General features: G+C 58.0%; 46 protein-coding genes and 1 tRNA gene. 16 read left to right on the top strand and 31 right to left on the bottom strand.

Annotated features, from left to right (window positions below; translation table 11 throughout):
- Positions 1 to 341: 341 nt before the first annotated feature.
- On the bottom strand, positions 342 to 2,543 hold the full coding sequence (katG, locus tag AC2FID_RS21475) for a catalase/peroxidase HPI (RefSeq protein WP_496838625.1): 2,202 nt from the start codon (positions 2,541 to 2,543) through the stop codon (positions 342 to 344).
- Positions 2,544 to 2,812: 269 nt separating this feature from the next.
- Positions 2,813 to 3,658 carry an SDR family oxidoreductase gene (locus AC2FID_RS21480; protein WP_496838626.1) on the bottom strand — a complete coding sequence of 282 codons (846 nt, stop codon included), beginning with the start codon at positions 3,656 to 3,658 and terminating at the stop codon, positions 2,813 to 2,815.
- 90 nt (positions 3,659 to 3,748) lie between these two features.
- On the opposite strand from AC2FID_RS21480, the gene AC2FID_RS21485 reads away from it, so the two are divergent.
- A complete protein-coding gene (locus AC2FID_RS21485) occupies positions 3,749 to 4,381 on the top strand; it encodes a class I SAM-dependent DNA methyltransferase (RefSeq protein WP_282154117.1) in 633 nt (210 codons plus the stop codon).
- A 5-nt stretch (positions 4,382 to 4,386) separates the two neighbouring features.
- Here AC2FID_RS21485 and AC2FID_RS21490 read toward each other — a convergent pair whose 3' ends face one another.
- Genes AC2FID_RS21490 through AC2FID_RS21500 form a run of 3 tightly spaced genes read right to left on the bottom strand, consistent with a single transcriptional unit; the run spans position 4,387 to position 8,355 of the window.
- Positions 4,387 to 5,166, bottom strand: a complete 780-nt coding sequence (locus AC2FID_RS21490; RefSeq protein ID WP_282171083.1) for a carnitinyl-CoA dehydratase — start codon at positions 5,164 to 5,166, stop codon at positions 4,387 to 4,389.
- Complete coding sequence (locus AC2FID_RS21495; protein ID WP_496838628.1) at positions 5,163 to 7,178, bottom strand: acetate--CoA ligase family protein; 2,016 nt, start codon at positions 7,176 to 7,178, stop codon at positions 5,163 to 5,165. The genes AC2FID_RS21490 and AC2FID_RS21495 overlap by 4 nt, the downstream gene beginning before the upstream one ends.
- Positions 7,179 to 7,194: 16 nt before the next feature.
- The gene (locus tag AC2FID_RS21500; RefSeq protein WP_496727339.1) at positions 7,195 to 8,355 is read right to left on the bottom strand and encodes an acyl-CoA dehydrogenase family protein; all 1,161 of its coding nucleotides are present in this window, start codon (positions 8,353 to 8,355) and stop codon (positions 7,195 to 7,197) included.
- Between the two features lie 78 nt (positions 8,356 to 8,433).
- On the opposite strand from AC2FID_RS21500, the gene AC2FID_RS21505 reads away from it, so the two are divergent.
- Complete coding sequence (locus tag AC2FID_RS21505; RefSeq protein WP_496838630.1) at positions 8,434 to 9,375, top strand: GlxA family transcriptional regulator; 942 nt, start codon at positions 8,434 to 8,436, stop codon at positions 9,373 to 9,375.
- Here AC2FID_RS21505 and AC2FID_RS21510 read toward each other — a convergent pair.
- Positions 9,372 to 10,361 (bottom strand): sterol desaturase family protein, encoded by a 990-nt coding sequence (locus tag AC2FID_RS21510; protein WP_496838632.1) that lies wholly within the window; start codon positions 10,359 to 10,361, stop codon positions 9,372 to 9,374. The genes AC2FID_RS21505 and AC2FID_RS21510 overlap by 4 nt on opposite strands.
- A gap of 22 nt (positions 10,362 to 10,383) precedes the next feature.
- Positions 10,384 to 11,139, bottom strand: coding sequence for a class II aldolase and adducin N-terminal domain-containing protein (locus AC2FID_RS21515; RefSeq protein WP_282154113.1), 756 nt, complete (start codon positions 11,137 to 11,139; stop codon positions 10,384 to 10,386).
- Positions 11,140 to 11,257: 118 nt separating this feature from the next.
- Between AC2FID_RS21515 and AC2FID_RS21520 the strand changes: the two genes are divergently transcribed.
- From AC2FID_RS21520 to AC2FID_RS21535, 4 genes are all read left to right on the top strand, one after another.
- Entirely contained in the window at positions 11,258 to 12,133 is an 876-nt protein-coding gene (locus AC2FID_RS21520) for a LysR family transcriptional regulator (RefSeq protein ID WP_108860449.1), read from the top strand.
- 144 nt (positions 12,134 to 12,277) lie between these two features.
- Positions 12,278 to 14,080 carry an adenine deaminase gene (ade, locus tag AC2FID_RS21525; protein WP_496724397.1) on the top strand — a complete coding sequence of 601 codons (1,803 nt, stop codon included), beginning with the start codon at positions 12,278 to 12,280 and terminating at the stop codon, positions 14,078 to 14,080.
- Positions 14,077 to 15,540 (top strand): AMP nucleosidase, encoded by a 1,464-nt coding sequence (locus tag AC2FID_RS21530; protein ID WP_282154110.1) that lies wholly within the window; start codon positions 14,077 to 14,079, stop codon positions 15,538 to 15,540. Before ade ends, AC2FID_RS21530 begins: the two co-directional genes overlap by 4 nt.
- Positions 15,541 to 15,670: 130 nt before the next feature.
- On the top strand, positions 15,671 to 15,958 hold the full coding sequence (locus tag AC2FID_RS21535) for an HU family DNA-binding protein (RefSeq protein WP_039533371.1): 288 nt from the start codon (positions 15,671 to 15,673) through the stop codon (positions 15,956 to 15,958).
- Positions 15,959 to 16,057: 99 nt separating this feature from the next.
- Here AC2FID_RS21535 and AC2FID_RS21540 read toward each other — a convergent pair whose 3' ends face one another.
- The gene (locus tag AC2FID_RS21540) at positions 16,058 to 17,953 is read right to left on the bottom strand and encodes an amidohydrolase (RefSeq protein ID WP_496838634.1); all 1,896 of its coding nucleotides are present in this window, start codon (positions 17,951 to 17,953) and stop codon (positions 16,058 to 16,060) included.
- Between the two features lie 182 nt (positions 17,954 to 18,135).
- Positions 18,136 to 19,332 (bottom strand): BCCT family transporter, encoded by a 1,197-nt coding sequence (locus AC2FID_RS21545; RefSeq protein ID WP_496838669.1) that lies wholly within the window; start codon positions 19,330 to 19,332, stop codon positions 18,136 to 18,138.
- A 181-nt stretch (positions 19,333 to 19,513) separates the two neighbouring features.
- On the opposite strand from AC2FID_RS21545, the gene AC2FID_RS21550 reads away from it, so the two are divergent.
- Entirely contained in the window at positions 19,514 to 20,401 is an 888-nt protein-coding gene (locus AC2FID_RS21550; RefSeq protein WP_496699972.1) for a DMT family transporter, read from the top strand.
- Here AC2FID_RS21550 and AC2FID_RS21555 read toward each other — a convergent pair.
- The gene (locus AC2FID_RS21555; protein WP_496699971.1) at positions 20,377 to 20,898 is read right to left on the bottom strand and encodes a glutathione peroxidase; all 522 of its coding nucleotides are present in this window, start codon (positions 20,896 to 20,898) and stop codon (positions 20,377 to 20,379) included. The genes AC2FID_RS21550 and AC2FID_RS21555 overlap by 25 nt on opposite strands.
- 145 nt (positions 20,899 to 21,043) lie before the next feature.
- Between AC2FID_RS21555 and msrB the strand changes: the two genes are divergently transcribed.
- Entirely contained in the window at positions 21,044 to 21,493 is a 450-nt protein-coding gene (msrB, locus tag AC2FID_RS21560; RefSeq protein WP_058279328.1) for a peptide-methionine (R)-S-oxide reductase MsrB, read from the top strand.
- Positions 21,490 to 21,999: a peptide-methionine (S)-S-oxide reductase MsrA gene (gene msrA / locus AC2FID_RS21565; protein WP_496838637.1), complete on the top strand. Its 510-nt coding sequence runs from the start codon at positions 21,490 to 21,492 to the stop codon at positions 21,997 to 21,999. Before msrB ends, msrA begins: the two co-directional genes overlap by 4 nt.
- A gap of 26 nt (positions 22,000 to 22,025) precedes the next feature.
- Here msrA and AC2FID_RS21570 read toward each other — a convergent pair whose 3' ends face one another.
- The 7 genes from AC2FID_RS21570 to AC2FID_RS21600 form a co-directional block, all read right to left on the bottom strand.
- A complete protein-coding gene (locus AC2FID_RS21570) occupies positions 22,026 to 24,029 on the bottom strand; it encodes a hydantoinase/oxoprolinase family protein (protein ID WP_496838639.1) in 2,004 nt (667 codons plus the stop codon).
- A 72-nt stretch (positions 24,030 to 24,101) separates the two neighbouring features.
- Positions 24,102 to 25,139, bottom strand: a complete 1,038-nt coding sequence (gene queG / locus AC2FID_RS21575; RefSeq protein WP_496838641.1) for a tRNA epoxyqueuosine(34) reductase QueG — start codon at positions 25,137 to 25,139, stop codon at positions 24,102 to 24,104.
- 77 nt (positions 25,140 to 25,216) lie between these two features.
- On the bottom strand, positions 25,217 to 25,882 hold the full coding sequence (gene fzlA, locus AC2FID_RS21580) for an FtsZ-binding protein FzlA (protein WP_058275204.1): 666 nt from the start codon (positions 25,880 to 25,882) through the stop codon (positions 25,217 to 25,219).
- Positions 25,883 to 25,940: 58 nt separating this feature from the next.
- Positions 25,941 to 26,675, bottom strand: a complete 735-nt coding sequence (mtgA, locus tag AC2FID_RS21585; RefSeq protein WP_496699966.1) for a monofunctional biosynthetic peptidoglycan transglycosylase — start codon at positions 26,673 to 26,675, stop codon at positions 25,941 to 25,943.
- Positions 26,676 to 26,836: 161 nt separating this feature from the next.
- The gene (gene gltB, locus AC2FID_RS21590; protein ID WP_496838643.1) at positions 26,837 to 31,369 is read right to left on the bottom strand and encodes a glutamate synthase large subunit; all 4,533 of its coding nucleotides are present in this window, start codon (positions 31,367 to 31,369) and stop codon (positions 26,837 to 26,839) included.
- Entirely contained in the window at positions 31,366 to 31,800 is a 435-nt protein-coding gene (locus tag AC2FID_RS21595) for a GFA family protein (RefSeq protein WP_496838645.1), read from the bottom strand. The genes gltB and AC2FID_RS21595 overlap by 4 nt, the downstream gene beginning before the upstream one ends.
- A 26-nt stretch (positions 31,801 to 31,826) precedes the next feature.
- Positions 31,827 to 33,260, bottom strand: coding sequence for an NAD(P)-dependent oxidoreductase (locus AC2FID_RS21600; RefSeq protein WP_496838646.1), 1,434 nt, complete (start codon positions 33,258 to 33,260; stop codon positions 31,827 to 31,829).
- A gap of 229 nt (positions 33,261 to 33,489) precedes the next feature.
- On the opposite strand from AC2FID_RS21600, the gene AC2FID_RS21605 reads away from it, so the two are divergent.
- The gene (locus tag AC2FID_RS21605) at positions 33,490 to 34,293 is read left to right on the top strand and encodes an undecaprenyl-diphosphate phosphatase (protein ID WP_496838647.1); all 804 of its coding nucleotides are present in this window, start codon (positions 33,490 to 33,492) and stop codon (positions 34,291 to 34,293) included.
- Here AC2FID_RS21605 and AC2FID_RS21610 read toward each other — a convergent pair whose 3' ends face one another.
- Positions 34,294 to 35,277 carry a complex I NDUFA9 subunit family protein gene (locus tag AC2FID_RS21610; RefSeq protein ID WP_496838649.1) on the bottom strand — a complete coding sequence of 328 codons (984 nt, stop codon included), beginning with the start codon at positions 35,275 to 35,277 and terminating at the stop codon, positions 34,294 to 34,296.
- Between the two features lie 198 nt (positions 35,278 to 35,475).
- On the opposite strand from AC2FID_RS21610, the gene AC2FID_RS21615 reads away from it, so the two are divergent.
- A tRNA-Leu gene (locus AC2FID_RS21615) sits at positions 35,476 to 35,562 on the top strand.
- A gap of 102 nt (positions 35,563 to 35,664) precedes the next feature.
- Here the strand turns inward: AC2FID_RS21615 and AC2FID_RS21620 are convergent.
- The 11 genes from AC2FID_RS21620 to AC2FID_RS21670 form a co-directional block, all read right to left on the bottom strand.
- Positions 35,665 to 36,117 carry an SRPBCC family protein gene (locus AC2FID_RS21620; RefSeq protein WP_496770726.1) on the bottom strand — a complete coding sequence of 151 codons (453 nt, stop codon included), beginning with the start codon at positions 36,115 to 36,117 and terminating at the stop codon, positions 35,665 to 35,667.
- A 106-nt stretch (positions 36,118 to 36,223) separates the two neighbouring features.
- Complete coding sequence (locus tag AC2FID_RS21625; protein ID WP_282121213.1) at positions 36,224 to 37,036, bottom strand: XdhC family protein; 813 nt, start codon at positions 37,034 to 37,036, stop codon at positions 36,224 to 36,226.
- 11 nt (positions 37,037 to 37,047) lie between these two features.
- Positions 37,048 to 38,235 (bottom strand): vWA domain-containing protein, encoded by a 1,188-nt coding sequence (locus AC2FID_RS21630; protein ID WP_496838652.1) that lies wholly within the window; start codon positions 38,233 to 38,235, stop codon positions 37,048 to 37,050.
- The gene (locus AC2FID_RS21635; protein WP_496838654.1) at positions 38,235 to 39,101 is read right to left on the bottom strand and encodes an AAA family ATPase; all 867 of its coding nucleotides are present in this window, start codon (positions 39,099 to 39,101) and stop codon (positions 38,235 to 38,237) included. The genes AC2FID_RS21630 and AC2FID_RS21635 overlap by 1 nt, the downstream gene beginning before the upstream one ends.
- Before the next feature lie 104 nt (positions 39,102 to 39,205).
- Positions 39,206 to 41,623, bottom strand: a complete 2,418-nt coding sequence (locus AC2FID_RS21640) for an aerobic carbon-monoxide dehydrogenase large subunit (RefSeq protein WP_058275192.1) — start codon at positions 41,621 to 41,623, stop codon at positions 39,206 to 39,208.
- Positions 41,620 to 42,114 carry a (2Fe-2S)-binding protein gene (locus tag AC2FID_RS21645; protein WP_109313028.1) on the bottom strand — a complete coding sequence of 165 codons (495 nt, stop codon included), beginning with the start codon at positions 42,112 to 42,114 and terminating at the stop codon, positions 41,620 to 41,622. The genes AC2FID_RS21640 and AC2FID_RS21645 overlap by 4 nt, the downstream gene beginning before the upstream one ends.
- A 14-nt stretch (positions 42,115 to 42,128) precedes the next feature.
- Positions 42,129 to 42,962 carry an FAD binding domain-containing protein gene (locus AC2FID_RS21650; RefSeq protein ID WP_058275190.1) on the bottom strand — a complete coding sequence of 278 codons (834 nt, stop codon included), beginning with the start codon at positions 42,960 to 42,962 and terminating at the stop codon, positions 42,129 to 42,131.
- A 139-nt stretch (positions 42,963 to 43,101) separates the two neighbouring features.
- Positions 43,102 to 44,199, bottom strand: a complete 1,098-nt coding sequence (locus AC2FID_RS21655; protein ID WP_496838657.1) for an MHYT domain-containing protein — start codon at positions 44,197 to 44,199, stop codon at positions 43,102 to 43,104.
- Between the two features lie 142 nt (positions 44,200 to 44,341).
- Positions 44,342 to 45,346, bottom strand: a complete 1,005-nt coding sequence (locus AC2FID_RS21660; protein WP_496838659.1) for an ABC transporter substrate-binding protein — start codon at positions 45,344 to 45,346, stop codon at positions 44,342 to 44,344.
- A complete protein-coding gene (locus tag AC2FID_RS21665) occupies positions 45,325 to 46,692 on the bottom strand; it encodes a sensor histidine kinase (RefSeq protein ID WP_496838661.1) in 1,368 nt (455 codons plus the stop codon). The genes AC2FID_RS21660 and AC2FID_RS21665 overlap by 22 nt, the downstream gene beginning before the upstream one ends.
- Positions 46,682 to 47,350 (bottom strand): response regulator transcription factor, encoded by a 669-nt coding sequence (locus AC2FID_RS21670; protein WP_282154090.1) that lies wholly within the window; start codon positions 47,348 to 47,350, stop codon positions 46,682 to 46,684. Before AC2FID_RS21670 ends, AC2FID_RS21665 begins: the two co-directional genes overlap by 11 nt.
- A gap of 108 nt (positions 47,351 to 47,458) precedes the next feature.
- Here AC2FID_RS21670 and AC2FID_RS21675 point away from each other — a divergent pair, with 108 nt between their 5' ends.
- The 5 genes from AC2FID_RS21675 to AC2FID_RS21695 all read left to right on the top strand — a co-directional run bounded on the left by AC2FID_RS21675 (position 47,459) and on the right by AC2FID_RS21695 (position 52,454).
- Complete coding sequence (locus AC2FID_RS21675) at positions 47,459 to 48,436, top strand: tripartite tricarboxylate transporter substrate binding protein (RefSeq protein ID WP_058275185.1); 978 nt, start codon at positions 47,459 to 47,461, stop codon at positions 48,434 to 48,436.
- Between the two features lie 69 nt (positions 48,437 to 48,505).
- Positions 48,506 to 48,988 (top strand): tripartite tricarboxylate transporter TctB family protein, encoded by a 483-nt coding sequence (locus AC2FID_RS21680; protein WP_058275184.1) that lies wholly within the window; start codon positions 48,506 to 48,508, stop codon positions 48,986 to 48,988.
- A 1-nt stretch (position 48,989) separates the two neighbouring features.
- Positions 48,990 to 50,501, top strand: a complete 1,512-nt coding sequence (locus AC2FID_RS21685) for a tripartite tricarboxylate transporter permease (RefSeq protein ID WP_058275183.1) — start codon at positions 48,990 to 48,992, stop codon at positions 50,499 to 50,501.
- Positions 50,491 to 51,678: a CaiB/BaiF CoA transferase family protein gene (locus tag AC2FID_RS21690; RefSeq protein WP_496838664.1), complete on the top strand. Its 1,188-nt coding sequence runs from the start codon at positions 50,491 to 50,493 to the stop codon at positions 51,676 to 51,678. Before AC2FID_RS21685 ends, AC2FID_RS21690 begins: the two co-directional genes overlap by 11 nt.
- Positions 51,675 to 52,454, top strand: coding sequence for a citryl-CoA lyase (locus AC2FID_RS21695; RefSeq protein WP_496838665.1), 780 nt, complete (start codon positions 51,675 to 51,677; stop codon positions 52,452 to 52,454). Before AC2FID_RS21690 ends, AC2FID_RS21695 begins: the two co-directional genes overlap by 4 nt.
- 4 nt (positions 52,455 to 52,458) lie before the next feature.
- On the opposite strand, the gene AC2FID_RS21700 is transcribed toward AC2FID_RS21695, so the two are convergent.
- Positions 52,459 to 53,973 (bottom strand): heme biosynthesis protein HemY, encoded by a 1,515-nt coding sequence (locus tag AC2FID_RS21700; protein ID WP_496838666.1) that lies wholly within the window; start codon positions 53,971 to 53,973, stop codon positions 52,459 to 52,461.
- 10 nt (positions 53,974 to 53,983) lie between these two features.
- On the bottom strand, positions 53,984 to 55,093 hold a 1,110-nt coding region (locus AC2FID_RS21705; protein ID WP_496838668.1), incomplete at its 5' end, for a COG4223 family protein.

Below are 55,093 nucleotides of genomic sequence, written 5' to 3' on the forward strand. Positions count from 1 at the left end.
CGTCTCCACCGTCTCTCCGATGCGTCCGGCCGTCTCTCCGACCCGTCAGCGCCGCCTCAGCAGCGCCGGTGAAGGGGTATTTACGGATTAGGTCTGGGACCTGCAACCCCCATTTTGAAAAAACTTCACATTTCTCTGCTGAAACTCGCCCATATTAATGAAAACAATAAGTTAGCTTAATAATTTGGGTAAGAAACTCGATCGGGCGCTGCGTGATGCGGGGGTTTGTCAGAGCTTTAGGCGGAATCGTACCCAATGGTTGGTATGCCTGCGGGATCCGACCCAAAGAAAACGCCGCCCGAGTCCCCTCGGGCGGCGCTATCTCTGCGATGATCGTCGATTTACTTCAAATCAAAACGATCCGCGTTCATCACCTTGTTCCAGGCCGAGACAAAGTCGCAGACAAATTTACCCTCGGCACCCGTCTGACCGTAGACCTCGGCGAGCGCCCGCAGTTGCGAGTTGGAACCGAAGACCAGATCGACGCGTGTACCGGTCCATTTGACCTCACCGCTGGCGCGGTCACGACCTTCATAGACGCCCTTGCCGGCAGGTTTCCATTCGGTGCCCATGTCCAAAATGTTGGTGAAAAAGTCATTGCTGAGTACACCCACACGATCCGTGAACACCCCATGCTTGGCGTCACCGAAGTTGGCGCCCAGAACACGTAGGCCACCGACAAGTGCCGTCATCTCTGGCGCGGACAAGGTTAACAATTGTGCACGGTCGACCAGCAACTCCTCGGGAGAGACGGTGTATTCGGCCTTTTGGTAGTTGCGGAATCCGTCTGCTGCAGGCTCCAGGACTGCGACGCTGTCCACATCGGTCTGCTCTTGCGATGCATCGGTGCGGCCCGGGGTGAACGGAACCTCGACATCCTGACCGCTAGCTTTGGCAGCCTGCTCAATGCCGACGGCACCGGCCAGAACGATCAGGTCGGCCAGCGACACTTTCTTGTTGCCTGACTGCGCGCCGTTGAACGCTTCTTGAACGCCTGTCAGCGCATCCAGCGCCTTGGACAGTTTCATTGGCTCGTTGACGTCCCAATCCTTCTGAGGCGCAAGACGGATACGTGCTCCATTGGCACCACCGCGCTTGTCCGACCCACGGAATGTCGAGGCCGACGCCCACGCGGTCGAAACAAGCTCGGACACCGACAGACCGGATGCAGCGATCTTGGCTTTCAAATCCGCAACATCTGCAGCATCGACCAGATCGTGATCCACCGCAGGCACATTGTCCTGCCAGATCAACTCCTCGGTCGGGGCTTCCGAACCGATATAGTTCGAACGCGGACCCATATCGCGGTGGGTCAGCTTGAACCAGGCGCGCGCGAAGGCATCTGCGAACTCTTCCGGGTTCTCGTGGAAGCGTTTCGAGATCGGGCCATAGATCGGATCCATGCGCATCGCCATGTCGGCGGTGGTCATCATGGTTTTGACCTTCTTGGTCGGATCGCCGGCCGCCGGGGCCATATCTTCTTCCTTGACACCGATCGGTTCCCAGATCCATGCGCCCGAGGGGCTTTTGGTCAGGTTCCACTCGTATCCGAACAACAGGTCGAAATAGCCGTTATCCCATTTGATCGGGTTTGCGGTCCATGCGCCCTCGATGCCCGAGGTCGTGGTATCGTCACCCACGCCCGAGCCGAACTTGTTGATCCAGCCAAGGCCCATCTCTTCGATCGGGGCCGCTTCGGGTTCGGGGCCGACCAGATCAGGATCGCCCGCGCCGTGCGCCTTGCCAAAGGTGTGGCCACCAGCCACCAATGCGACGGTTTCTTCGTCATTCATCGCCATCCGGCCAAAGGTGTCGCGGATATCACGGCCCGAGGCCAGCACGTTTGGTTCACCATCCGGGCCCTCGGGGTTCACATAGATCAGGCCCATCTGAACGGCGGCCAGTGGGTTTTCCATGTCGCGCTCACCAGTGTACCGGCTGTGCGGGTTGTCGGTGGGGGCAAGCCACTCAGTTTCGGAACCCCAATAGATGTCTTCTTCTGGCGCCCAGATATCTGCGCGACCACCAGCAAAGCCAAATGTTTTGCCGCCCATGGATTCAATGGCGCAATTGCCGGCAAGGATCATCAGGTCGGCCCAGGAAATCTGGTTGCCGTATTTCTGCTTGATCGGCCACAGCAGACGGCGCGCCTTATCAAGGTTGCCGTTATCCGGCCAGCTGTTCAGTGGCGCAAAGCGCTGGTTCCCGGTCGAGGCACCGCCACGGCCATCCGCCGTGCGATATGTACCGGCGCTGTGCCAGGCCATCCGGATGAACAGACCGCCGTAATGACCATAGTCGGCAGGCCACCAATCCTGAGAATCGGTCATCAGCGCGTACAGGTCTTCTTTCAGCGCCTTCATGTCCAGCTTCTTGAATTCTTCAGCGTAGTCGAAATCAGGCCCCAGCGGGTTCGACGCGGGCGCGTTCTGATGTAGGATCGAAAGGTTCAGCTGGTTCGGCCACCAATCCCGGTTTGACCGGGTTCCTGCGCCGTGCATTACAGGGCATCCGCCCGTTTTGGGGTTATCACTTCCGTCCATGTCGATCTCCAATCCTGGCTAAAATCCGGCTCGTTCGCGCGTTGAGAAACGCGGGCGATCAAGAACATATATAGATGACACTTTTACCTCTTTTAGATGCGCGGCTTGGATTGCGCGCATTCTGTCAAAGGTATCGGCGACTCTTGTCTTGTCGCCGCCAGACCTAGCAAATTCGAACCATGCAAATAAGTTTTCTTTATGGATGGTTCTGATAACCAAAAACTATCACTAAGCATCCGGGGCGCATCGCCCGAAATCAGGCCGATAGCTCAGTCACCGGTCATCAGCGACCTCAATCCGACCCGATAGTTCGGAAACATCAGGTTCACACCCAGCTCATCCTTGATCCGATCGTTTCTGACCCGCTTGTTCTCATTGTAAAAGCTGCGCGCCATGGGGGTCATGTCGGCCTCGTCAAACGGTACTTCGGGCGGCAATGGCAATCCCTGCAATTCGGCCGCATAGGCGATGACATCCTGCGGTGGGACGGGTTCATCATCGCACACGTTGTAAATAGCCCCCGGATTAGGCGCAGACATGGACGCGGCAAGAACCTGGGCAATGTCGGCGACATGAATTCGGGAAAAGACCTGCCCCGGCTTGATGATACGTCGCATACCCACACGCTTGAGCTTGGAAAACGGCCCGCGACCGGGACCGTAGATGCCCGCAAGGCGAAAGATGTGCGTAGGCAAACCGGGAACGTTCTGCCACTGCTCTTCCGCCTGCACCCGCCATCTGCCGCGTTGCGCCGTTGGCGTCGCGGGGGTGGCCTCGTCGACCCAGTTGCCCTGATGATCGCCATACACAGCTGTGGTCGACAGGTAGCCAACCCATTTGAATTGCGCCGCCCGTTCGGCAATCTCATCTGCCAATGCAGCCAGAACCGGATCTCCGTCCGCGTTTGGCGCGGCCGAGATCAAAAGATGCGTCACCCCATCCAGCTGTGGCACTTGCCCCGGCCAAATCACCGGCTCTGCGCCGGACGCCTTGACCACCTGCGATTGGGCCGGATCACGCGTCGTGCCCAAGATACGCCAACCATGGGGTTGCAACTGACGGGACAAAGCCTGTGCCGAGTACCCGTGACCGAAGGAAAATAGTGTGCCTGTCATACGCTCTTAGATGATCCGCAATTTCGCCAGATGCAAGAACTCTGCCAAGGATACTTGATTCGAATCCCCCAATGCGCCTTTCTTTTGGGTATGAGTGACAAAACACCAGACCTGCATGCCGCCTACGCGCTGGATTCCCCGGAAGACCACAAGCGTCTCTATGCTGAATGGGCCGGGGATTACGACGAAGGCTTTGCCACGCGCGAGGACTATCAGCTGCACATCCATACCGCCCGCGCCTTTGTCGGCGCCGGCGGGCAAGGGCCTGTGCTTGATGTAGGTGCAGGCACTGGCCTGTGCGGTGCGGTTCTGGCCCGGCTGGGCGTGGGACCGATTGATGCCACCGATATCAGCGCCGAGATGCTGGATCAGGCCATGCGCAAGGATATCTACCGCGACGCCATTGAGGCCGATCTGAACGAAGGCATCCCGGTGCCGCGCGAAAGTTACTCCGGAATCGTTTCATCCGGTTCGTTCACCCATGGTCACCTCGGGCCAGAAGCTTTGACTGCACTGCTGCGTGTGGCCCGCCCCGGTGCACAATTCGCGCTGTCGATCAATGCCCAACATTATGAAAAGCTGGGATTTGCCGAAGCCCTGCACCGGTTAGCGCAAGGCCAGATTCGGAACCTGACCCTGCCCGAAGTTCGCATCTATGGCGATCTTGCATCTGGCCCCAACAAGGATGACACAGCGCTGATAGCCCTGTTTGAACGCGCTTAGGCCTACTATCGACCTTTCCACACGGGATCACGCTTTTCAGCAAAAGCGCGGGCGCCTTCCAGATTGTCTTCAGAGCCATAGAGGGTATCAACCGTCGGCAATTGCCGCCCGGTGATCCGGTTCATGGCATCCTGAAATTTGGAATCTTCGGCATCGCGCACGATTTCCTTGATCGCGGCATAAACCAAGGGCGGGCCGCTGGCCAAAACACGCGCCAGTTCCCACGCCCGATCCATCAGTTGATCACCCGGAATGACCTCGTTCACCAACCCCCAGTTCTTTGCCTCATGCGGATCGAACCAGCGCCCGGTCAGCAGCAGTTCCATCGCCACATGATACGGAATGCGTTTGGGCAGTTTTACGCTGGCGGCGTCGGCCACCGTGCCGGACCGGATTTCCGGCAGCGCGAAACTGGCGTGTTCCGCAGCAAGGATCATGTCGGCGCTCAGGGCCAATTCCAGCCCGCCGCCGCAGGCAATCCCGTTGACGGCTGCGATGACCGGCTTGTTCATGTCCCGCAGTTCCTGCAGCCCGCCAAAGCCACCAACGCCATAGTCTCCGTCGACTGCGTCTCCGTCGGCGGCTGCTTTCAAATCCCAGCCGGGGCAAAAGAACTTCTCGCCACCCCCGGTCAGGATTGCGACGCGCAGATCAGGATCATCACGGAAGTCACGAAACACCTCGCCCATGACGCGGCTGGTCGCCAAATCAATCGCGTTCGCTTTGGGACGGTCCAAAGTGACTTCCAGAATAGCGCCATCGCGCTTGGTTTTGACCGGGTTCATTTACTTGCCTTTCGGATCAGAGCATCCACCGCTACGGCACGGTCCGGTGTGCAGATCAGTGGGTTTATTTCAACTTCGCTGACATGGGTTGCGTTGGCAATAACGTAGGCCTGCACCGCATCGACCGCGTCAAGGATGGCCTCAATCTCTGCCGCTGGTTTGCCGCGATATCCCGCCAGCAAAGAGGCGCAGTTCAAATTACCCAGCGCCTCTTTCACCGCGGTGCGAGAGGATGGGATCAAAAGTGAAACCGTGTCGCGCAGGATTTCAGTCAACACACCCCCTGCACCCAGCGTCAGAACGAACCCGTGGGCCGGATCTCGGGTCACGCCGACCAACAATTCTGCCACGCCGCCAACAGCCATTTCCTCAATAAGGACCTCTTCGGTTCCGATTTCCGCCGCGACTTCAGCCACGGCGTCCGCGTGAACCTCAAGGCGCACGGCCGCATGTTCCGACTTATGCGCCAACCCGACGCCCTTGATCGCAAAAGGACCAGTCAGCGCGGCAGAGGCTTGTTTCGCCAGATCCGGCGTCACCACAACGTTGTGCGGTACACAAACACCGAATTCCGTCAGCGCCTGCTTGGCTTCTGCTTCGGTCAGAACATGATCCGCAACGGTATCCGAGGGCAGCAGAACCGGTTCGGCCTCCGTTGCTTGCGGTCGCGCGGCTGCCTCAATTGCCGCAAGCGCTTCGTGCAACCCGGCAAACGGGACAACACCGCCATCGAGTAATCGCTGCGCAACGTCTTCGGGTAAAAGCTCCGGCAGAGTCGCTGTTACTGCAAAGGGACGCCCCGTCTGAGCAACGCAATTCAACGAAGCCTGCGTGGCGCATTCCCAATCGGTCGCATCCGTGTGCGGATAGTCGAGAATAGCCATAGTCAGGGCCTGTTCAGGGCTCATCATTGCGGACCACGCCCGTGTCATGGCCTGCGTATCCCGCCAGATATAGGTGTGATAATCCAGTGGGTTCGCCAGGGCCACCATCGGCCCCAAGGCATCGCGCAGGTCAGCTTTTTGTGCTTGCGACAACGGCGGGAAGTGCAGGTCGCGCCCCTCGGCCATGTCGGCAGCCAGACTTGCCTCACCACCCGAACAACTGATCGATCCCAAACCGTTCGTATCCAACCGCCCGGTCACGTGCAGCAGCTTGAGACATTCCAGGAAACTGGGAATGTCATCCAAACGCGCGATCCCGAGCCGATCCAGAAATGCCTGCGCGCCCGCATCACCACCCGCCAACGAGGCTGTATGGGAAATCGTCGCCGCCTGTGCATGGGCGGACCGGCCCACTTTAAGCGCAACAATCGGCACGTTACGATCCCGAGCCTTTTTGGCCAGCGCCTCCCATTTACGCAGGTCACCGAACCCCTCGATATGGACGCCAATCGCTGTGATCCGGTCATCATCCAACAGGGCCGAGGCGATGTCGGCCTGATGGGTCTGCGCCTGATTTCCGCTGGTCAGCATAAAGGCCAACGGCAAGGCCCGGCGCTGCATCGTCATATTGATCGCAATGTTCGAACTTTGCGTCAGGATCGCCACACCGCGACCTACCGGTCGCATGCCATGCTGATCCGGCCAAACAGCGGCGCGGTCCAGCCCGTTGACGAAGCCATAACAGTTTGGCCCGAGGATCGGCATCTCGCCTGCGGCCTGCACCAAACGGACCTGCAAATCTGCACCCTGATCGTCCTCGGCATGCGCTTCGGTAAATCCCGAGGCAAAACACACTGCACCCCCGGCCCCCATGGCCGAAAGGACCGCGACAGTCTCGATCGTTGCATGACGGTTGATGCCAACAAAGGCTACGTCGGGGGCCGCTGGAAGGTCCTCAAGGCGTGCAAAGGCACTCAGACCCTCGATTTGACCGGCTTTGGGGTGGACCGGCCAGATGTCGCCCTGAAACCCGAATTTCCGGGCCTGTTCGATCACTGAGACGCACCAGGCGCCGCCGCCAATCACAGCGATGGATGTGGGGTGCAAAACGCGTGACAGGGAAGACATCAGGCGGCCCCCTCCATCACGCACCGAGTGTCCTCAGAAGATCGCGACTGATAATGTGGCGCTGAATTTCGCTGGTCCCGTCCCAGATACGTTCGACCCGCGCGTCGCGCCAGAACCGCTCAAGCGGGTAATCGTCCATCAGACCCATGCCGCCGTGGATTTGGATGGCAGCATCGGTGACCCGCGCGAGCATTTCCGAGGCATAGAGCTTGGCCGAAGCAATTTCGCGATTTGCAGGCAACCCTTTGTCCAGCCGATCCGCAGCGGCCAGCGTCAACAAGTCCGCCGCGTCAATCTCGGTGATCATGTCTGCGATTTGGAATGACACGCCCTGAAACTTGCCGATCTTCTGGCCGAACTGTTCGCGCGTGGCGGAATAGTCCAGCGCATAGTCGAAAGCGCGGCGTGCGCGGCCTACGGACATGGCAGCAACCGTGATACGGGTCGCATAAAGCCATGTGTTCATCACCTCGAACCCGCCATCGACCTCACCCAGAACCTGAGCGTCCGGCAGACGGCAATCGTCGAAATCAAGAACCATGTTCTTGTAACCGCGATGGCTGACCGATTTGTACCCGTCCCGGATGGTGAAACCGGGCGTTCCGCGATCCACCAGGAACGCCGTTATCCGCTTTTTCGGACCTTTAGGCGTCTGGTCCTCTCCGGTCGCGATGAAAACGATGATGAAATCCGCGTGCTCCGCGCCCGAGATGAAGTGCTTGGTGCCATTGACCACCCAGTCACCGCCATCCCGCACCGCGGCGCACTTCATTCCACGAACGTCTGACCCGGCACCGGGTTCGGTCATCGCCAGCGCGTCCATCCTTTCACCCCGAACGGCGGGCATCAGGTATCGTTCGACCTGCTCGCCCTCACACGCCATCAGGATGTTCTGAGGACGCCCGAAGAAGTGGTTCAGCGCCATGGATCCGCGGCCCAGCTCACGCTCGACCAGCGCGAACTCCAGATGGTTCAACCCTGCACAACCGACGCTTTCGGGAAAATTACAGGCATAAAAACCCAGCTCAATCGTCTTGCGCTTGATCTCATCCGCGATCTCCTCCGGGACTTCGCCGGTGCGCTCGACCAGCGCCTCATGCGGGTAGATTTCGTTTTCCACAAAGCTGCGAACGGTAGAGACGATCATCTCTTGTTCGTCGGACAATCCATATTGCATCGGGCGTCTCCACATCTGGCGTTGCGGCATATTCTGACGCGGCTTGCCATTTGAAACGTGCAGAAATAGAAGTTTACCATGCAAGAATGGACTAAATCACCCTCTGCACCGCAGCAAATCGGGGTTCTTCTGTTCGACGGATTCTCGAACCATTGCCTGGCCAACACGGTCGAGCCGCTGCGCGCTGCAAACACTCTAGCCGGACGTAATTTGTACGATTGGCAGTTCCTTGCGTTGGAGGGTGGCCCGGTGACATCCTCATCCGGGCTGCAGGTCGCGCCGCATCGCCCACTCCAGATCGCCAGTGGGGACATGCTGATGGTCATGCCATCTTATGGATTCCGCGCGCATGGCGGGTGGCGCACCCTTTCAGGCCTGCGTTCTGCGGATCAGCGGTTCAAAGTGCTGGCGGGCCTCGACACTGGCAGCTGGCTTTTGGCGCAGGCAGGGCTGCTGGACGGGCATCGCGCCACAATACACTGGGAAGAGCTGACCGGATTTACAGAAAGGTTCCCCGATGTCGAAACCCACCGCGAGCGCTATGTCATCGATCGCAATCGCATCACCTGCTCCGGGGCCATGGCGGCCTTTGATCTGGTGCTTCATCTGATTGCACGGGATCAGGGACAGGCCCTGGCGCTGGAAGTGTCACAGCTGTTCATGACCCGCGATTCAGCGCGCTCGCATGCGGGCGGTGCCGGCGCGACCAGCGGTTACGTGAACAAGGCGCTGGCCTTGATGCAGGAACACCTTGAGATCCCCTTGCCAGTGTCCGAAATCGCAAATCGGGTTGGCCGATCACAGAAAGCCTTGTCCGTCCGCATGCAGTCCGAGCTGGGCGCGGGTCCCGCGCAAGTTTACCGCCGCCTGCGCCTGAACCTTGCGCGTAAACTGGTGGCGGAAACCGACCTGAGCATCGGTGAGGTTGCCCTGCGTGTGGGCTATGACGACCCCAGCGCCCTGACCCGTGCCTTCAAAGCCGAATTCGGGGTCACGCCGCGCGCGCTTCGGGCCAGCTAGGTATACATCTGTTTCTTGTACGCCCTTGTCCGGGTCGTCGCCTCGGTCGACCCGTCATGGTACGTGCCAAACCACTTGTCGAACGGGATTTCAGAGGTGCCGTAGTTGCATTCAAAATACCGGTGGTGAAGCTGGTGAAAGAAATCACCGGCACGGGCGGCATCCGTGTCTCCGGCCTTTAGTTTTTCAAACCCGGAATGAGACAACACAGGGCTGATCTGCTGGAAGGAGGCGTGGAACAGCACATGCAACGGGTGCGACGGAACGATCAGGTGGATGAAATAGGTCGTGAAGTACAGCAAGTTCTCGTACCAGTGGTTCGAGATTCCCGACCAAGGCCCAATGTTCACGTTACGATGATGCACAGCATGCACGTATTTGTAGAGCTTCGGGTGATGTTCCAGCCGGTGCACCCAGTAAAAGTGCAGACCTGACCACATCGGGATAAACACCATCCACACAACGAACCAGACCGGCGCACCGGACCATGTGATGGTTGGCACATAGCCGTTGGCCATCGCCCAGTAGATGATCCACTGATAAAGGGTCGCGACGGTCATCGCACTGCCCAGCGTCCACCAGATATTGTCCAGAACCTGATTGCGGAATGTGAACGTACCATTGTTGCGGGTCAGGTCGCGGCGGTCGAACTTTTTGTACATGCCCTGCCCTTTTCGCATGTACAGCCACCAGTGCAGCCCACCTGCGACGAGTATTTGGGGCACCATGTTCAGCAGCCAAATGCGAAACATCCAACCCGGGGCAAAGCTTTGCATACTTTCCAAAGGCGGAAAAAAGAAAGCATAGGCGGTAACCGCCAGCGCAAGGCACAAGGTTAATGCCGTGATCTGCAGCCACGCCCCGCTGTACCATTTCAGCACTTCAGCTGGGCGCGGCGGCCACTTAAACAAAGGGTTTAAACTTACCGGGCCGTCGGGGTGATAGTGCCAACGGGCGGATTCGGGGTTCTGAGTCGTGTCGGTCATGGCGGTTACCCAGTTGAAGTGGTCAGGTGGCGTAGTCCGAGCCTTCGTCATCCAGCAAGGCTTTGATCTCCCGGAGATGTGCTTCGGCCTGATCAGGATAGTCTTCCAACTCTTGCGCGGTCTTCTCGGCAACCTCTTCCGACAGCACGCGCAATCGTTGTCCCGTCTGCAGCGCGCGGATGTAGGTTTCCGCTGCGCGTTCAAAATAATAGAGTCTATTAAAGGCATCTGCCGGATCACTGCCGATCACAAGGACACCGTGATTGCCCATGATCATGACCTTTTTCTTGGGGTCCGACAGCATCGACGCGCAGCGTTCACCTTCGCTTTCAAAGGCGAGGCCTCCGAACTCTTCATCCACGACGTATCGGTCGTAGAACGTGGCCGTATTTTGATCGATCGGCGGCAAGGTGCTATCCGCCAAAGATGCCAGGACCGTCGCAAAGATCGAATGCACGTGCATCACACAGCGCGCATGCGGACAGTGGCGGTGGATTGATCCGTGCAGACCCCAAGCCGTCGGATCCGGGGCACCGGGTTGGTTCATCACATCGGCATCATTTGCGTCCAGAAACAGCAGATTTGACGCTTTGACCCGTGCAAAGTGCATCTGGTTCGGGTTCATCAAAAATTGCGTACCTTCCGGGTTCACCGCAAGGCTGAAATGATTGGCAACGCCTTCGTGCATGTTCAATCGCTCGACCCAGCGAAAGGTTGCAGCCAGATCAACTCGTTCGGCCCAGTGGTCGATATTGGCGCGCAGGTTTGTAACAGTCATTCCGGGCTCCTTTGCGGATAGCTGAGAACTTTCGGAAATCGTGCCTGTAGCGTCAAAAATTGACCAACGAAAAAAACGCAACTATTCCATTAGCTGAACTAATGGCAAGGTTATACGCATGCAAAAACCACTTCCTCCGCTGGGTTGGCTCCGCACGTTTGAGGCAGCGGCGCGGCACTTGTCCTTTACCGGCGCAGCCCGGGATCTGAACATGACGCAAAGCGCGGTCAGCCAGCAGATCAAGTCCTTGGAAGGGTACCTTGGCCAGCCTTTGTTTTTGCGTCGACCACGTGCGTTGGAACTGACCGAAGCGGGCATCACGTATCTTCCGGTGGTGCGCGAGGCATTTCGGACACTGGTACGTGGAACTCAGGCCGTGACCGGCGCCCAGCAGAACGCGGTTCAGGTTCAAAGCAACATCACCTTTGCCGTGAATTGGTTGGCGCCCAGACTGCCGAAATTTCGGGTACAGCATCCCGAGGTGCAACTGAATATCTTTACTGAGCTTTGGGAGCCGCGCGAAATGGCCGAAGGGGCCGCCGTGGAAATCCGTTATTCACTACGGCCGTCAGATACGGTTAGGACCGAATTGCTGAGAACGGATCATTATTATCCAGTCTGTGCGCCGGGCTATCACGTGACGTTGGACAACCTGCAACAGCACCCGCTTTTTGACTGCTCAAACCTTCTGTCGAATTGGCTGGGGTGGACCGAGGAACAGGGTCTAAATTGGGAAAATCCTGCAATTACTTATTCGACCACCTACTTGGTCAGCCTGTCCGTAGCCATGGCTGGCGGAGGGCTGTGTCTGGCGCATGACACAATTGCCAGTGACCTGATTGCGCAAGGTCGTTTAGTAGCCCCGTTCGCCCATCGCGCACCCATGCCTGAAGCCTATTATCTGCTTCTGTCACCGCGCGCCGAAGAAAGCCCCGGTGCTATAGCGTTTGCCAATTGGGTTCGCCGCGAGCTGGAGCATGATACACAGAAATAACCGAGGCTTGCTCCCGCCCATCATCGATGCCCTGCCGGGCGTCTCTTCTGGTTGGACAGTGCAGCGCTGACGCGCTGCGTGACGGTTTGATGATACCTGTTCACAAGGGGTTGAACCTTCCTGCGCATTCGGGAAAGTTGGGCCATGGAACACACACCCTTCCCTAGTTGGCCCGATGTCGCCCCCCGTCTGATTGCCGTAGCCGCAGGTCGTGAAGCTGCAGATTCGGTCATTCGCGGCGGAATCTGGGTAAATGTGCACAGCCGCGAAACCCTTCCGAACCATGACATTGCGATCGCTGATGGGCGCATCGCTTACGTCGGACCCGATGCATCACATTGCGCCGGCCCAGAGACTCAGGTCATCGAGGCCACCGGGCGCTATATGATCCCTGGGCTGTGTGATGCCCATATGCATATCGAATCGGGCATGCTGACCCCGGCTGAATTTGCCCGCGCTGTCATTCCGCATGGAACCACCAGCATGTTCACCGACCCGCATGAGATCGCAAATGTCCTTGGCCTGGACGGCGTACGCATGATGCATGACGAGGCGATGATGCAACCGGTGAACATCTTTACCCAGATGCCGTCCTGTGCCCCCTCCGCACCGGGGTTGGAAACCACAGGGTATGAAATTACCGCCGAAGACGTGGCCGAAGCGATGAGCTGGCCCGGCATCATCGGCTTGGGCGAGATGATGAACTTTCCCGGTGTCATCAATGGCGACCCAAAGATGCTGGCGGAAATCGCCGCAACGCAACGCGCCGGGAAAACCGTAGGAGGACACTACGCTTCGCCTGATTTAGGGCCTGATTTTGCCGCCTATGTTGCCGGGGGTCCGGCGGATGATCACGAAGGTACCTGCGAGGCAGACGCGATCGCACGTGTTCGGCAGGGGATGCGGTCGATGATGCGGCTGGGCTCGGCCTGGTATGACGTGGAAAGCCAAATCACTGCGGTCACGAAAAAAGGGTTGGACCCGCGCAACTTTATCCTGTGCACCGACGATTGCCACTCAGGCACGCTGGTTAATGACGGCCATATGAATCGCGTGGTTCGGCACGCCATCGCTTGCGGATGTGATCCGCTGATTGCCCTGCAAATGGCGACGATCAACACGGCGACCCATTTCGGGCTGGAACGTGAGATCGGCTCGATCACACCGGGGCGGCGCGCGGATATTATCCTTAGCTCGGACCTGAAAGAACTACCCATCGACACCGTGATTGCGCGCGGTCAGATCGTCGCCGACAGCGGCAAAATCACCGTGGATTGCCCGCACCTCAACTGGCCTGATACCGCCCGGAACACCGTGCATCTGGGGCATACGCTGACCGCTGCTGATTTCGAAATTCAAGCACCTGCAGGGGCAAACCGCGTGCAGGCCAACGTGATCGGCGTGGTGGAAAACCAGGCTCCGACCAAAGCTCTGAAAGCTGAACTGCCGATCATCGAAGGATTGGTCGAGGGCGACGACGATGTCTGCCAGATCGCGCTGGTTGAACGGCACCAGGCGACGGGCGGCGTGACGAACGCTTTCGTTTCCGGATTCGGATATCAGGGCAAAATGGCCATGGCCTCGACCGTGGCACATGACAGTCATCACATGATCGTAGTCGGCACGGATCGCGAACAGATGGCACTGGCCGCAAATCGGCTGGCCGAGGTGGGTGGTGGCATAACCATCTTCCGCGATGGCGAAGAACTGGCGCTGGTCGAATTGCCCATTGCGGGCCTGATGTCTGACAGCCCTGTATCACAGGTTGCTACCAAGGCCGACGACATGGTTGCCGCGATGGTGGCCTGCGGCTGCACCCTCAACAACGCATATATGCAGCACTCATTGCTGGCGCTGGTCGTGATCCCGGAACTCCGGATTTCTGACCTGGGTCTGGTGGATGTGCGCACTTTTGAAAAGATTGATCTTCTGGAACCACTTGCATGACAATAATAAAAACACCCGACGCACCTAAACCGGAACAATTCACCGACCCCAAGGCAGCGGTCGCTCGGTTGGAAGCGCTCTATGAACAAGCAACCCGCTTTCTGTGCGACAGTTTCTCGGCAGCCATTGAACACGGCGCACCTACTGCACGTTTCAGAGCCTATTACCCGGAAATTCGTATCAGAACGTCGTCCTATGCGCATGTCGACAGCCGCCTGAGTTTTGGCCACGTCTCAGAACCCGGTATTCATGCCACGACCGTTACGCGACCGGATTTATTTCGGTCTTATTTGACCCAGCAGATCGCGTTGCTGATCAAAAACCACGACCAGCCGGTTACGATTGGGCCGTCCGACACGCCGATCCCGGTGCATTTCGCGGTTGCCAACAATCCCGATCTGCACGTTCCGCAACAGGGCGCGGCCGGATTCACGTTGCGCGATGTCTTTGACGTTCCCGACCTGACCACGACCAACGATGATATCGTCAACGGGGTGTACGACCACGAGGATGAAGCCGGTCCGCTAGCCTTGTTTACTGCCCAACGCGTCGACTATTCGCTGGCCCGGCTTGCGCATTATACCGCGACGGATCCCAGCCATTTCCAGAACCATGTCCTGTTCACGAACTACCAGTTCTACGTCTCTGAGTTCGAGAATTACGCGCGCGCGCAATTGGCCGATCCGGACAGCGGTTACACCAGCTTCGTTTCGACCGGGAATGTCGAGATCAAGGGCTCCGAGGAAGAGTTGGCCCAACCGCTGAAGCTGCCGCAAATGCCAACCTATCACCTGAAACGCGAGGACGGGTCCGGGATCACGCTGGTCAATATCGGCGTTGGGCCTTCGAACGCTAAAACGGCCACTGACCATATCGCCGTTCTGCGGCCCCACGCCTGGCTGATGGTCGGCCACTGTGCCGGGCTGCGTAACACGCAGGCGCTGGGGGATTTCGTTCTGGCCCACGCCTACCTGCGTGAAGACAAGGTGCTGGACGATGACCTGCCGGTCTGGGTTCCGATCCCGCCGCTGGCCGAGGTTCAGGTCGCGCTGGAAAGCGCCGTGGCCGAGGTTACCGAGTTGGAAGGATACGAGCTTAAGCGGATCATGCGCACAGGCACCGTCGCCTCGGTCGACAACCGCAACTGGGAACTGCGCGACCAATCCGGCCCTGTGCAAAGGCTCAGCCAATCCCGCGCCATTGCACTGGATATGGAAAGCGCAACCATCGCTGCAAATGGCTATCGGTTTCGGGTTCCCTACGGCACGTTGTTGTGTGTTTCTGACAAACCGCTGCACGGCGAATTAAAACTTCCGGGCATGGCATCTGCCTTTTATACCACCCAGGTCAGTCGCCATCTTGCTATCGGAATTCGGGCGATGGAACATCTGCGCGGCATGCCGTTAGAGCGTCTGCACAGCCGGAAATTACGTTCTTTCGACGAAACAGCCTTTCTCTGACGCAAAAAAGCAACGATTTCCCCATATTTTTAGGGTTTTCAACGCTACTATTCGTTGTGTTCGACCACAATATCCCGTTACAGTTACGCGGTGAGGCCCTATGTATCGGGCACGTTAAGGAGACCAAGAAATGGCAAAGCCTATGACAAAGACTCAGCTGGTGGCTGCTCTCGCTGAGGAAATGGGAACCGACAAGAAAGCTGCAAACGCAGCGTTGGAGGCCATGACCGGCCTGATCACCCGCGAAGTTTCAGCCGGCGGCGCAGTGACCCTGCCTGGCGTTGGCAAAATCTACTGCCGCGAGCGCCCCGAGCGCATGGTGCGCAACCCCGCCACCGGCGAGCAGTTCAAGAAAGAAGCGGACAAAGTGGTCAAAATGACCATTGCGAAAGCTCTGAAGGACAGCGTGAACGGCTGACCTCAGCTTTCAGTGCAAACGATTGAGGGCCGCCGCTTGGGGGCCCTTTTTCTTTGCCTGATCTCAATTGACTTAATCAGAGCACCAGTATGCCCACTTTCACAGATGGGTATGAACAACCTTGAGCGCATGGTTCAACATTGCTCGGTTGACCTCTTCATCAGCTAGAGAATTCGGAGCCTGCGTCGGTGTAAGTGAGGCTTTTTGCGTTCGCTCACCAACCGGAAGAACACGCCCCTCCATAACGGTTCCCCAAACATTAATGTCGCGGATCATCGCCGGGTCCACACTGAGGGGATTTTCATCCAGTATAGTCAGGTTAGCCCTTTTGCCTGGTTCGATACTTCCGATCTCATCACCCAGCCTGAGGGCGTAAGCCGCCTCGATTGTAACTCCGCGAAGCGCCATTTCAGCAGGCACCCTCTGATCCGCGCCAGCGATACGACCGGACGTGGTTTCTCGATTGACAGCACACCACATCAGAAAAAGCGGGTCAGCAGGTGCCATCGGCATGTCGGAATGCAACGACCATGGAATTCCGGTGAGTGATAAGTCGCCTAAGCGAACCATCGAATCCGCTCGTTCCGAGCCGAGACCAACTTTTGAGTACTGATCCGCCAGCGCGGTAACGTAATATGGATTCCCGCTGACGATGGCTCCCAGCGCTCTGATCCGTTCGACCTGATCCGAAGCGCTGACAGCAAAATGCACTAATACGGTGCGGTGATCATATCTTGGGTTCCGGCGTAGATTCGATTCGAGCGTATCAAGAACCCGATCAAGTCCGGCATCACCATTGACGTGAATATGTATCTGATAGCCCGCGTCCCAGTAAATGCGGAACGCACGTTCAAACAAATCGCGGTCCATCATCCACTCACCGTCATGGCCATCAAGATAAGGATCACGTACCTGCATCAGCAGCGAATAAATTGCGCCATCTGCAAAAAGCTTTGCCTGCTTTGGCGCTAGACTTGTCATGCCACCATACCAAGAGGCCAGCTTTTCGGTTTCAGCAATGACTTGCGCATCATCCGAGTAGGTCGCGACCATCGACTTTGCATCCACGATAAATGACCAGCGAAATGGCATGTCCGGGTTCGAGAAGACTTCGTTTACGCCGTCCTGAACCGGCTCAGAAAGAATCCCGCCCGGCTCATTGCCGAAGGTAATGCCTTTGGCGTGCATATAGTCGCGCGTGATTTCCAGACCGGATCGCAGGCGTTCGGGGGTTGCGACCATATTCGCGATGTTCGGCAAAACTGCGAACAGGCCCTGTTCCCAAAACCGCGCCTCTTCAAAACTGCTTTGCTCTTTTGCTGACGGGCTGAAAGCTTCGAACTTGTCCCGGGTGACACCGCCACGCTCCATAGCCGCCGAGTTCAGTACCATCTCGTGACATGAGCGCGCCCAAACAAGAATGGGACGTGTTTCACTAATTGTATCGAGGTCAGCACGTGTCAACGGGCCGTAAAATGCCGGATGATACCCCCAGCTAAGCAAAGGTTCGTCTGGATCCGACTTTTCAGATTCCGCTTTGGCAAGACGCTCCATGAATTCTTGTTTGTCCGTGACACGCGGCACTGTTCCGCTCGGCAAAACCCAATCCTCAATTGCGAGGATTTCTGACGACATTGTTAGGGCAGCAAGCACCGGATGGTCATGTTGTGCAATAAACCCAGGAACGATCACGTTATCAGCGAACGTCGTATCAATTTCGTAAGGCTGGTCGCCTAATACGCGCTGTACATCTTCCAGTGTTCCCGCCCAAAGAATTCTGTCACCGACAACAGCAACCGCTTCGGCCGTAGGGCGCGCATCATCCAGCGTGATGATTTCTCGCGCAGTGTAGATCGTTGCCTGAGGCAGCGAGACTATCGATCCGCCGATATCCTGCAATGATCCGGTTTCCGCCAAAACATGCTGCAAGGGCGTCAAAGTTGCAGCAGAAGCAATTCCAGCACCCACGAATCTCCGGCGACCGATATCTTTCATAGTGAAGTTCCTTCAGACAGTACGGTTGGAATGGAATTCGGATTCAAAAAATGAACTACTTCCATTACATTATCTGAATTTCATTCATTGTCTCGCTCTGACACGAAAAAACCCCACAGAACATTCTGCGGGGTTTGATTTTTAGCGGCGCATCCGCCGCCTGTCGAAATTCAGGTTTTGGCTTAGTGAACAGTCTCAACCTTATGGAAGTCCAGATCACGATCTTCCGGCATTGAATCGATGCTCAGCACCTCTTTGCGCTTGGTGATCAGAATATAGACCACGCAGGCCAAGTACAGACCGACGACCACGGCTCCGATCCACTGGATCTGCAGCCACTGGCTCTGGAACAGCAGGGTGAGGACAAACAACAAAGCGACGTTGCCTGCGACGTAGATCGCCTTGCCGAACCGCTCGACAGTCAGGTTCAGGTTGTCGGTATAGAGGCGGATCAGGGAGTCCAGCGAATTGATCACAAAGGTCACGCCCACGATCACCATCGCGATGTTGGTGATGCCCGCAGTGCTGATGCCGTTCAGGTGATAGTAATAGAGAACGGTGAACCAGATCGCCAACGGGATCGACGGGAAGATCAGCAGCGCCGCCAGCAATTGCCAGGTTTTCAGCCCACCAACAAAGCGCGAGGTGAACTGGCCAATCATGATCGACCACGCAAACCACCAGAACAGGTAGAAGGCGTGATAATCAGTCAACGGCAACACAAACTTGTGCAGATTGGCGAAATAGGCACCGATATTGCTGCCGGTTTCAACAATTCCGGTCATGCCCATGCCGGCGGCAATCCACATTCCGAGGATCAGCGTGAGGAACAGGATAGTCGAACCCACAGACAGGATACGGACGTATTTCAGGTCGGTTGACGAATAAGCCGCCGCCAGAATGACAACAAATACGATGACATAGAAAGTGGTGACCACGGATTCGCCATCTCCAACCTCGGGCAGATAGCCGGGCAGGTAGATCAGGAACAGGCTGGCGGTGAAGGCGCAGGTGCCAATGATGACCACGTTGTTGATCAGCTTGACCAGCGGGATCTCAAAGAACTTCACGCGGGGTTCGATGACGCAGAAATAGAACGCTGTCAGGAAGTAGAAGGCCCAGATTAGGAAACCCCAGAAGCCGAACTCGATGGCCAGCGGGTTTGCGAAGGCATAGGCTGGTTCCTCGGCATAGCCGCCAAACTCGGTCAGCGGGAACATGATCAGGCCGACATCCAGACCGGATGTGAACAGGATCGCAATGAAGGTGAACAGATGCACTGGCGTGACGCCCACACAACGCAGGTTCCACCATTTCACAACGAAGAAAGCGACCAGGCCCAATGCCAGTAGGACGCCGAAAGACAGAATATACTCCAAAAGCACCAACATTCCTCCCTTGGTTTGTCAGAGTGCCGGCCACATACCCTTAATTGACTGATCAATCAATAAACGGGTTATCACAGAACACAACAGACGGGACCTGTGGTTTTTTTGACGCGCGGTGCTTGCACGTTTCAGATATTTCCGAAACAGTCGCGGCGTTTGGGAAAGGGTCACCATGGATCTGCGCGCCATTGCCATGGGGCTGGCATTTGCCTTTATCTGGTCGTCAGCCTTTACCTCGGCGCGGATCATCGTTGCCGATGCCTCGCCCCTTTTCTCACTGGCGCTGCGATTTTTGATATCGGGGTTGTTGGGGGTCGCAATTGCACGGGCGATGGGCCAAAGCTGGAGGCTGACGCGCGCGCAATGGTACGCGACTATTCTGTTCGGAATATGCCAAAATGCCCTTTATTTGGGTCTGAACTTCTACGCGATGCAAACCGTACAGGCGTCGGTCGCGGCGATCATTGCCTCGACAATGCCACTGATCGTGGCATTAGCCAGCTGGACACTGTTTCACGAGAAGCTTCGGCCGCTGGGCGTGATCGGACTGCTGGCCGGTTTCGCTGGCGTGGCATTGATCATGAGCAGCCGGATAGGCGCGGGCGCAGACCTGTTTGGCGTCATGCTGTGCGGGCTGGGTGCGCTGGCGCTCAGCTTTGCAACTCTGGCTGTGCGCGGGGCAACATCTGGCGGCAATTTTATGATGGTGGTTGGGCTACAGATGCTGGTGGGTGCGGCACTTCTGTTCCTCGCCGCACCCATTTTTGAGACGATCTACATTCACCCAAACGTACCGTGGATGCTGGCATTTGCTTATACGACCCTGTTCCCTGGCTTGTTGGCGACACTGATCTGGTTCCATTTGTTGAACAGGATCGGCGCGATCCGGGCCGCGACTTTTCACTTTCTGAACCCGGTGTTTGGTGTGGCCGTCGCCGCAGTTTTCCTGGGCGAAAAACTTGGGCCCATGGATGCAGTAGGTGTCGGTGTCACAACGCTGGGTATTCTTGCGGTGCAGTTGTCCCGGCAAACCGATCAGCGGAGCAAGGCCTCAACCTGACGCAACAGTTTCGGTGAATCCGGTTTCACGTTCGACCCATAGGTCGCAATCACTTCACCCGCTGGATCTATCAGGATCTTGTTGAAATTCCACTTGGGTACGAATCCCGTCTGCTGAGCAACCGCACGGTAGAACGGATGGGCCGCAACGCCCTTTACCGACGTGATGTCGGTCATGGGCAAGGTCAAGCCATAGTTCATCTCGCAAAACTGTTTGACCTCTGCCGCCGTGCCTAATTCCTGATTGAACGAATCCGAAGGGACGGCCAAAACCACGAGACCTCGATCAGCATAAATGTCATGGATCTTTTGCAAGCCAGCGTATTGCCCTGTGAACCCGCAATGGGATGCCGTGTTCACAACCAATACCGGCTTGCCTCGCCAATCCTCAAGGGACAAAGTGCCACCGTCGATCGAGACAAATTCACCGGTCAAAGGTGCTGCTTGAACCACGCGGGCAACCAGCAATAGGACGGATAACAGAAGCAGTCTGAACATGGCGTCACCTCCTTTATTGTGAATTACGTACGCGTCTGGCATTCGGATCACCTGCACGAGAACGCGAGCCGATTGAAATATGATTTTGATTTCCGCGCCAGTATGCCCAAATAAAGGCCCAAGTCACATCAACACCGGAGAAGCCATGACCCGCTACACCAAAGACCCCGAGGCCATTGCCGCTCTCTCACCCGAAGAATACCACGTCACCCAACGCAGCGGTACAGAACGCCCCGGCACCGGAAAACTGCTGAATAACAAGGAACCGGGTATCTACGTCGATATCGTCTCGGGCGAACCGCTGTTTGCCTCGGCCCACAAATACGAATCCGGGTGCGGTTGGCCCAGCTTTACCAAACCCATCGTGCACGAGCATGTCGAAGAAATCGAAGATCGCACGCTTGGCATGATCCGGACCGAGGTCCGCTCGAAACATGGGGATAGTCATCTGGGGCATGTGTTCCCCGACGGCCCGCGCGAACACGGCGGGCTGCGTTACTGCATCAACTCTGCCTCATTGCGGTTCATTCATCGCGATGAGATGGAGGCCGAAGGGTATGGCGAATACCTGATCCATGTGGAGGACATCCAATGACCACTGAACGCGCTGTTCTTGCCGGAGGTTGCTTTTGGGGCATGCAGGACCTGATCCGCAAGCTACCCGGTGTGTCTGGCACCCGCGTCGGCTATACCGGCGGCGACGTGCCCAACGCCACCTACCGTAACCACGGCACTCATGCCGAAGGGATCGAAATCATTTTCGACCCCTCGCGGATCACATATCGCGACCTGCTCGAGTTCTTCTTTCAGATCCACGACCCGACAACAGTGAACCGTCAGGGCAACGACCGTGGAATGAGCTATCGCTCGGCCATTTACTATGTAAATTCTGCGCAAAAACAGTTGGCCGAAGACACGATTGCCGATGTGAATGCCAGCGGCATCTGGCCGGGCAAAGTCGTCACCGAGGTCGAACCCGTAGGCGATTTTTGGGAGGCTGAGCCCGAGCATCAGGACTACCTCGAGCGCATTCCCAACGGCTATACCTGCCACTTCCCGCGCCCCGATTGGGTTCTGCCCAAGCGCAGCGCGGCTGAGTAACCGGTTGGCCCCCTTCCTAGCGGGGGCTAACCAGACGCCATCCTAGGGCGCCCGCTGGCTTCGACCGTGATCATCGCTTCGACAAACACGTCCTGCGCTTCGATGCGCGCAGTGCGGATGTCGCGATCGACAACCACCCGGATATCTGCTGCTCCGGCCTGTCGCACTGCACCCTCGGCCTGATCCGTCAGAACCGTTTCCAGCAACGCCAAGGCCTTGTCGGATTCTGTGAAGTCCTGGGGCCCTTCTTCCAGGTGAACCCGGTAGCGACCTTCTGACGGAGACGTCACCATTCCCGATCGGCGCAGAGTAAGTCGTCCAACAACCGCCCCGATCGCGTTGGCCACGCCTGCGTGTTCCGGCAGGATCATAGTGCAATGCAAACGATCCCCGACAGCCGGATAATAGCTTGGAGCCGAAGCGCCAAGACCTACCACATCCACGTTCAGCGATGCGTCCAGTGCCAGCAAACCGCGATGCCGCGCCAGCCCCTTCCGCATCAGGACATGCCGAGCAAGGTCGGCGGGTGAGAGGCAAAAACTCTCGGATTCTTCTGCGAAAGCGGTCTCTAACAAGGTCAAAGATGTCTGTTCGGTCAGTTGATCCACAATCATCTGCGCCAACTGTTCCGGGGTGGCGGCCAATCTATCGCCAGTCCCCACCCGCTTGCGCGCAACCAGCTCCAACGCCTTGTGGGCTGCGTCCGCATCCCAGGTATCCAATCGGCCCAAAACATGGCTGGCATCCGATGGCGTTACACCCGAAACCTGAACGACACCGCGATCCACCAGACGCGACAAAGCTCCGTTTTCCATACGGGTGCGCAGCAGGTCGCTTAGGGGCATGACGTTCTCGCCCAGCCTCTCCAACAGCGACTCTTCGCGCGCACCCAACCCGTCGGCGTTGATGCCGGGAACACGGCGGGCGAACCGCGTGTCATGCTCACCCACAGTCGTCGCCCTTAGTTGGGTATCCAGAACGGCGTGAACGACCTCAGGTGCCTCGGCGGCAATCAGGGAAACCGGCAGCACCCGTCGCGGCCCCAAAAACACACCGCCACCCAGCCCTTCGGTGACCACATGCACCTGGCTGTCTCCACCCAATCCGTGGGTGCGCATGGCAACCGCCTCAACCATCGTACGAAACCCGCCGACCTGCGCGCCCGCTGGGTCAATCGCCGGTTTGCCGTCCCGGATCAGCGCGACATCGGTGGTCGTACCGCCAATATCTGACACCAGCGCGTTTTGAACCCCAGTCAGCCAGCTTGCACCGACGATCGAGGCTGCAGGACCACTAAGGATGGTTTCAATCGGCCGCTCCCGCGCCTGTTCTGCGCTCATCAGCGCGCCGTCACCACGCACAACCATCATCGGGGCCGTGATCCCCAGATCAATCAACCGATCCTGCGCCCGCCCGATCAGACGGTCGATCATGCCGATCAAACGCGCGTTCAAAACCGCCGTGACCGCGCGCTTCGGACCGTTCAGTTTGGCCGACAACTGATGAGAGCATGTTACCGGAGCCCCGGTTTTCTCGGCAATGACACGCGCAGCATGCAATTCATGCGCCGGGTTCCGCGTTGCGAACTGCGCGGCAACCGCAAACCCAGAAACGTCTTTGTGCGACGCCAAAAATGCTTCCAGCGCATCGACATCCAATGGAGCCGCCTCACCCCCGGCGTGGCTATGCCCACCGCCAATCACCAGCGATGGATCACCCTTCAGCGCATCCCGCAGCCCATGTTTCTCAAGGTCTGCTTCCTTGAACCCGATGTAAATCAGTGCGACTCGACCACCCTTCCCTTCGACCAAGGCATTCGTCGCCAATGTCGTCGACAAAGACGCCATTGAGATCTGCTCCGGCGACACCTGTGCTTGATCCAACACTGCCGAGATCGCCTGTCCAACCCCAATGGCCAGATCAGCGCGCGTTGTCAGGGATTTGGCCGAGGCGATCACCTCTTTTTCATCCCGGATCAGCACTGCGTCCGTATAGGTTCCACCTGTATCCACCCCCAAAGCCAACGCCATCGGGATCTCCTTCCTGTTCGCTGTCGATGGGTGTAGCGGTTTGGACCGACACGTCCAGCCTGTTTGCGTCACTTATGACAATCGTTTCACCGCCCAGCGCGCGGCGTCCGCCACCGTTGGATCAGGATCATTGGCAAGCGACTGCGCGACGGGCATCAAATCCGACTGTTCCGAGTTGCCAATCGCGTAAAGCACATTGCGCACAAACCGATCCCGCCCGATCCGCTTGATCGGCGAGCCCGAGAACTTGGCCCGAAATGCCGCGTCATCTAACACAGCAAGCTCAGCCAACGGCGGCGCTTTCAGATCATCACGCGCGGCGTATCGCACATCGCTCGCGGCAACCGCAAATTTGTTCCACGGGCACGCTGCCAAACAATCGTCGCATCCGTAAATCCGGTTTCCCAGCTTTTGGCGCAGCTCTTCGTCAACCGGCCCTTTATGTTCGATCGTCAGATACGAAATGCAACGCCGCGCATCCAACTGATACGGGGCGGGAAACGCCTCCGTCGGACAGGCGCTCAAACAAGCTCGACAATTACCGCAATGGTCAGTTTCAGCCATGTCTGCAGGCAGGTCCATCGTCGTAAAAACAGAGCCTATAAAGGCCCAATTTCCCCAGTCGCGGCTTACGAGATTGGTGTGTTTTCCCTGCCAGCCCAGCCCTGCGGCATGCCCCAATGCCTTTTCCGGCACAGGCGCGGTATCGACAAAGACCTTTACCTCTCCACCCGCTTCCGCAATCAGCCAGCGCGCCAGCCGTTTCAGCCGCTTTTTGACCAGATCGTGGTAATCCTTGTTCTGCGCATAAACAGAAATCGCTGCCTTGTCCGGGTGGTTCAATACATCAGTCGGATCATGCTCGGGCGTATAACTCTCGGCCAGCATGATGACCGACCGCGCCTCAGGCCACAATGCGGCCGGATCGCCGCGCCAATGGGTCCGCTCGGCCATCCACCCCATCTGCCCGTGATACCCGGCATCCAAAAACGCCTGCAAACGCGCCGGCACATCGGGCACGTCCCAAGGCCGGCAAATGCGACAGGATACAAACCCCTCGCTCAGCGCCTGCGCCACAAGCATTTCTTTTAGACCTGATCCGCTCTTCATCTGGCTGCAAATATCCTCGGGGGTGAATTGGCCCACCGGGCCAAGAGGGGGCAGACAGCCCCTGAACCCTAACCCTATCAGAAATCCAGATCGGCGTAATGCGGCGGTGGCCGGAACCCTGGCACCTGATCCGCCAAAATCGATCGGAACGCGGGTCGCGACTTGATCTTGGCATACCAATCCTTGACCGCCTGAGAACGGTTCCAATCTACGTCCGAGATGTAATCCAGCGCAGACAGATGCGCAGCAGCTGCAAAATCGGCCAGTGTCATCTGATCACCTGCCAGCCAGCGCCGGTGATCCAGCAGCCAAGCCATGTAGTCCAGATGATACTTGATCGCCTTTGCACCCGCCTTGACGTTTTTGCTGTCGGGATAGCCCTCGCCCGTCACCTTTTTGTTAACCCGCTCATACAGCAGTCTCGATGTCACTTCGTGATGGAACTTGTCATCGAACCAGCCAACCAAACGCCGCACCTCGTACCGCGCTTCGGGTTTTTTCGGCATCAGCGGAGGTTCAGGGCGGGTTTCTTCGATATACTCACAAATGGCGGCGCTCTCCGCCATGACCTGCCCATCAAGACGCAATACCGGTACTTTTCCGGCAGGGTTGCGGCGCAGGAAATCCGGGTCTTGTTCCCAGTATCGTTCCTCGACCAGCTCAACCTCGATCTTCTTTTCCGCAAGCGACAGGCGCACCTTGCGGCAATACGGGGACAGGGGAACATGAAACAGACGCGCCATAATCTTCCAATCGAACCAGTGAATACCCCTCAGCTTTAGCCTTGAGAGGCATAGGGTTTCAATCCTCGAAACAATCCGCGCGACCATCTGCGCGGATGGTGGCCGCCCCATCCAGTATGGATGCTGCCCGTCTGCGGGTCCGAACCGATGGGTCTGTGACGGATCTGTTTCGAGGCGAAGGCAGGATCGCCGCCAGCCGTGCCGCCTGTACTGGGGACATCTTGGCCGCACTTGTTCCGTAATACCGCTGTGCCGCGGCCTCGACCCCGAATACCCCCTGTCCGGTCTCGGCAACGTTTAGATAGACCTCCAGAATCCGCTGTTTGCTCCAGAAGATTTCGACGACGGGCGTAATCGACGTTTCAAACGCTTTGCGCACCCAACTGCGCCCCTGCCACAGGAACACGTTCTTCACGACCTGCTGGGTAATGGTCGAGGCACCCCGGCTGCCGCCATCTTCCAGCGCATCTCGGATTGCTTCAACGTCAAAGCCCCAATGCAGGCAGAAATTTGCATCTTCGGCGGCGACGGCAGATCTGCCCATAACCGGGGCAATTTCCTCTATCGGCACCCAATCACGCTCAACCTTTCCCAATCGTCGCCATTCTGACCAGATCGTATGAGTCACCGGCGGATTGACCACCGAGTACAGCAGGACCAACCCAACGATGAAGGCCACGACACCCAAAGCGGCGCGTGTGACCCAACGACGAATCCGCGGGATCAGTGGCCTTTTTGACTTTGACGCCTTGCTTTTCTTTTTGCTCGACTTGCGCGCTGCTGTTCTTGCCATTTTGTTGCTATACGACGCTGTGGCCGGGTTTGGAACGGTTTATGTTACGTGGCCCGAGCGTTGCGCGGGTAAGTAATCCGAGGCAAGTCCGGGACGTAAATTGAAAACCCCGCGTGTCCTTGGTGACACGCGGGGTTCTGATTTGGTCTAACTATTTCCGCTTACTCGGCGGGAACAGCAGTTGCCTCGGTTGTCAGAGGATGGCTGAGCTTGTTCAGCATCTCTTTCGGGCAAACCTGAAGGAAGTTGGCCTTTTCGACCTCCCAATGTTGCAGAATGTCAGCGGCCTTGCGGCTGTTGGTTTCAGCCTGATGTGTTTCGATCAGCGATTTCAACTGATCTTCCCAGTGGTCGACGGCCACCGGACAGGTCACCAGCGTTTCCATGTTCATCAGCTGCTCGGCCTTTCCTTCGGGGTCGTACAGATAAGCCATACCGCCCGTCATACCTGCGCCAAAGTTGGCACCAATGCCACCCAGGATCACCGCGGTACCACCGGTCATGTATTCACAGCCGTTCGAGCCACAGCCCTCGATCACCACAGTGGCACCCGAGTTCCGAACCGCGAACCGCTCACCCGCGCGGCCAGCCGCAAACAGGTGTCCATCGGTTGCGCCGTAAAGAACGGTGTTGCCGATAATGGTGTTCTCGTCCGCTTTCAGGGGGCTGACCTGCGGCGGACGCACGACGATTGTGCCCCCGGACAGGCCTTTACCGACATAGTCGTTGGCATCACCCGACACCTCGAGCTTTAGACCCGGGGCCGCGAAGGCCCCCAGCGACTGACCGGCCGAGCCCTGCAGTTTCACGTGCAAGTGGTCCGGCTGGAACGTGTTCCGCATCCCGAAATTCTGCACGATATGGCTGGACACTCGCGTGCCCACGGTCCGATGCGTGTTCTGAACCGCATAAGACAGCTGCATTTTCTCGCCGTCTTTCAGGAAACGGGCGGCATCGCGCACGATTTCAGCATCCAGCGTATCAGGCACCGCGTTCCGGTCTCTGTCGCGGTTGTAGACGATGTTATGGGCACCATCGACGGTGATCAGCAGCGGATTGAGGTCCAGATCATCCAGATGTGCCGAACCACGGCTGACCTGCGCCAGCAGATCTGCCCGTCCGATGATGTCGTCAATCGACCGCGCACCGAGGCTGGCCAGCAGCTCGCGCACTTCCTGTGCGTAGAAGGTGATCAGGTTGACGACCTTATCGGCATTACCGGTGAACTTTGCCCGCAGGGATTCGTCCTGAGTACACACACCGACCGGGCAGGTGTTCGACTGGCACTGACGCACCATGATACAGCCCATCGCGATCAGCGCCGCGGTGCCGATACCGTATTCCTCGGCCCCCATCATCGCAGCCATGACGATGTCACGACCCGTGCGCAAGCCACCATCGGTTCGCAGGGTCACGCGATCCCGCAGGTTGTTCATCGCCAGAACCTGATGTGCCTCGGTCAGGCCCATCTCCCACGGCAGACCGGCGTATTTGATGCTGGTCGCCGGAGATGCCCCGGTGCCGCCATTGTGCCCCGAGATCAGGATCACGTCCGCTTTGGCCTTGGCCACACCGGCGGCAATCGTGCCAACGCCCGAGGACGCCACCAGTTTTACCGTCACTTTGCAGCGCGGGTTGATCTGTTTCAGGTCATAGATCAGCTGCGCCAGATCCTCGATCGAGTAGATATCGTGGTGCGGTGGTGGCGAGATCAGGGTCACACCCTTGGTCGAATGACGAAGACGTGCAATCAGGTCGGTGACCTTCATGCCCGGCAGCTGACCGCCTTCACCGGGTTTTGCACCCTGGGCGACCTTAATCTCCAGCTCTTCACACTGGTTCAGATATTCAGCGGTCACACCGAAGCGGCCCGAGGCGACCTGTTTGATCTTGGCCGACGGGTTGTCACCGTTGGGCTCTGGCACGAAATGCGCCGGGTCTTCACCCCCTTCACCCGAGTCGGATTTCGCACCGATCCGGTTCATCGCAACGTTCAGCGTCTTGTGCGCCTCGGGCGACAGCGCGCCCAGCGACATACCTGGCGTGACGAACCGCTTGCGGATCGAAGTGATCGACTCGACCTCTTCAATCGGGATCGGTTTGCCTAGTGGTTTGAAATCCATCAGATCGCGCAGGTGGATCGGCGGGTTCGACTGCATCTTGGCCGAGTATTGCTTCCACAGCTCATAGGACGCCCGGTTACAGGCCATCTGCATCATATGCATCGAGGTCGCTTCCCACGCGTGGGTCTCACCCGATTTCCGCGCTTTGTAGAACCCACCGATGGGCAGCACGTCCAGACCATTGACCCATGCCTTGGCGTGGATTTCCTCGGCCTTGGTCTGAATACCGGTAACCCCGATGCCGGAAATCCGGCTGGTCATTCCAGGGAAGTATTCGGCCACCATCGCTCGGCTCAGGCCAACGGCCTCAAAGTTCAGGCCGCCGCGATAGGACGAGATTACCGAGATTCCCATCTTGGCCATGATCTTCAACAGGCCCTGATCGATCGCTTCGCGGAAGCGGGCGACATTTTCGGTCAGGCTCCCGTCCAAAAGGCCGCGATCAATACGGTCGGCCAGCGAATCCTCGGCCAGATAGGCGTTCACCACTGTCGCACCACAACCGATCAGAACGGCAAAGTAATGCGGGTCGACACATTCCGCCGAGCGTACGTTCAACGAACAGAACGTCCGCAGGCCCTGACGGGTCAGGTGCGAGTGCACCGCACTTGTGGCAAGGATCATGGGCATCGCCACACGACCTTCGCCCGAGTTCATGTCGGACAGAACCAGATGCCCAGCGCCAGATCGGACGGCCTCTTCTGCTTCGGCTCTAACACGGGCTAATGCGTCGCTTAGTGCGCCTTGGCCGGGCTCAAAGCTACAATCGATCTCGGCCAGCGGTGCATCAAAGCTTTCAACCAGCTTGTCCCATTGCGCGTTGCCGACAAAGGGGCTTTCCAGAACCACAATCTCGGTCTGACTACTGTCTTCATCCAGCACGTTCTTGAGGTTCGCAAACCGCGTTTTCAACGACATCACGCGGTATTCACGCAAAGAGTCGATCGGCGGGTTGGTCACCTGGCTAAAATTCTGCCTGAAGAAATGGCTGAGCGGGCGGTATTGCTTGGACAGAACCGCAGAGGGCGTATCGTCACCCATCGAGGCCAGCGCCTCTTTACCATCTTCCGCCATCGGGGCGAGGATCTGCTCCAATTCTTCGACTGAATACCCCGCCGCGATCTGGCGCTTGCGCAGTTCTTCACCTGAAAAGATCGGAGCTTCGGTCACGCCCGCCAGCGTGGCATCCAAATCGTGAATCTTGCCGACCCATTCGCCAAATGGCAGCGCACGGGCCAGTTTGTTCTTGATCTGCGTGTCGCGGAACAACTTGCCCTTCTTCATATCGACGGCCAGCATCTGACCCGGGCCAAGCGCGCCTTTTTCGGTCACAGTGGCCTCATCAATCGGCACCATCCCGGCCTCGGACCCTGCAATGACAAGACCGTCGCCAGTTACTACGTAACGCATCGGACGCAGACCGTTCCGGTCCAGACCCGCACAAACCCAACGGCCATCGGTCATCGCCAGTGCGGCGGGGCCGTCCCACGGCTCCATCACCGAGTTGCAGTAGGAATACATGTCGCGCCAGGCTTGCGGCAGTTCGACCGCCTGCTTGGACCAGCTTTCCGGCACCAGCATGGTTTTCGCCATCGGGGCAGACCGGCCTGCACGCACCAAAACCTCGAATACCGAGTCCAGAGCCGCCGAATCCGACGAACCACCCGCAATGATCGGCTTGATATCCTCGGCATAGTCACCAAAAGTGCCACTGGCCATGCGGATCTCATGGCTTTTCATCCAGTTGATGTTGCCCTTCAGCGTGTTGATCTCGCCGTTATGGGCCAGCATGCGGAAAGGCTGTGCCAGCCACCACTGCGGGAACGTATTGGTCGAATACCGCTGGTGGTAGATGGCAAAGGCACTTTCAAAGCGCTCGTCCATCAAATCGGGGTAGAACACCGCGACCTGCTCGGCCAGCATCATGCCCTTATAGATGATCGACCGGCAACTGAGCGAGGCCAGATACAGATCTGATATCCCGGCGGCCAGTGCTGCCTTTTCGATGCGGCGACGGATCACATAAAGCTCACGCTCAAACGTGTCTTCATCCACACCTTTTGAGTTCGAGATCAGGATCTGCTCGATCTCAGGGCGAGTGGCGTTGGCTTTTTCACCCAAGCAGGTCACATCGACCGGCACATGACGCCAGCCATATATGTAATAGCCCATACGCAGGACTTCGGTTTCCACGATGGTCCGGCATTGTTCCTGCGCACCGAAATCGGTGCGCGGCAAAAAGACCTGACCAACTGCAATCAGTTGATCCAGCCGTGGCTCATGCCCGGTGCGGCGGATCTGGTCATAGAAGAACGGAACCGGGATCTGCACGTGGATACCCGCGCCATCACCCGTCTTGCCGTCTGCATCCACCGCGCCGCGGTGCCAGATTGCCTTGAGCGCGTCGATCCCGGCATCCACCACCTTACGCGACGCTTTGCCGTCAATCGAAACCACAAGACCTACGCCGCATGAAGAATGCTCTTCATCCTCGGAATAGAGACCATTTTCGGCCATCCATTTGCGCTTGGCTTCTTCGGCCCGCACCCAATCGGCATCATATTTGGTCATTGGCTGTCTCCTTCTTCCGGCAGGGCATACATGGCTTCGACCTCGGCTTTGGTCATCTGCCGGCGCTCTCCTGCGAACGCGTAGCCCTCGGGCTTTTTATCTATGTAAAGTTCAAGTTTCAGCGGGTTGCCGGTGTCGTCGAAAAGACCGGCAGCCATTTGGGTTTGTCCGTGCATCTCGCCCGGCAAAGTGATCCGGTACCACAACGCCGAACCACAGTCCGAGCAAAATGCCCGTTCGGCCCAGTCCGACGAGGTGTAGGTCTTGACCGGTCCCAAGGCGGCATAGCCGGGCTCGGCCGCGAAGGTTACCAGCATCGAACTGGTCCAGCGACGGCATTGATCACAATGGCAGGCACCCAGCGAATCCCGCGCCGGGGTTGCGGTCACCGTGACCGCGCCGCACATGCATTGACCTTGCAATTCGGGCATCAGACCCTCCTGTCGCTGGGCTAGGGTTATTCGGCTGCGATGGCAGCCTTGGCGTTGAAGCGATCAATAATCGCATCGGCGCAGTCGCGACCATCACGAATGGCCCAGACCACCAAAGATGCACCGCGCACGATGTCACCAATGGCATAGACGCCGTCCATCTCGGTCGCGCCAGTCTCAAACGCTGCTTTGACGGTGCCCCAACGGGTGACGGGCAGGTCGGGCTGGCCGAACAGGGTGGGCAGGTCTTCAGGCTCAAAGCCCAGCGCCTTAATCACCAGATCGGCATCTTCGACATAATCCGCGCCTTCGATCACTTCTGGCGCTTGACGGCCGGTCGCATCGGGTTGACCCAGGCGCATCTTCTGCACCATCACGCCTGCAACGATGTCGTCGCCGGTAAAGCCCTTGGGCGCGCTCAGCCATTCGAACACCACGCCTTCTTCCTCGGCGTTTTGGGTTTCGCGCTGCGAACCCGGCATGTTCGCCCGGTCACGGCGATAGAGGCATTTGACCGACGTGGCACCTTGCCGGATCGAGGTCCGCACACAATCCATCGCGGTATCACCGCCACCAATAACGACCACCTTCTTGCCTTCGGCATTCAAGCGGCCATTGTCGAAATCTTCGACGTCATCGCCAAAACTTTTGCGGTTCGAGGCGGTCAGGAAATCGATGGCTTTTTCGATTCCAGCCAGCCCGCTGCCGGGCATAGACAGATCGCGCGATTTGTACACACCTGTCGCAATGATCACCGCATCATGCTTGGTGCGGATTTCTTCGAACTTGGCGGCGTCCACATCGCAGTTCAGCACAAACTCGACTCCGCCATCGGCCAGCAGGTCATTGCGGCGCTGCACGATGTCTTTTTCCAGCTTGAACCCCGGAATGCCGTACATCAGCAGACCACCTGCGCGATCATAACGATCATAGACGGTGACCTGAATGCCCGCCCGGCGCAGCATGTCCGCGGCAGCCAGGCCGCCGGGGCCGCCACCGATGATGCCAACGCTTTCGCTGCGCTCGGCACCCGGAGCGGTGGGTTTCACCCAGCCTTTGTCCCAGGCGGTGTCGGTTATGTACTTCTCAATCGTGCCAATAGTGACCGTGCCGTGGCCCGATTGCTCGATCACGCAGTTGCCTTCGCACAGACGGTCCTGCGGGCAGATTCGGCCACAGATCTCGGGGAATGTGTTGGTGGCTTGGCTGGTTTGATAGGCCTCTTCCAGACGCCCCGTCGCGGTCAGGTGCAGCCAGTCAGGGATATTGTTGTGCAGCGGGCAATGCGACTGGCAGTATGGAACACCACACTGGCTGCATCGGCTGGCTTGTTCCTTGGCTTTTTCTGCTGCGAATTCGGCGTAGATTTCATCAAAATCTTCTCTGCGGTCATCGGCGGCACGCTTTTCGGGCATGACGCGGTCGATCTGCACAAATTTCAGCATCGGTTGCTTGGCCACGGGTCAAACTCCATGAATTGGCTTGGTCACGTCTCTTTAAGAGATGCGAGATCGGATGAAAAGTCAACTGTGCTGACCTAATTTCGAAAACTGGGGAGAAATTTAGCGGTCATTTGAATTTTAACGCGATTTTTAGTTCCGATTCGGACCTATATGCACGCTTTCCTTTTCCACAGCGCACTTATACCCATTGGGCAAACAAAGACGTGACCACAACACGGCGGGGCAGATGGGTCTTTTTCAATTGATTCTCGCGGCGATTATTCAGGGTATCACTGAGTTTTTGCCGATCTCTTCATCTGGTCACTTGATACTGCTGCCCAGCCTGACCGGGTTGGACGATCAAGGTCTGGCCATCGACGTGGCCGTGCATGTGGGCACTTTGGGCGCCGTGGTTCTGTATTTCTGGTCCGATGTGAAACAGGCTGTCTCCGGTCTTCCCCGGGCGTTGACCGGCCGGGTCGACACACCACAGGCGCAGCTGGCCATGGGTCTGATCATCTCCACGATTCCCACAGTGGTTGTCGGGGCGATCCTGTTCAAAACCGGCCTGATCGAGGCCTTCCGGTCAATGGCGGTCATTGGCTGGACCATGCTGGTTTTTGGCCTTGTCCTGTATTGGGCCGATCAAAAAGGGCCGCAGACCAAAGAAGCAAGCGAATGGGGTCTGCGCGATGCGTTGATCATGGGGCTGTGGCAGGTTCTCGCCCTGATACCCGGAACATCCCGATCAGGCATTACGATCACCGGCGCGCGCCAACTGGGCTATACGCGAGAGAATGGCGCGCGGATCGCGATGTTGATGTCGATCCCGACGATTCTTGCCTCAGGCGTTTTGTTGTCGGTAGACGTGATCCGCGAAGCAGACGCCCAATTGGCCCGAGACGGGGCAATCGCGGCATTCTTTGCTTTTATTTCAGCTCTGCTGGCCCTGGCCCTGATGATGCGCCTGTTGCGCAGTGTCAGCTTTACACCTTATGTCATCTACCGCGTGATCCTGGGCGCCATCCTGCTTGTAATCGCCTATAGCTGATCAGGTCCGCAGATTGTTGGCCGAGTTCTGAATGTCGTCGTACTGGCCCGATGGGCGAAACTTCCAAAGGTAATCTGGCAGCACCGATTCTAGTGTGGCTGGCTCAATCCCAAGATCCGCGAACCCCTTGGCCCCTTCGGACACAACATTGTCGCGGCGGAGGTTCTTCAGCTGATCGCGTGTCAGGATGTGGTTCGGGAACAGTTGAAAGCTGACGAACTTCAAGATGTCCAACACGCCCGCCATGATCCGGGCCAAAAAGAAGGGCATTCCGATGATCACTCGGCGTCGGTGGATCACATCAAGCATCTGCTGCATCAGTGCGCGGAAGGTTTTCACCTCGGGTCCGCCCAGCTCATACACACCGGCTTCAGCTTGGCCCAGGACGCCCTGAACAGCGGCCTTGGCCACATCATCCACATAGACCGGCTGGAATTTGGTTTCGGCTCCGACCAGCGGCAGGAAAAGTCCCATCCGGGTCATCCCGGCAAAACGATTAAAGAACTGATCTTCGGTTCCGAAAATCACAGACGGCTGCAGAATAATTGCATCTGGCATATGGGTCAGCACACCGGCCTCACCATGCGCCTTGGTTCGCGAATATTCGCTGTCGGACTCGGCGTCCGCTCCGATGGCTGAGATATGAACCATCCGGGAAATGCCCTGTTCGGCCGCCAAACGCGCGATCCGCTCGGCCCCATCAGCCTGCACCGCGTCAAAGGCGTTCTTGCCCAGCTCGTTCAGAACACCGACGCAATTCACCACCGCATCTGCCCCATGCATCGCCGCCGCGACCGAGGCATCATCACGGATGTTGCACAAAATGGGTTCGACCTGGCCGACCACACCATAGGGCCTGACAAACATCGCCTCATTCGGGCGCCGCACCGCCACCCGGACACGCCACCCTTCATTTGCCATGCGCCGCGTAATATACCGGCCGACAAATCCCGATCCGCCGTAAATCGTGACCATTTTCGACATGAGAGGGCTCCTGCTTGTGGGTCCTCTTTCGATGTAGCTCTCTGAGCCTTTTCAAACAAGGCGCAATAACGCCGCGCACCAGCGAAAAAATCAACCAATTCAAACTGAATTTGGAAGCGAGGAAAAAACTTTCAAAAATCCTCGCGAATCCGGTTGACCCTCCCCGCTAGTAGGCTTAAACGCCGCTCCACGACACCTGCCCAGGTGGCGGAATTGGTAGACGCGCTAGCTTCAGGTGCTAGTGTCCGTATGGACGTGGAGGTTCGAGTCCTCTCCTGGGCACCAAATCCCTAAAAATTCAGAACATGACATTTCCTTGGGGAAACTGAATATCCATGGGTTTTGGACCGATGCGGGCCGGTCGGATCACCGGCCCTGGCAAGGCCTTCAGGTGACGGATTGTTCTGAAACAACTTCGCCAAATCGCGTAAAAAACTTGCCCGACAGTTTTTTCGCTGTGCCGGCAATCAGACGGCTGCCCAGCTGGGCAATCTTACCACCGACGTCGACTTTGGCAGTATAAGCCAAAACAGTTTCGTCCCCGTCTTCGGTCAGCGTCACGTCGGCACCGCCCTTGGCAAATCCGGCGGCGCCGCCTTTACCCTCACCCGTCAGCGAAAACCCGTCCGGTGCATTGCTGTTGTCCAGCGTCACAGCGCCCGCAAACCGGGCTTTGACAGGGCCGATCTTCAGGACCACCTTGGCCTCCAGATCTTCGGGCGAATTCTGGATCAGCTCTTCGCATCCCGGAATGCATTCCTGCAGGATTTCGGGATTATTCAGAGCCTTGTATACAACATCCCGCGGCGCAGAGATGCGGACTTCGTCACTCAGTTCCATTCAACTTTCCTTTGTTCAACAGCATCTTGGATAAACCAGAAGCGCGGTCTCTGTCGCCTCTTCCGGAGTTTGTTCGGGACGCGCGGGCCACAGGGACCTCAGGCGTTTAAGCACGTTTCTCATCATGGGACTCCGTTTTGGATTTGTCACTGTTTCGCCAAAGCACAATTTCAGCCAGAATCGACACGGCGATCTCATGCGGGTCGATCGCGTGGATGTTCAGACCTGCCGGTGACTTCAGCCGCGCAGCTCGTATCGGGTCCAAACCTTGCGATATCAGCTTGGCCACCAGCGTTTCGGCCTTGCGATGGCTGGCCACCATCGACACCCGCTTGGCGTCCGTTTGCAGAGCGGCGGCCAGGGCGGCGGCATCGCCCTGTCCTTGCGAAGCCACGACAACGAAGTCCCGCGGCTCAACCCCTAGGTTTTGGACGGAATCCAGAGTGAACCGTTGAAAGTCACCTTCTGTCTCTGACGCGTCACTGAGACACACGCGAAACCCAGCCAGTGCCCCATGGACTGCCAGTGCCTCTGCAATCAGCGACTCGCCAAAAATCACCAATCGCGGTGCGTGCTGATACGGCTCGACAAGCAGATCGACAGTGCCGCCGGACGGGCAACCGCTTTTGAACGTCTGAATGCCATCAGGATCGGCCATGTTCACCACCTTTTCCGAAGGTTTGACCCGGATCATTTGCGGCGAACCACTGGCCAACGCCTGCTGGGCCGAGGATCGAACCGCACGTTGAACGCAGCCCCCGCCCAAATGGCCCAGGATCCGTCCATCTTTTGTAATCGCAGCCTTGCCCCCGGCTTTCGCCGAAGTTGCATCCGCAGTCCGCAACACCGTGGCCACGCAAAAGGCTTCATCAGTTTTGCGCAGCTGCTCAATCGTGTCGAATATGTCGAAGCTTGCCATGTGGGCTCCTTTCACAGCTTACGGAATTGCGGTTCCAGCGCCGCCAGCGCCTCAAGCGTATTTGCGGGCAGGTGCGCGTCCAGATACGGCTCAGCTGCCTGCATTGCGGCGGCAATGGGCTGGTATTCGTGCCAGCCCTTCAGCGGGTTCAGCCAGACGATCCGCCGGGCCTTGCGTCGAATCCGGGCCAATATAACGCCCAGCGCTTGCGGGTCCGAGCTGCAATACCCGTCAGACAGGATCAGTACGATGGTCCGACCGTTCAGTGCGCGCGCGCCATACCCATTCAGAAAATGCTCAAGACTGCCCGAGATATCCGTGCCCCCGCCAAACCCTTCGGCCATCAGCGACAACCGCCCTGCTGCGCGCAGTGAATCGTGGTCGCGCAACGCATCCGTGACGCGCATCAAGCGCGTATGGAACAGATATGCGTCCGCTTCGGTTCCTGTGCCAATCAAGCCTTTCAGGAAAGCCAGAAAGACGCGCGAGTATACAGTCATTGATCCGCTTACATCGCACAGTGCAACGATCCGCATCGGACGCGGTGGGCGGGCGCGACGATACAGTTCCATCGGCTCACCGCCCCGTGCAAGGCTGGCGCGCTGTATTCGGCGCATGTCCAGAGCAGGCCCCTTTAGCGCTTTTTTCCGCCGGCGCGAGCGGCGGTCGCGGATGGCGCGCGCCAGCGCTGTCGCCGCTTGTTCGGCCTGCTTCAGTGCGTCTTCATCCATCAGTTCACGCAAATCCCGACGCGACAGGTTGGCCGTACGGGTCGCAATCAGCTTACCGTCTCTCCCCACGGCCTCCCCGTCGCCGGCATCAGGGGTTGCGTCCTGATCCGAATCGGAACTGGTCTCCTGGATGTCTTGGCTTTCTTGCTGCCAGATCATCGGCTTGGCGGATTGCACCCGAACATGCGCGGTTTGCGCCACTCCGGTCCGTTGTTTCCCTGCATTTAGCCAATATGCATCGAAAAGATCGTCAAACCGTCGCCAGTCTTCCGCGTCACCGGCCAGCAAGACACACAGCGCTTGTCTGGCCTGCGGCAAATCCGTCGCCTCTACTTCCGCCAGCACCGCCAATGCATCCCCAGTCTCAGCCGGTCCGACGCGCATCCCGTTCATCCGCAAATGTGCAATGAAGCCAGACATGCGATCCGCCAGACCAGAGGCACGAGAAGGGAACCGGGTGACCTGCATCACGCCACCTTTCCAATCAGGCGATCCATCACTTCAGGCGGGGCCGCGTCATAATCGGCTGCGGTTTTCAGAAGACAGACAAGAGTCGCCTGAACCTCTTCGCGGGACTGCGCCATGTCGTTAACACCCAATCCGGAAAGGGCTGCCGCCCAGTCCAGCATCTCGGCAATGCCCGGAGTCTTCTCCAAGTCTTCTTTGCGCAAAGCCTGCACAACGCCAACAATCTGGCGCGCAAACTGCCCTTCCACATGGGGCATGCGGGCTTTCAGGATCGCCATTTCGGTTTCACGCGATGGGTAGTCGAGGAAACTGTACAGACACCGGCGGCGCAATGCATCGGACAAGTCCCGCGTGCCATTCGCCGTCAAAATAACGATGGGTTTTGAACGCGCCGGGATTGTACCCAGTTCGGGAATTGTGATTTGAAAATCCGAGAGGATTTCCAACAGATACGCTTCGAATTCTTCGTCGGCCCGGTCAATTTCATCAATTAGCAGAACCGGAGGGGCATCTTGTGAAATAGCCTCCAACAAAGGTCGTTTTAGCAGATATTCATCTGAGAAAAGCTGTGCTTCGCTCGTTCCACCCTGTGCCTCGCTCGCTCGGATCGCCAGAAGCTGACGCTGATAGTTCCATTCATAAATGGCATGACTGGCATCGAGCCCTTCATAACATTGCAGCCGGATCAGCCGGGCGTCCTGCCACGCGGCCAGGGCCTTTGCCACTTCGGTCTTTCCAACGCCAGCAGGACCTTCCAACAACAATGGCCGCCCAAGTTGCTGTGCCAAATGCAGCGCCATCGCCAACCGGTCATCGGAAACATAGCCCTGCGCGGCCAATCCGTTCTGAACATCACTCAAAGTCAAAACCAGGATCCAATCTTCATCTGGCCAAAAATTCCCGGGGGAGGTTCGGAGGGGGTTCTACCCCCTCCGTTCGGTCGGGCCGGCAACAGCCGGTTCGAAACCGTTTACCCGTGCATCCCCAACCCGTTGGCGATCTTCCAGATCCGCCAATGATCATGCGGCATATGGCTTTGCACCAACCCAAAGGGCCGGAACGCATCATGCACCGCGTTCGAGAACGCAGGCACGCCGCCGACATTCGGACTCTCGCCCACGCCCTTGGCACCGATCGGGTGGTGCGGAGATGGCGTGACCGTGTGATCGGTGGTGTAGTTCGGCGTCTCCCATGCGGTTGGCAGGAAGAAGTCCATCAGCGTCGCGGTCTTGACGTTGCCCATCTCGTCATAGGCGATTTCCTGACCCATCGCGATGGCCAACGCTTCTGTCACGCCGCCATGGACCTGCCCTTCGATGATCATCGGGTTGATCCGCGTGCCGCAATCGTCCAGCGCATAGAACTGCCGGACGTCCCATTCCCCAGTATCCACATCGATCTCCATGACACAGATATAGGCCCCGAATGGGTAAGTCATATTTGGGGGGTCATAGTAGCTGACGGCCTCCAGACCGGGTTCCAGCCCCGGAATCGCCTGGTTGTAGGCGGCAAAAGCGATCTCTTTCATGGTCTTGAACCGCTCAGGCGCGCCTTTGACGGCAAACCGATCGACATCCCATTCGACATCATTGTCATGCACCTCGAGCAGATAGGCCGCGATCATCTGTGCCTTGGCGCGGATTTTTCGAGCGGCCATTGCTGTCGCAGCCCCGGCAACTGGCGTGGACCGAGACCCATAGGTGCCAAGCCCGTACGGTGCGGTGTCGGTGTCGCCTTCCTCCAGCGTGATGTCATCGGCTGGCAGGCCGATCTCACTGGCGATGATCTGGGCAAATGTCGTGGCATGGCCCTGACCCTGAGAGATCGTCCCCAGCCGCGCGATGGCTGAACCCGTCGGATGGATACGGATTTCACACGAGTCGAACATTCCCAACCCAAGGATATCACAGTTCTTCACCGGTCCGGCCCCGACGATTTCGGTGAAATGCGTCAGACCTATCCCCAACAATTTGCGAGTTTTTCCAGCCTTGAAATCCTCTATCCGCTGAGCCTGTTCAGCTCGCAGACCTTCATAGTCCACGGCCTTCAGCGCCTTGTCCCAGGCGGTGTGATAATCGCCCGAGTCATACTCCCAGCCCAGCGCGGACTGATACGGGAACTGATCGGCCTTGATGAAATTGATCCGGCGCAGCTCGGCCGCGTCCATGTTCAGCTTTATGGCCAGAACCTCGATCATCCGTTCGATGAAATAAGCAGCCTCGGTCACCCGGAACGAGCAACGATAGGCGACACCGCCCGGTGCCTTGTTGGTATAGACGCCGTCCACGGCCAGATATGCAGTGGGGATGTCATAAGACCCGGTGCAGATGTTCATGAAACCGGCTGGGAATTTGGTCGGGTCGGCGCAGGCATCAAAGCCACCATGATCCGCTGTGGTGTGGCACCAGAGACCAGTGATCTTGCCATCCTTGGTCGCCGCGATCTTGCCCTGCATCCAGTAATCACGAGCAAAGGCGGTGGACATCAGATTTTCCATCCGGTTCTCAACCCATTTCACCGGTTGGCCGGTGACGATCGAGGCGACGACCGAGCAGACATAGCCCGCATAGGCGCCAACCTTATTGCCAAAGCCACCACCGATATCAGGACTGATCACCCGGATATTGTGCTCGGCCAGACCCGAGATCAGCGATACAACGGTGCGGATCGCGTGCGGGGCCTGGAACGTGCCATAGAGCGTCAGCTTGCCGGTCACCTTATCCATCGAGGCAACACAGCCGCATGTCTCCAGCGGGCATGGGTGGGTCCGATGGTAATAAACCATCTCTTCGGCCACGACATCTGCCTCACCCAGAACAGCCTCGGTCGCGTCCTTGTCGCCCTGTTCCCACGTGAAGATGTGATTGTGATGTTTACGCGGACCGTGGGCACCCTCGGTTTGACCCGCAAGGTCTTCACGCAGGACAACATCTGATTTCAGCGCCTCGAACGGGTCGGTCAGAACGGGCAGCTCTTCATAGTCAACTTCGACCAGCTCGGCCGCATCCGCCGCGATATACCGATTTTCAGCGACGACATAAGCAACTTCCTGACCCTGGAACAGAACCTTGCCATCGGCCAGCACCATTTGCTTGTCGCCCGCCAACGTCGGCATCCAATGCAACCCCAATGGCGCAAGGTCTTCGGCGGTCAGAACGGCAACAACGCCAGGTATCGCCAGCGCAGCCTCTTTGTTCACGCTGACGACGCGGGCATGGGCATAGGGAGAGCGGACAAAGGCGCCAAACAGCATCCCGTCCATCTTGATGTCATCGACGTAGTTGCCCTTGCCTTGGGTAAAGCGCACATCTTCGACGCGCTTGCGCGAACTGCCCATCCCTTTGAGGTTGGCGACGCGTTCTTCGGGGGTCAGAGTCTGGTCGTTCATTCCGCAGCCTCCTTCTGAGCGTTCAGCATGTCGGCAGATGCCGCGATCGCCTTGACGATGTTCTGATATCCGGTGCAGCGGCACAGGTTGCCGGACATGCCAAAGCGGATGTCTTCCTCGGTCGGGTTCGGGTTTTCTTGCAGAAGACGATGCGCGCGGGTGATCATGCCCGGCGTGCAAAAGCCGCATTGCAGCCCGTGATGTTCGCGGAACATCTCTTGCAGAACCCCGAGGCTGCCGTCGTCATTGGTCAGCCCTTCGACAGTAGTGATATCGGCCCCGTTCACCTGTGCCACAAAGGTCGTACAGGACTTGACGGACTTGCCGTCGATATCCACGGTACAGGCCCCGCAATGGCTGGTTTCGCATCCGATATGCGGGCCTGTGATTTTCAAATCTTCCCGCAGGAAATGGATCAACAGCGTGCGCGGCTCGGCCAGACCTTCGACCTGCTTGCCGTTCACGGTGAGTTTTACGTGCATTTTTGACATCGTTGTTCCTCCCCTCAATCCGCGCGACTTTGCGCGCGTTCGATGGCGCGGCGCAGCATCACAGCGGCCACGTGTTTCTTGAATTCGACGGGACCACGATTGTCGGCCACCGGGTCGATGGCTTCGAGCATCGCGGCGACACAACCGCTGACATCCCCATCCGCCAGCGCATTGCTTGCGCTTTCAGACCAGACGGGTGTGTCCGCCAGATTGGTCATCGCGACCGAGGCCTGACCATTGCCAACCATCACGGCAGCTGCCGCTGTCGCATAATCACCGATCTTGCGTTTCTGCTTTTCATAGGCCTGACCCACACCCGCGCCCGGCACCGGGATCGAAATCCGGGTCAGGATTTCCTCATCGTCACGCGCAGTGAAGTAAGCGGCCTCATAAAACTCACGCGCAGCGACACTGCGGCGACCATCGGGGCCAGACAGTTCGAACGTCGCGTTCAGGCATTGCATCAACCCCGGCATATCATTGCCCGGATCACCATTGGCGACGTTCCCACCAACCGTTCCCACATATCGCACCTGAGGATCCGCGATCTGCAGCGCGGCCTCTCGGATCAACGGAATGGCTGTAGCCAAGCCGTCATGAGTGATCAGCTCATGCTGGGTCACCATTGCGCCAAGCGAAACCGTGTCGGCACCAACCTCGATGCCCTTCAGCTCCTCGATAGCTTGCAGATCGACTAGGTGGCCCATTTCGGCCATGCGCAGCTTCATCATCGGGATCAGGCTGTGCCCGCCCGCGATCACGCGCGCCTCATCTCCGTGTTCCTGCAAAATGCCAATGGCCGAGGCGATATCGCCTGGCCGGTGATACTCAAATCCGGCTGGTATCATGTTTTTCCTCCCTGGGTCCAAGCGGTATGCCTTGGGGGACCTGCGGTAAGGAAAGGACGCTGAAGCCATCCGTTCCAGCCAGTGGAAACGGAGAGCGCGGCTTATTTCACGAAATGCGAATGCGCTGCACGAGCTGCGATCAAAGGCCCAGCGCCTCGCGAATGTCCGTCAGGCGAGATCGGCTGACCGGCACCTTGGCTAGCGCATCGACTCCATCGAAATAGCAGGTGCCGTTATCCTTGTGCCTCTCGAACCGCGAGACCTGTTTGGGGTTCACCAGATAACTGCGATGAGCCCGCAAAAACCCGTCAGGCGCCAAGCGCGATTCAGCTTCGGTAATGGACCACGGGCAAAACAGTTTCTCGGTGTTTATATAAAGAACGGTGTAATGCCCTTCGGCCCGGATGGCTGCGATATTTGAAGGCTGGGCGAAAAAGGTTTGTCCTTCCCGCTCAAATGGAACCCCGGCCCGCAATGTGGGCTCTGGTTCCGGGGCAGGTTCCGGCGCGCTGGGCGATATCTCTGCTGCCGCAGGTTCGATGAAGGTGATGCCCGTTAGCAGGAATGCACCACAGATCAGGAACACGGAAACCGTTACCCCCATCGCCAGCACCTGATTGTTTAGTGCAGGTCCGGCGCGACCGGCGGTATCGCTTGCGACAAAATCAGTCAGGCCGGTGGCGACGAAATGCATGGTGAAGACCGCCAACCCGAAACACACCGTTCCCAGCAGAATGTTGCGCTGCGTACGGTTGTCATAGGCAACCCAGATTGCCAGCACCGACAAAACGACCGAGGCCAGGGTCGAAATCACCACGTCCCAAACATTGTAAACGGGGCGGCACAGCTCCATCCCGGCCATGCCGACGTAGTGCATGACAACAATCCCCAGACCCACGATCACTCCCGCACCGACAATCGTTCCCATCGTGCGGGGACGGAAATGCAGTATCAGCAGCGCAAGGCCAACCATCAGGATCGCGACCAGGGCTGAGATCAGGGTGATCAAAGCATCGTAGTAAAACAGGATCGGCAGTTGCAGGCCCAGCATGGCCACGAAATGCATCGACCAGATGCCACCGCCCAGAATGATCGCAGCCAACGCCACGACCAGTTTGCGTTTCTGATCGTCCAGTTTTGAGGCCCCATGCGTCAGATAAAGCCCTGTGAATCCAGCCATCATCGCAACAGCCAGAGACGCCGCCACAAGCCAAGCGTTATGAGAATAGTCCAACATTTGGATTTACACGCCCTCCCCGACGCGTGGGTGACGTTAGCAAACGGAATTGATTGCGACAATTGATGTTGGAAAGGAATTCCAACAGCACCGGCGCTGGTTTCGGTTTTTACCGACCCGCCGGGCTTAGGTGGCGGTCTTATTACTGAATAACGGCATCTTCCCATGCGGAAAGGAACTTTGTTCGTTTCAACCCGTCAAGAAAGGTCAGTAACGCGGGATCAAGGCCGATTGTCTCGCGCCCGTCAGAACCATCACTTGGCTGCAAAAGAGGAAGCGGGCTGGCCTCTTCGGCCACTGCTGGCCGCTCAGTTACGAGGTAACGTAGCAGCAACTCGGCTGCTTTGGGTTCTGGCGTGGCTTTCGATACCATCGCTGTGCGCATCATAATTGTTTGAAAATCAGACGGTAACACGACCTCAAGGGCGTCTTTGCCCTCGGCTCGGACGGCGGCGTAACTGCCCAGAACATTGTAAGCAACCAGGATCGAGCCATCCGCTAGGTCATTGATCATTTCGCCCGAGCAGCAATAAAGCCGGACATCCAGGCCGCCCATAACCTCCATCAAGCGCCAATAGGTCTCAGACGCGCGCGCATCCTGGGTTGCAAACAGATATCCCAGACCAGATTGGCGAACGTCATAGGTGCCAACTTTGCCCCGAAATTCTTCGGGTCGTTTGCGCAATGCCTCGATCAGGCTTTGCCGGGTCTGGGGGATGGGCTGCCCTTCAAACGCGGTTCGGTTTAACACGATTGTCGCGGGTTCCGAGGTGAATGCGAAAAGGCTGTGGTGCCATTGCGCCCAGTGCGGGACGGGCACATCGTCGATAGACAGGGCAAAGCCGTCATTTGCCAATTTCAACTGCAGGTCCATCGCGCTCGAGATGATCACGTCGAAGGCATCGGGCGTTGCGCGGACTCGACGGTTGATGTCGGCGGTTCCGGAAACGAGGTATTCGACACTAATCCGGGGGTTTTCAGCGACAAAGCCCTCGATCACAGGGGCGAATAGAACTGTATCGGTGCTGGAAATCACGCGAAGGCGTGGACCATCCGCGCTTTCATTAAAGATCAGGCGGTCTTCCCAGTCGTCGGCCCACCCGAGGCAGGGAACAGCCAACAATACTAAAGCGATAAGATAACGCATGCGCCCCCCTTTGATCGGTTCTTTAGGATCAACGCGCCCCCATGCGCCGTTGCCACATCCTGCGCGATCGTCAACCCCAGCCCGGACCCGATGGTCCCAACGGCGTTCTGTCCACGTTCGAACCGGCGCGTCAGCGTGTCGATTTCATCAGGCGGAAAGCCAGGACCCGAGTCGCGCACCTGAATCTGGGGTTCGGGATGTGCAATGATCGTGATCTCAACAGCACTGTCAGATGGTGCGTATTTCATCGCGTTATCGACCATATTTCGCACAGCATTCTGGATCAGGATCGAGTCGCCCGAGTAAGGAACCGACGGCTCACCCGACAATGAAAGCGTCAGCTCTTTCATCTCGGCAATCGGGATCAGGCGCTGCACCAGATCGCGGATCAGAACGACCAGGTCAATGTCCTCGCGCTCCAGATGATCCGCTCGGAAGGTGATCATCGCGTGATCCAGCAACTGCCCCGCTGCACGTGAGCTTTCATCGATGGCCCGCACCATAGCCTTCAAGGCCTCGCGGTTGTCTTCCCGTTCCACGCGGTGAAGGGTTGCCTCGGCATAAGACCTGACGGTGGCAAGCGGCGTTCGCACCCGGTGCGCGGCTTCGGCGATAAAGTCCTCGGATTGGCTAAGCGATTGGTCCAGACGACCCATGAGCGAATTCAGCGACGTCACCAGCGGCGCCATCTCTTTTGGCACGGGTTTCTTGAACGGGCTTAGATCCTGCGGACCTCTGCGTGTGACCGAGGTCGTCAGTTTGTTCAACTGGCCGATCGTTGATGATGTCACCCAGAATGACAGCGCGGCGGTCAGCAGAAAGAACCCGATCCCCAAATACGCTGCATTGCGTGAAATCTGATCCAGCGTGTCGGATAACGCGTCCTGCGTTTGCCCCAACGCGACCTCAATCTCGGTCTGGCGGCCCAAACCGACCAGAGTTCGGCTGGCGCTGACCTGTCGGACACGCTCGCCGCGGACCTGACCGGTTTGAAAGGCCCACCTGCCTTCAATCGGGCCGTCTGCGAGGCTCAGATCCTCATATCCGGACAAGAATTCTCCATCCTGATAAATGGCATAGAACACCCGGTCATCCGACGGCGTGCTGAGCATGGAAAACGCGGCATAGGGGATGTCCACCTCTAGGTGACCATCCCTAAGCGCTGCGGCATCAAGGATCGACGAGACGGACGCCCCCAATATATCGTCCTGTCCCTGTTGGGCGACTTTTGCGGCATAACTGCGCACCGTCAGGAACAATAGGATCGCCAGGACCGCCGCTCCGCCGATCAGCGTCAACACCAGCCTATTTCTTAGTGATCCCGAAACAGTTGGGCTAGTCGTCATGATCCAACCTGTATCCCAGCCCGCGCAACGTAGTAATTTTCATGCCGGATTTTTCAAGATGCTTGCGCAGGCGTCCGACATAGACCTCAATCGCGTTGTCCGACACGTTGTCATCATAAGAAAACAACCTGTCCGCCAGCTTCTGCTTGGAAAACACCTGACCCGGCGCGTTTATGAACAGCTCGATCATTCTCAACTCGCGATTGCGTAGGGAGAGCGTGACACCATCGACGGTCAAATGACCAGCAACCGGATCAAAGATAATTCCGCCAACTTCAATCGTCGACTTTGAGCTTCCGGACTTCCGACGCAGAACAGCGCGGCAGCGGGCCTCAAGTTCCGCATGATCGAAAGGCTTGGTGACGTAGTCATCCGCCCCCAGATCAAGCGAACCGATTCGATCCGAAACCTGACTGCGCGCAGTCAGAACGATCACCGGCGTGTCCAAACGGCTTGCGCGGTGCTGCCTTAGGAACTCGCGGCCATCCCCATCGGGTAACATGATATCCAGCAGGATAAGGTCGTATTCTTCGGTCGCAACAAAGGCGCGCGCATCCTCTAAATTTGCTGCGTGATCAACAACATGACCATCCAGCTGCATGCGGGAACTGATCGCGTTCGCGAGGTCGAGATTGTCTTCGACAAGCAGAAATTTCATGGGCGAAAATCAGTTTCTTTTTGCATGACAGGTTGATGTCAGGTTGGCGTGTTTAGGTGCAGGATAATCTGTGCCGCTGAGCGGCCAGTTGTCAAATGGGAGGACATAATGACAACATTTAACCTGGGCCGTCGGGCCCTGATCGCAGCTGTTGCAGCAATTGGTCTGGTTGGACCTGCCGCATCCGAAGAAGTCGTCGACAGCATCCACTTTCTGATCCCCGGCGGCGCCGGCGGTGGCTGGGACGGTACCGCCCGCGGAACTGGCGAGGCCCTGACCAATGCTGGTCTGGTCGGCACAGCATCTTATGAGAACATGTCGGGCGGCGGCGGCGGTAAAGCCATCGGCTTCCTGATTGAAAACGCGGACAGCAACCACGGCACGCTGATGGTCAACTCGACCCCCATCGTGATCCGCTCGCTGACCGGTGTGTTCCCGCATAACTTCCGTGACCTGACACTGGTCTCGGGCACAATCGGCGACTACGCAGCGATTGTTGTAGGCAAAGATAGCCCGATCAACTCGATGGCGGACCTGCTGGCCGCCTATGACGCTGACCCGGGCGCAACCGCGATTGGTGGCGGCTCGGTACCTGGCGGCATGGACCATCTGGTCGCCGCAATGGTCATGGAAGCTGCAGGCAAGGACGCGCTGGGCGTAAAATACATCCCTTATGATGCGGGCGGAAAAGCTATGGCTGCCCTGTTGTCGGGTGAGATCGCCGCACTGTCGACCGGTTTCTCGGAAGCCGTCGATCTGGCCAACGCGGGAGAGGTTAAAATCATTGGTGTGACCGCAGAGGAACGCGTTGATGCAGCACCTGACGCACAGACCATGAAAGAACAGGGCATCGACACCACTTTCGTGAACTGGCGTGGATTCTTTGCTGCCCCCGGCCTGCCCGAGGACAAGCTGGCTGCCTATCAGCAAGCCATCGCCAAGATGTACGACACGCCCGAATGGGAAGAGGTTCGTGCCCGTAACGGTTGGGTCAACATCCACAACTCGGGTGCCGATTTCGAAGCGTTTCTGGAAGGTCAGGAACAGCAGATCAGCGACCTGATGAAGAAGCTGGGCTTCCTCTAAAGCAATCTACGGCAGAGCGTTTGGTCGCTCTGCCGTCCCAAAAAACCAAGATACAGGGGAGGGGACGTTATGGCGCTGGATCGCTGGATCGCGCTTATTTTACTGGGTGTTTGCCTAACGTATGGGTACACCGCCTGGTTCACGATGGACGGAAGTCTTCCTCCTTTCATGCAGAGAAATCCGATCTGGCCCAGCACATTTCCAAAGGTGCTGTCTATTCTAGGCGTGGTCGCGTGTTCGATCATCCTGCTTGGATTTGAAAAGAGCGAGGTCAAAGAGGCCGATATCGATTACCGCAGACTTGGGGAATATCATCTGGGTCAGGCAATTTCTCTTCTGGTGCTCATGGTTGTCTATGCCCTGTGCCTGCGCCCGGTCGGTTTTCTGATCGCGACATCCAGTTTCCTGATCCTCGGGTCTTTCATTCTGGGTGAACGCAAGTGGCACATCATGCTGCCTGTCGCGTTCGTGGCAACCGGATCCGTCTGGTATCTGGTTCAGGAAGTTCTTGGAATTTATATGCGCCCCCTGCCGGGCGTGTTCGGAGGCTGACATGCTTGAAGGACTTCTGATCGGCCTGCAAACGGCATTCTCAATTCAAAACCTGCTGATGGTTGTCGCGGGCTGTCTGATCGGCACGTTTATCGGCATGCTTCCGGGTCTGGGCCCAATGTCGATCATCGCAATCATGATCCCGGTTGCTATTTCGATGGGCGATCCATCCGCCGCACTGATCCTGTTGGCAGGCGTTTACTATGGCGCGATCTTCGGCGGCTCGACGTCGTCCATTCTGCTGAATGCGCCGGGGGTCGCGGGCACCGTGGCCTCAAGCTTTGACGGTTACCCAATGGCCCGGCAGGGCAAGGCGGGCAAGGCCCTGACCATCGCAGCAATCGCCAGTTTCGCAGGCGGCACGATCGGTGCCATTTTGCTGATGGTCTTTGCTCCGGCACTGTCTTCGGTCGCTCTGCTGTTCCATTCAGCCGAATACTTCGCGCTGATGGTGGTAGGTCTTTCGGCCATCGCAGCCTTTGCCGGTTCGGGGCAAGTGGCAAAGGCCATCATCATGACGACCATGGGATTGATCATGGCCACCGTCGGAGAGGGGGCGCTGTTCAATCTTCCGCGTTTCACAATGGGCATCATGGACCTGCAATCCGGGTTTGGCTTCATCACTCTGGCCATGGCAATGTTCGCCTTGCCCGAGGCGTTGTTCCTGGTGCTTAAACCCAAGGACCTGAAAGGGGATGACGGCAAGATCAAGGATCTGCGCATTACCAAGGCCGAGGCAAAGGCCATCACCCCGGTCATCGGCCGTCAATCGGTGCAGGGCTTCTTTATTGGCGTCCTGCCCGGCGCGGGCGCGACAATTGCCAGTTTCCTCGGCTATGCGGTGGAACGGAACATTGCCCCCAAGGATGAGCAGGAGGAATTCGGCAAAGGCTCGATCAAAGGCCTGGCCGCGCCTGAATCGGCGAATAATGCGGCTTGCACCGGATCTTTCGTGCCGCTGCTGACACTGGGCATTCCCGGTTCCGGAACGACCGCGATCCTGCTGGGTGCCTTGATTGCCCTGAACGTCACCCCGGGTCCGCGTTTGATGCTGGATGAGCCTCAGATCTTCTGGGCGGTGATCATGTCGATGTTCATTGGCAACCTCGTCCTGCTGATCCTGAACCTGCCGCTGATCCCCTACATCGCCAAAGTGCTGGCCGTTCCGCGCAACTATTTGATCCCGTTCATTTTGTTCTTCACACTGATGGGGGCCTATATCGGGCAGAACAATGCCACCGAATTGCTGATCCTGGTGGGTTTCGGCGTATGCGCAACGGCCTTGAAGTTCGCTGACTATCCGCTGGCACCCCTGCTGATCGGGTTCATCCTTGGCGGCATGATGGAGGATAACTTTTCGCGCTCGATGCAGCTGTATGATGGCATCGCGTTTATCTGGGAACGTCCGATGACCTTGGGACTGCTTGCCATTGCCGTCCTGCTGGTTCTGCTACCCAGCTACCGCGCACGTCGTGCACGGGCACGGGCCGCTGGTGTGGCTGATGGGGACTGAACCGCTCAGGGGTGTTCGGGTTCTTGATCTGACAAACGTGCTGGCCGGCCCGTATTGTTGTTACCAACTGGCCTTGATGGGGGCCGAGGTGATCAAGGTCGAACGCCCCAATAGCGGTGATCTGGCGCGTGTGCTTGGGGCTGATCCTGACCGGAACAACGCCGGTATGGGGGTCAGTTTTCTGGCGCAGAACGCGCAGAAGAAATCGGTCACGCTGGATATGAAATCCAGTCGGGGCAAGGCTCTGCTAAAGCAGCTTGTTAAAACGGCGGATGTTCTGGTTGAAAACTTCCGGCCCGGCGTGATGGATCGGTTGGGTCTGGGGTATGACGTTCTGCGTACCGAAAACCCTGCCTTAATCTATTGCGCAATAAGCGGGTTCGGGCAGGACGGTCCGCGCCGCGACGACCCGGCCTATGACCAGATCGTTCAGGGCATCAGCGGGGTCATGTCGATCACCGGCGCGGCGGACACGGCACCCTACCGCGTTGGCTATCCGCTGGCTGATACGGTCGGGGGGCTGACGGCCGCCTTTGCGGTGAGTGCCGCATTGAACGCAAAACCCCGTGGCGCGTTTCTGGATATTGCCATGTCCGAGGCCGTGATCTCGACCATGGGATGGGTTGTGTCCAACTACCTTGTCGGCGGTGTGATGCCCGGCGCGCATGGCAATGAGAACACAACCTCGGCACCGTCCGGTACCTTCGCCACATCCGACAGCCCAATCAACATCGCCGCCAATCGCGATGAACAATGGCAAGCCCTCGCCCGGCATCTTGGCCGCGAGGACCTGTTGGATGACCCCGACTATGCAACACGCGAAGATCGCAAACGAAACCGCCACGCTTTACGGGACGAGTTGGAGAGATCCCTAAAATTGCGTCCCGCGAGCGAGTGGGTCAGCGAATTGAATGGCTTGGGCGTACCCACCGGGCAGGTTTTGACGGTGCCTGAGGCTTTGGCCGATGAGCAGTTGGCCAGCCGGGGACTGATCGGTACGCTACCGGTGCACAGTGAGGACATGCAACTGGCAGGCAGCCCGGTGGTGATGGACGGGCAGCGAAGTATGCCGAAAGTCTCACCGCCGGAATTGGGCGTGGATAACGATTCAATCTGGTCCGAACTTGGCTTGTCAGCGGATGAGATCAAGGAACTGGCCAAGGATGGTGTGATATGAGCGATGTTTCCGACTGGTGGAACACATCCATCATTGACATGGAACCCGGACGCATCGCCCTGCGCGGTGAACCCATCGAGGACCTGATCGGCAACCTCAGTTTCGCTGAAATGATCTGGTTTCTGGTTCGCGGCAACCGCCCGTTACCCGCACAGGCAGATCTGTTCGAAGCGGCGCTGGTCGCCGCCGTGGATCATGGGCCGCAGGCACCTTCTATTGCGACGGCCCGGATGGCTGTGACCTGCGGTTTGCCTTTAAACAACGCAATGGCCAGTGCGGTGAACATGCTGGGCGACATCCACGGCGGGGCCGGTGAGCAGGCGGTTGAGCTGTTTCACTTTGTCGGGTCGCATTCGGGCCGGATCGGTGCAGCGATTGACGACTGGATCGACGACCACGGAAAGATACTGCCGGGTTTCGGCCACCGGTTTCACACACCGACCGATCCACGCGCACCGCGGTTGATGGCCCTGGTCTCTGAGGCAGTAGAACGCGGCGCCTGTGACGGACGTATCCGGAAAATCGCGTTGGATATCGAGGCAGAGCTTGCACGCCGCAAAGGCAAACCCGTCCCGATGAATATCGACGGGGCCACGGCTGTCATCTACGCAGAGCTTGGGTTCGAACCTCCGCTTGCGCGTGGTTTGTTTTGCCTCTCCCGGTCAGTCGGCATACTGGCACATGCGTGGGAGCAAATGCAGCAAGGTGGCCGCAACAAGGGCCCCACACCACCGACGTACCGTTGGACTTATGTCACGAACGCGCCTGAGGAATAGCGCATCAGGCCTGTTTCTCGACCACGGGCTCGACGTCAGGGCGGACCGGTTCCACATCCAATTCGATGATCTCGGGATCAACCGGTTCCTCGACGTCCTCCACTTCGACCTCGACCTCAGCTTCCGGCTCACTGCTGTCTTCCAACGCACCAACGATCAGAGGCAGCATATGGACACCCGTCGCGCTTGTGATTTCCGGCGTTTGCGGTGTTTGCCAGCTGAGCGTGTCAAAGCTGCTGCAGTTCTGACAGACCGGAGCCCACTCGGGCTGGATGTCATGACAATTGTCGCAGACCCATTGTGGCCCGCGCGGTGCTGTCAGCGCCTTGGCCAGCCAACCCTGTACCACCGCGTCCGTGGACCCCTCGCCCCGTTCAATAGCGGCCATCAACGTGTAACCGCGCGCATCCGCCTGCTTTTCGACCACATCGCCCAGTGCGCGACGCGCCTCGGGGAAGTCTTCGGCCACGATGTTCAGCTCCGCCAAAATCAGACGGGTTTCCATATTCTCAGGGTGAATGCGGGTCAGCGCAGTAAAGCGTTTGATCCGTTCATGTGGCGTTTCATCCGGCGCAATCTCTGCAAAGACATGGGCGAGGTCGGGGTGCGGCTGCACCTCCCACGCTTTTTTCAGGATCTTGGTCGCATTGCGCGGTTTGCCTTTTTCGATATAGGCGCGCGCTGCCATTGCAGCGGCCGGCACCAGATCAGGAGACAGGCGGTTCGCCTCAATCGCGCGCTCTTGCTGTTCGACCGTGGCGTTCTCGTCCAGTATCCCTTTGGCCTCGGATAGGGCCAGCACAGCATCACGTCGCTTGAACACGTCACGCGGCAGGTGACCGGATTTCAACTTGGCAGTCAATGTCGACCGCGCGCCTGCCCAATCTTGCGCCTTGGTCTGAAGACCTAACAAAATGTCCTGTGTTTCCAGATGGCGCGGCTTCATGGCCAACGCTTTTTCGGCCAGTTTGCGGGCGGTTTCGTCATCCCCTTCGGCCAGTTTCTGTTTCATGATACCGCGCACACCGACAAAGCGGGTTGCATTGTCCGTCACCAGCTTTTTGTAGGTGTCAGCCGCCTTTTGGGTGTCACCGTTCATCTCGGCAGCCTGAGCCACCAGCAGGTTGGTCAGCTCGGGTTTGTTCAAAAGCCGCTCTGCCTTGGTGGCCTTGTTCAAAGCCACGCGCCCTTCGCCCGATGCCAGCGCCATCAGACCATCGGACAACGCTTGATACCCACGCTGCTCGCGACTGCGATCGAAATAGCGCGAGAGTGCGGTTTCGTCTCCGTTGAGGAACTTCAGCGTGGCGATCAACAGGGTCAGCAGCTTGAACAAAAGCCAAACTGCAAAAACCAGAACGCCCAGTGCGATGACCGATTGCAACGGCCCCAAAGTGTACTCCGTCCCGCCGGCTGTGATCTGTATACCACCGCTGGTTTCCATGAGGGAACCCGCACCCACGGCCAGAAGACCGATAATCGCAACAAAAACTAGAATCTTAAACAGTGACCACAGCATGGCAGGTCCTTCAGTTCGAGTTCACGCTAGGCTGAAGCGCATTGGCGGCATCCACCGCGGAAACCCGCGCCTGGGCTGCCTGCTCCCAATCAGCCATAGCTGCCTGCGCCGCTTCGGGCAGGGATTTAAGTTCGGTCAGGGCCGTTGAGACGTCGCCACTGGACAGAGCCGACTCGGCACGAGACAGGATCGCATCCGGACCATCGCCATCTTGTGGGGTGACCGAACGCGCCCCGGTCTGTCGCTGCAGGAACGCCACCAGACCAGTGGCTTTGTCCGCATCCCGTGCTTCCGCCAACGCGGTTCGCGCAGCGGGTGAGAACGATGCCCGCAAGGTCGACACGCTTGCAACACCCTTATCGGCGGGGCCGGATAGCGCCTCAGGCACATCAACGCCGCCTACCTTCAGTTCGGCTACAAGGTCTGCGTAAGGCTGACCAGCATCCAGTTGACCATGCAGGCGCGACAGGATCGCCGCGTTGGTCGCTGCCAGAGCCTCTGCCGAGGCTTTCGCCTCAAGCGTTTGTGCGTCCGACACCATTTTTTCTACTTCGGCCCGCTGCGCCGCCAGTGAGTCCTGTAATTTTTTCAGTTCGGCCTCAAAGGCTGCCGACGCTTCGGGGGACGCGCCTTGAGTCAGCGCGTCGCTTTCAATTTTACTTAGGCGACTGGCCAAAGGATCAATCTTGCCCGCCAGTTCATCGACACTGGATTTGAGCGTATCCAGATCGGTTGTGATCGGTGTCACCTGATCGGTCAGCGCTGCAATCTTGCTGTCGACGCCAGATGTGTCGGACAGGGATTTTGTCAGTGCCTCGATCTGAGTGGACTGATCGTTGAGCTTCGCCTCAAGCGTCGTAAGCGCATCTGTATCGCCAGATCCGAACAAGCCCGCGCTGCCCGCTGCAAACCCGATTCCCGCAGCGATCACACCGCCGAGCAAAGCGGGGACGAATCCACTGCGTTTTTCTTCCTGCTGCGACTCTTCACGATGCGATTTTTCCGGCGACGCGGAGTTCTCTTCCTGAGTCAGTTCCACAGCCGCTTCGGCTTCGGCTTCGGCTTCGGCTTCGGCTTCGGCTTCGGCTTCGGCTTCGGCTTCGGCTTCGGCTTCGGCTTC

The organism is Ruegeria sp. CDSC068, from assembly GCF_059610545.1.

What these genes read in the sequence shown, in the direction of transcription:
- katG (WP_496838625.1), bottom strand. Translation starts at nt 2,543, where the DNA reads ATGGACGGAAGTGATAACCCCAAAACGGGCGGATGCCCTGTAATGCAC.
- AC2FID_RS21480 (WP_496838626.1), bottom strand. Translation starts at nt 3,658, where the DNA reads ATGACAGGCACACTATTTTCCTTCGGTCACGGGTACTCGGCACAGGCT.
- AC2FID_RS21485 (WP_282154117.1), top strand. Translation starts at nt 3,749, where the DNA reads ATGAGTGACAAAACACCAGACCTGCATGCCGCCTACGCGCTGGATTCC.
- AC2FID_RS21490 (WP_282171083.1), bottom strand. Translation starts at nt 5,166, where the DNA reads ATGAACCCGGTCAAAACCAAGCGCGATGGCGCTATTCTGGAAGTCACT.
- AC2FID_RS21495 (WP_496838628.1), bottom strand. Translation starts at nt 7,178, where the DNA reads ATGTCTTCCCTGTCACGCGTTTTGCACCCCACATCCATCGCTGTGATT.
- AC2FID_RS21500 (WP_496727339.1), bottom strand. Translation starts at nt 8,355, where the DNA reads ATGCAATATGGATTGTCCGACGAACAAGAGATGATCGTCTCTACCGTT.
- AC2FID_RS21505 (WP_496838630.1), top strand. Translation starts at nt 8,434, where the DNA reads ATGCAAGAATGGACTAAATCACCCTCTGCACCGCAGCAAATCGGGGTT.
- AC2FID_RS21510 (WP_496838632.1), bottom strand. Translation starts at nt 10,361, where the DNA reads ATGACCGACACGACTCAGAACCCCGAATCCGCCCGTTGGCACTATCAC.
- AC2FID_RS21515 (WP_282154113.1), bottom strand. Translation starts at nt 11,139, where the DNA reads ATGACTGTTACAAACCTGCGCGCCAATATCGACCACTGGGCCGAACGA.
- AC2FID_RS21520 (WP_108860449.1), top strand. Translation starts at nt 11,258, where the DNA reads ATGCAAAAACCACTTCCTCCGCTGGGTTGGCTCCGCACGTTTGAGGCA.
- ade (WP_496724397.1), top strand. Translation starts at nt 12,278, where the DNA reads ATGGAACACACACCCTTCCCTAGTTGGCCCGATGTCGCCCCCCGTCTG.
- AC2FID_RS21530 (WP_282154110.1), top strand. Translation starts at nt 14,077, where the DNA reads ATGACAATAATAAAAACACCCGACGCACCTAAACCGGAACAATTCACC.
- AC2FID_RS21535 (WP_039533371.1), top strand. Translation starts at nt 15,671, where the DNA reads ATGGCAAAGCCTATGACAAAGACTCAGCTGGTGGCTGCTCTCGCTGAG.
- AC2FID_RS21540 (WP_496838634.1), bottom strand. Translation starts at nt 17,953, where the DNA reads ATGAAAGATATCGGTCGCCGGAGATTCGTGGGTGCTGGAATTGCTTCT.
- AC2FID_RS21550 (WP_496699972.1), top strand. Translation starts at nt 19,514, where the DNA reads ATGGATCTGCGCGCCATTGCCATGGGGCTGGCATTTGCCTTTATCTGG.
- AC2FID_RS21555 (WP_496699971.1), bottom strand. Translation starts at nt 20,898, where the DNA reads ATGTTCAGACTGCTTCTGTTATCCGTCCTATTGCTGGTTGCCCGCGTG.
- msrB (WP_058279328.1), top strand. Translation starts at nt 21,044, where the DNA reads ATGACCCGCTACACCAAAGACCCCGAGGCCATTGCCGCTCTCTCACCC.
- msrA (WP_496838637.1), top strand. Translation starts at nt 21,490, where the DNA reads ATGACCACTGAACGCGCTGTTCTTGCCGGAGGTTGCTTTTGGGGCATG.
- AC2FID_RS21570 (WP_496838639.1), bottom strand. Translation starts at nt 24,029, where the DNA reads ATGGCGTTGGCTTTGGGGGTGGATACAGGTGGAACCTATACGGACGCA.
- queG (WP_496838641.1), bottom strand. Translation starts at nt 25,139, where the DNA reads ATGAAGAGCGGATCAGGTCTAAAAGAAATGCTTGTGGCGCAGGCGCTG.
- fzlA (WP_058275204.1), bottom strand. Translation starts at nt 25,882, where the DNA reads ATGGCGCGTCTGTTTCATGTTCCCCTGTCCCCGTATTGCCGCAAGGTG.
- mtgA (WP_496699966.1), bottom strand. Translation starts at nt 26,675, where the DNA reads ATGGCAAGAACAGCAGCGCGCAAGTCGAGCAAAAAGAAAAGCAAGGCG.
- gltB (WP_496838643.1), bottom strand. Translation starts at nt 31,369, where the DNA reads ATGACCAAATATGATGCCGATTGGGTGCGGGCCGAAGAAGCCAAGCGC.
- AC2FID_RS21595 (WP_496838645.1), bottom strand. Translation starts at nt 31,800, where the DNA reads ATGCCCGAATTGCAAGGTCAATGCATGTGCGGCGCGGTCACGGTGACC.
- AC2FID_RS21605 (WP_496838647.1), top strand. Translation starts at nt 33,490, where the DNA reads ATGGGTCTTTTTCAATTGATTCTCGCGGCGATTATTCAGGGTATCACT.
- AC2FID_RS21610 (WP_496838649.1), bottom strand. Translation starts at nt 35,277, where the DNA reads ATGTCGAAAATGGTCACGATTTACGGCGGATCGGGATTTGTCGGCCGG.
- AC2FID_RS21620 (WP_496770726.1), bottom strand. Translation starts at nt 36,117, where the DNA reads ATGGAACTGAGTGACGAAGTCCGCATCTCTGCGCCGCGGGATGTTGTA.
- AC2FID_RS21625 (WP_282121213.1), bottom strand. Translation starts at nt 37,036, where the DNA reads ATGGCAAGCTTCGACATATTCGACACGATTGAGCAGCTGCGCAAAACT.
- AC2FID_RS21630 (WP_496838652.1), bottom strand. Translation starts at nt 38,235, where the DNA reads ATGCAGGTCACCCGGTTCCCTTCTCGTGCCTCTGGTCTGGCGGATCGC.
- AC2FID_RS21640 (WP_058275192.1), bottom strand. Translation starts at nt 41,623, where the DNA reads ATGAACGACCAGACTCTGACCCCCGAAGAACGCGTCGCCAACCTCAAA.
- AC2FID_RS21645 (WP_109313028.1), bottom strand. Translation starts at nt 42,114, where the DNA reads ATGTCAAAAATGCACGTAAAACTCACCGTGAACGGCAAGCAGGTCGAA.
- AC2FID_RS21650 (WP_058275190.1), bottom strand. Translation starts at nt 42,962, where the DNA reads ATGATACCAGCCGGATTTGAGTATCACCGGCCAGGCGATATCGCCTCG.
- AC2FID_RS21655 (WP_496838657.1), bottom strand. Translation starts at nt 44,199, where the DNA reads ATGTTGGACTATTCTCATAACGCTTGGCTTGTGGCGGCGTCTCTGGCT.
- AC2FID_RS21660 (WP_496838659.1), bottom strand. Translation starts at nt 45,346, where the DNA reads ATGCGTTATCTTATCGCTTTAGTATTGTTGGCTGTTCCCTGCCTCGGG.
- AC2FID_RS21665 (WP_496838661.1), bottom strand. Translation starts at nt 46,692, where the DNA reads ATGACGACTAGCCCAACTGTTTCGGGATCACTAAGAAATAGGCTGGTG.
- AC2FID_RS21670 (WP_282154090.1), bottom strand. Translation starts at nt 47,350, where the DNA reads ATGAAATTTCTGCTTGTCGAAGACAATCTCGACCTCGCGAACGCGATC.
- AC2FID_RS21675 (WP_058275185.1), top strand. Translation starts at nt 47,459, where the DNA reads ATGACAACATTTAACCTGGGCCGTCGGGCCCTGATCGCAGCTGTTGCA.
- AC2FID_RS21680 (WP_058275184.1), top strand. Translation starts at nt 48,506, where the DNA reads ATGGCGCTGGATCGCTGGATCGCGCTTATTTTACTGGGTGTTTGCCTA.
- AC2FID_RS21685 (WP_058275183.1), top strand. Translation starts at nt 48,990, where the DNA reads ATGCTTGAAGGACTTCTGATCGGCCTGCAAACGGCATTCTCAATTCAA.
- AC2FID_RS21690 (WP_496838664.1), top strand. Translation starts at nt 50,491, where the DNA reads ATGGGGACTGAACCGCTCAGGGGTGTTCGGGTTCTTGATCTGACAAAC.
- AC2FID_RS21695 (WP_496838665.1), top strand. Translation starts at nt 51,675, where the DNA reads ATGAGCGATGTTTCCGACTGGTGGAACACATCCATCATTGACATGGAA.
- AC2FID_RS21700 (WP_496838666.1), bottom strand. Translation starts at nt 53,973, where the DNA reads ATGCTGTGGTCACTGTTTAAGATTCTAGTTTTTGTTGCGATTATCGGT.